We start from the raw sequence: 55,917 nt of genomic DNA, 5'->3' as shown, positions 1-55,917 counted from the left end.
TGGCGGGCATGAAGGATTCCAAGGTGATCGTGGCGATCAACAAGGATGAGGAGGCGCCGATCTTCTCGGTGGCCGACTATGGGCTGGTGGCCGATCTGTTTACTGCCGTGCCGGAGTTGGTGAAGGCGTTATAGGCTGTTCAAGTCCCTCCCCCGCTGGGGGAGGGCAGGGGTGGGGGCGGTCCCCATTCCGACCTTCCCCCAGCGGGGGAAGGAGGCATTTAAAGGAGACAAGACATGAGCTACATTGCCCCCGTCAAGGACATGCTGTTTGACATCCAGCACCTGGCCAACATCGACCAGGTCGCGCAGATGCCCGGCTTCGAGGATGCGGGCCTGGAGACTGCCCAGGCCGTGCTGGAAGAGTGCGCCAAGTTCAATGAAGGTGTGGTGGCCCCGCTCAATTGGGAGGGCGACAAAAATCCGTCGTCATGGCGCGACGGTGTCGTGACCACCACGCCGGGCTTCAAGCAGGCCTTCAAGCAGTATGGCGAGGGCGGCTGGCAGGGCTTGCAGCATCCGGTGGATTTTGGTGGCCAGGGCCTGCCCAAGACCATTGGCGCGGCCTGCGGCGAAATACTCAATAGCGCGAACATGAGCTTTGCGCTGTGTCCTCTGCTGACCGATGGCGCCATCGAGGCGCTGCTCACCGCGGGTTCCGATGAGCTCAAGGCCATCTATCTGGAAAAAATGGTCAGCGGCCAGTGGACCGGCACCATGAACCTGACCGAGCCGCAGGCCGGCTCCGATCTGGCAGCCGTGCGCAGCCGTGCCGAGCCTCAGCCTGATGGCACCTACAAGGTGTTCGGCACCAAGATCTTCATCACCTATGGCGAGCACGACATGGCCGACAACATCGTGCACCTGGTGCTGGCCCGCGTCACCGGCGCGCCCGAAGGCGTGAAGGGCATCAGCCTGTTCGTCGTGCCGAAGTTCATGGTGGGCAAGGACGGTTCCCTGGGTGCGCGCAACGACGTGCACTGCGTCAGCATCGAGCACAAGCTGGGCATCAAGGCCTCGCCGACCGCCGTGCTGCAGTTTGGCGACGGCACGGCGGCGAGCATTGCAGACAGCGCCGGGCCCGGCGCTGTGGGCTACCTGGTGGGCCAGGAGAACCGCGGCCTCGAATACATGTTCATCATGATGAATTCGGCACGCTACGCCGTGGGCATGCAGGGCATCGCGATTGCCGAGCGCGCCTACCAGAAGGCCGCGACGTTTGCCAAAGAGCGCGTGCAGTCGCGCCCGGTCGATGGATCGATCAATGCCAGCGCGCCCATCATTCACCACCCCGATGTGCGGCGCATGCTCATGACCATGCGCGCCTACACCGAGGGCTGCCGCGCCATGGCCTCGGTCGCGGCGGCTGCGTACGATGCGTCACACCACCACCCCGATGCCGAGGTGCGCAAGCAGAACCAGGCGTTCTATGAATACATGGTGCCACTGGTCAAGGGCTACAGCACCGAGATGAGCCTGAAGGTCACCTCCCTGGGCGTGCAGGTGCATGGCGGCATGGGCTTCATTGAAGAAACCGGTGCGGCGCAGTACTATCGCGATGCCAGAATTCTGACCATTTACGAGGGCACCACCGCGATTCAGGCGAACGACCTGGTGGGCCGCAAGACGGCCCGCGACGGGGGCCAGACCGCCAAGGCGATCGCCCAACAGATTGAAGCCACCGAAGCCGAACTTAAACAGCGCCCCAGCGCCACCGGGCGGGCCGTGGCTGCTCGCCTGCAGGCTGCGCGTGAGGCTTTCATTGACGTGGTGGATTTCGTGGCCAACAACACCAAGGCCTCGCCCAATGCCGTGTTTGCCGGCAGCGTGCCCTATCTCCTGCTGGCCGGCAACCTGGTGGCAGGCTGGCAGATGGCACGCGCCCTGATGGTGGCCGAGGACGAACTGGCCAAAGGCATCGACGCCGGCTTCATGCAGGCCAAGATTACCACCGCGCGCTTTTACGCGGACCACCTGCTGGCCAAGGCGCCGGGGCAGCGCGACAGCATTGTGGAGGGTGCCGACAGCGTGACGGCACTGGCGCTCGACGCGTTTTGATTCGCTACCGAAAGCATAGCGGCTGTCGCCCGATTGACAAGGGTTGCAGCCGTTTTTCATTTATAAATTCAAAAGACTGTCCTAACGGAGATTCCATGTCCAGATTGCCCCCGCCCCTGAACCGGCTGCCGTTCCCCGTGATCGGCTCGCCGCTGTTCATCATCAGCAACCCCAAGCTGGTGATTGCCCAGTGCATCAACGGCGTGGTGGGTGCGATGCCGGCGCTCAACGCGCGCCCGGCCGCGCAACTGGACGAATGGCTGGCCGAGATCACCGAGACGCTGGCGGCCTGGGACAAGGCACACCCTGACAAGCCGGCCGCACCGTTCGCCATCAACCAGATCGTGCACAAGAGCAACGACCGGCTTGAGCACGACATGGAAATGGTCGTGAAGTACAAGGTGCCAATCATCATCACCTCGCTGGGCGCGCGCACCGACGTGAACGACGCCATCCACAGCTATGGCGGCGTGGTGCTGCACGACATCATCAACAACAAGTTTGCGAAGAAGGCGATCGAGAAGGGCGCCGACGGCCTGATCGCCGTGGCCGCGGGTGCGGGCGGCCATGCGGGGGTGAAGAGTCCGTTTGCGCTGATTCAGGAAATCCGCGCGTGGTTCGACGGTCCGATTGCGCTCAGCGGCTCGATCTCGACCGGCTCCGCGGTGCTGGCCGCCCAGGCCATGGGCGCGGACTTTGCCTACATCGGCACGGCCTTTATTGCCACCGAAGAGGCGCGCGCGGTCGAGGCCTACAAACAGGCCATCGTAGAGGGCAGCTCCGACGACATCGTCTACAGCAACCTGTTCACCGGCGTGCACGGCAACTACCTGGCGCCGAGCATCCGCGCGGCCGGCCTGGACCCCGACAAGCTGCCCGAGAGCGACCCGAGCAAGATGAACTTCGGCGGCGATGCGAAGAAGGCCTGGAAAGACATCTGGGGCAGCGGCCAGGGCATTGGCGCGGTCAGCAAGGTGCAAAGTGCGGCCGACTTCATCGCCCAGCTCAAGCGCGAGTATGCGCAGGCGCGGGCTCGTCTGGCGCTTTGAGCGGGGCCGGAGCGCCAGTGCGGAGAACTTGCACGAGTATCCTTGGCCAAGTAGAGCCCAGATGATTTCCTTCATGGATCCGGTGGCGGTATTGAGTCTGGTGGACCGGCCCGGTATCGACGCACTGGCCGGTGAAGTCAAGGGGCGGATCGAGCGGGTCCGCGACAGCCTGCCCGCCTGAATCGGTGGCGCGTGGGGGTCGGCCAATGGTCCGGACTCGTCGCTGTGATGCTTTCAGCCCGCGATTTCGACGAACAGGCCCTTTTCCTCGCGCTCGAAGTGGTGTTCGAGCAGGTGCTGCAAAGGCAGTGAGGCGTCGAGCAGGGCCAAGCGGCGCTCCGGCTCGACGATATGTGCAGGCAGTCTTGCGAGGCGCGCGCGCCATTCCTCAGTCATCGCTGCCAGCTTGGTGTGCTCGGCCAGATAGACCCTGGCCGACCAGCGCGCCGACGCGCCGAGCCGGGGGATGAGGTCGGACTCCTCGGCAGCAATATGCTCGGCCTGGAGGGCATGCAGCGCACGCAGCACGTCGCGGGCAGACGCGATGTCGCCTGCAAGCATGGCAAGGCGCATGCGCTGCATGGTTTGCAGCATTGCGTTGTGCTGCTCGGACAGATCTGCGATGGTGTTTGCTGTCATGCCTCGATTGTCTCCGCAGAGTCGCCTTGTGTGTGCAACCCTCTGGTCTCTTCGAAAGGCTTGAGCGTTTGACCTGCATCAATGAAAGCCGGGGCCGCGTCTGCTACCGTCACTGCTGTTCGTTGCGCCGCGTGGGCGATAGCCGCCCGTGGTGCCACGCCCGACTCCTGCTGCTCTGAACTCCACCATGAATTCCGCACTCAACCTGAATGTCGCCGACGCGCCTGGCGCACCGGCGTTGCCGATGGAGCTAGTGTGTCCGGCCGGCAGCCTGCCCGCCCTCAAGGCCGCCGTCGACCATGGCGCCGACTGTGTCTACCTGGGCCTGCGCGACGCCACCAACGCGCGCAACTTCGCCGGCCTGAACTTTGACGAGGCCGCCATCGCCGGCGGCATCCGCTATGCGCACGAGCGCCGCACGCGCGTGTTCATGGCGCTTAACACTTACCCGCAGGCATCCAACCCCCAGCCCTGGCGCACTGCGCTGAACAAGGCCGCGGACCTGGGTGTCGATGCCGTGATCCTGGCGGACCCGGGCCTGATGCAGTACGCCGCCGCGCGCTACCCCGCGTTGCGGCTGCATCTGTCGGTGCAGGGTTCGGCCACCAACTATGAGGCCATCAACTTCTACCGCCAGCACTTTGGTGTGGTGCGCGCCGTGCTGCCGCGCGTGCTGTCGCTGGCGCAGGTGGAGCAGGTGATCGGCAAGACCCCGGTCGAGATCGAGGTGTTCGGCTTTGGCAGCCTGTGCGTGATGGTCGAGGGGCGCTGTGCGCTGTCGTCGTATGTGACGGGCGAGTCGCCCAACACGCACGGCGTGTGCTCGCCGCCGAAGGCGGTGCGCTGGCAGGAAACGCCCAAAGGACTTGAATCGCGCCTGAACGGCGTGCTGATCGACCGCTATGCCGCCGGTGAAAACGCCGGCTACCCGACGCTGTGCAAGGGCCGCTTCGATGTGGGCGAGGACGAAAACTACTACGCCATCGAGGAGCCCACCAGCCTGAATACGCTGGAGTTGCTGCCGCAGTTGCTCAAGATGGGCGTGCGTGCCGTCAAGATCGAAGGGCGCCAGCGCAGTCCCGCCTATGTGGCGCAGGTGACCCAGGTGTGGCGCGAAGCTATCGACGCCTGTACCGGCAACCCGCACCGCTACGCCCCCAGGGCGGCCTGGATGGCCAGCCTGGACCAGGTGGCCGAAGGCCAGCAACACACTTTGGGGGCCTACCACCGGCCCTGGAAATGAACGCCGCCATGAAACTCTCGCTCGGCCCCCTGCAGTATTACTGGCCGCACGCCAGCGTCATGCGTTTTTACGACGCCGTGGCCGCTACGCCGGTGGACATCGTCTATCTCGGCGAAACCGTGTGTTCGCGCCGCCATGAGCTGCGTCTGTCCGACTGGCTGGAGATCGCCGCGCGGCTGATCGACGCCGGCAAGGAAGTGGTGCTGTCCACCCAGGTGCTGATCGAATCAGGTTCGGACGTCGGCGTGCTGCACAAGATTGCCGCCAACGGCCTGTGCGCCATGGAGGCCAACGACATGGGGGCCGTCCACGTTGTGGCCGGCAAGCAGGCGTTCGTGGCGGGGCCGAACCTGAACCTGTACAACCTGCCGTCGCTGCAATGGCTGGCCGCGCTCGGCGCCAGCCGCTGGGTCATGCCGCTGGAGATGAAACGGGACGATCTGGCCGTGATCCAGGCGGGCCGTCCGGCGGGCCTGCAAACCGAAGTGTTTGCCTATGGCCGAATGCCGCTGGCGTATTCGGCGCGCTGCTTCACGGCGCGCAACCGCAACCTGCCCAAGGACGACTGCCGCTTCAGCTGCATCGACCACCCCGACGGCCTGCTGCTGAAGACGCGCGAGAAGGAAGATTTTCTGGTGCTCAACGGCACGCAGACGCAGTCGGCGCGCGTCTACAACCTGGTCGATACGCTGGATGACATGCACGCGCTCGGCGTGGACGTGGTGCGCCTGAGCCCGCAGTCGCAGCACATGGGCGAGGTGATCGACGTGTTCCACGCCGCGCGCATGCACGTGCTGGCGCCGCACGAGGCGCTGGCGCAGCTGCAGCCGCTCATGCCAGCGGCCGGCTGCAACGGCTACTGGCACGGCCTGCCGGGGCTGGTGCAACACACCAGCGCCGGCGAACCGGCGACGGCGTGAAACACGGCAACGGCACATGGTCTACGGCGAAAGGTTCAACGGCATCAGCCATGGGGTCGGCGCGGCTCTGGCGGCGCTCGGCACTGCGCTGCTGGTGGTGCTGGCCGCCCGCCTGGGCGACCCGTGGAAGATGGTCAGCTTCAGTGTGTACGGTGCCATGCTGATCGTGCTGTATGGGGTCTCCGCGCTGTACCACAGCCTGCGCGGCCGCGCCAAGGACGTGCTGCGCAAACTTGACCACTGTGCGATCTACCTCCTGATTGCCGGCAGCTATACGCCGTTTGCCTTGGTGTCGCTGCGCGGCGCCTGGGGCTGGTCGCTGCTCGGTGTGGAGTGGGGCCTGGCCTTGCTCGGCATCGTGCAGGAAGTCTGGCTGGCCAAGGGCGCGCGGGTATTGTCGTTGGTCATTTACCTGCTGATGGGCTGGCTTGCGCTGGTCGCCATCTCGCCGCTGCTCGCAGCGCTGACGCCCCATGGCTTCGCCTGGCTGGCGGCCGGCGGCGCCTGCTACACGGTGGGCATCGTTTTCTATGCGACCGACAAGAAGCTGCGGCACGGCCACGGCCTGTGGCACCTGTTCGTGATGGGCGGCAGTGCCTGCCATTTTGCTGCGGTGCTGTTCTACGTAGCCTGACGTTTCGGAGTGCCATGAACCACCAGCAGTCTTCCCTTTTATTGCCCAAGCCGTTTGGGGCGCTGCTGGCGCGCTTGCCGGCGTATCCGGGTTCGGTGCTGCTGGTCGCAGCACTCAATGCCGGCGTGGCGCGCCAGTTGCCGCCGGATGTGGGCGAGCGGCTGCTGCACAAGCGCCTGCGCATTCATGTGCGTGATGCGTGCATGACTTTTGATTTCACCTGGAGCGGGCGCGGCTTTGCCGCCCGCGTGCCGCAGGACAGCGCCGACCTGTGCATCAGCGCCAGCGCCCACGACTTCGTACGCCTGGCGCAGCGGCAGGAAGATCCCGACACGCTGTTTTTCAGCCGCCGCCTGTCGATGGAAGGCGACACCGAGCTCGGGCTGGTGGTCAAGAACACACTCGATGCGCTGGAGTTGCCGGTGCTGGACCTGGCGCAGCTGGCGCCGCGCCAGCTGCTGGCGCGCCTGGCAGCGCTGCGGGCTACCCGCTCGTCCCAGCCACCGCCCGCCGGCGGCTTCCATTCCGGCGCACCCCACCCCGGAGCTCCGCCATGAATCGCGTACAAGATCCGCGCCCGCTGGTGTATTCCTGCTCGGGTTGCTCCAGCGCCGCGCAGCTGGCCAACCATGTGGCGGTGCGGCTCGACCGCACGGGCGTCGCCGAGATGTCATGCATCGCCGGCGTCGGCGGCGATGTCAAGGCGCTGGTGAAAACCGCACGCTCGGGGCGACCCATCATTGCGCTGGACGGCTGTCCGCTGGTGTGTGTCAAGAGCAGCCTGGCGCGCCACGGCATCGCCGCCGACCGGCACTATCAGCTGCAGCACTACGGCGTCAAGAAGTGCCAGCACGAAGACTTCGACCCCGGGCAGGCGCTCGCCGTGCTGGCGCGCGTGACGCAGGATTTGCAGCACAGGCCACTGGGCGCGCGGCCTGCCATGGCTCCGGCGGATACGAGCCCGGCTGCCCTGCCGCCTGGCCCCCAAGCTGCCAACGACCCGTGCGCGCCGGACCGATGAGCACTGCCGGGCCGTCTCAAGATGCGAAGACGCCTTCGTGGCGCAGCGAGCCACCTGTCATGGGTCAACGCAGGGGTCATGGGTGAGTTCTGCGTCGCTGCCGCGCCGCATCATCGTCGCCATCTCGGGCGCCAGCGGCGCTGTGTATGGCGTGCGCCTGCTGCAGGTGCTGCAGGGCACGCCGGGGGTGGAATCGCACCTGGTGGTGTCTGAGACGGGCTGGCGTACCCTGCAGTACGAACTGGCCATGGAGCGCGCTGGCGTGCAGGCGCTGGCGCACCAGGTGCATGACGCGCGCAACGTGGGCGCCGCCATTGCCAGCGGCTCGTTTCAGTGTGCCGGCATGGTGGTGGCGCCATGCTCCATGCGCACGCTGGCGGCGGTGGCGCATGGCCTGGCCGACAACCTGCTCACGCGCGCCGCCGACGTGATGCTGAAAGAGCGCCGCCGCCTCGTCCTCATGGTGCGCGAGACGCCGCTGCATCTGGGCCATCTGCGCAACATGGTCAGCGTGACCGAGATGGGCGCCATCGTCTGCCCGCCATTGCCCGCGTTCTACCTGCGCCCTGCGAGCGTGGCAGAGATCGTGGACCACGGCGTGGCGCGCGTGCTCGACCTGCTGGACATTCCGCACCACCTCGCGCCGCGCTGGGAAGGTCTGGCGGCGCCGGCTCTCGATAGTCCCGACTTGCTATGAAAAACAGAGCTGCTCGCGCTTGTTCATCAAGCGTCACAGGCTCTTTTCCTTGTAAAACCAGCCATGCCCTACCGTGACCTGCGCGACTTCATGGCCCAGCTGGAGCAGGACGGCGAGCTGCGCCGCATCGCCGAGCCCGTCTCGCCCTATCTGGAGATGACCGCGCTGTGCGACCGCGTGCTGCGCGCGGGCGGCCCGGCGCTGCTGTTCGAGCGGCCCACGGGCCACAGCATGCCTGTGCTGGGCAACCTGTTCGGCACGCCGGCGCGCGTAGCGCGCGCCATGGGCGTGGGCAGCCTCGCCGAACTGCGCGTGTTTGGCCATGTGCTGGCGGCGCTCAGGGAGCCGGAGGCGCCGCAAGGCTTCAAGGACATGCTCGGTCTGGGCCGCCTTCTCAAGACGCTGTGGCACATGGCGCCCAGGGAGCGCAGCTCGGCACCGTGCCAGGAGGTCGTGTGGGAAGGGCAGGGCGTGGATTTGACGCGCCTGCCAGTGCAGCACTGCTGGCCCGGCGACGTCGCGCCGCTCATCACCTGGGGCCTCGTCATCACGCAGGGGCCGCACAAGGCGCGGCAAAACCTGGGCATCTACCGCCAGCAAGTCCTCTCACGCAACCAGCTCATCATGCGCTGGCTCGCGCACCGGGGCGGCGCACTGGATTTCCGCGATCACTGCGCCGCGCACCCCGGCGTACCCTACCCCGTGGTGGTGGCCCTGGGCGCCGACCCGGCCACGATTTTGGGCGCCGTCACGCCGGTGCCCGATAGCCTGTCGGAATACCAGTTTGCCGGCCTGCTGCGCGGCGCCCGCACCGAGGTGGTGAAAGCGCTGGGCGTGCCGCTGCGCGTGCCGGCCTCGGCAGAGATCGTGCTCGAAGGCCACATCTACCCCGACGCCCTTCATGCCAGCGGCTATCAGCACGCGCTCGAAGGGCCGTTCGGCGACCACACCGGCTACTACAATGAGCAGGCCGAGTTCCCTGTGTTCACGATCGACCGCATCACCCAGCGGCGCGATGCGATCTACCACTCCACCTACACCGGCAAGCCGCCTGACGAGCCCGCCGTGCTCGGTGTGGCAATGAACGAGCTGTTCATCCCCCTGCTGCAGCGCCAGTTTCCGGAAATCACCGATTTCTACCTGCCGCCCGAGGGCTGCAGCTATCGCATGGCGCTGGTTCGCATTAAGAAGGCTTACCCTGGCCATGCGCGGCGCGTCATGATGGGCGTATGGAGCCATTTGCGCCAGTTTATGTACACCAAGTTCATTGTGGTGGTCGATGACGATGTGGATGTGCGCGACTGGCGCGAAGTGGTCTGGGCCATCACCACGCGCATGGACCCGGCGCGCGACACCATGCTGGTGGAGAACACCCCGATCGACTACCTCGACTTTGCCTCGCCCGCGAGTGGTCTGGGCAGCAAGATGGGGCTCGACGCCACGAACAAATGGCCCGGCGAAACGCAGCGCGAGTGGGGCCGCACGATCGCTATGGACGCGAACGTGACAGCGCGCATGGACAGTCTGTTTGTTGCGCTCGGGCTGTAAGGGGGCAATGCCCCATGGACTTCGACCTTTCCCCGCGCGCCCAGGACCTGTGCCGGCGCCTTGAAGACTTCATGGCGCACTACGTGCTGCCTTACAACGCCGCCTGGCACCAGGCGGTGGCCGGGGGGCTGTACCCGCCCCCATTTCTCGAAGACCTGAAGACGCTGGCGCGCGAGCAGGGGCTGTGGAACCTGTTTCTGCCGGGGCTGCGCCAGGACGAGCCCGGCACACGCCTGTGCAACCTCGACTACGCGCCGCTGGCCGAGATCATGGGGCGCCTGCTCTGGGCGCCGGAGGTCTTCAACTGCAGCGCGCCCGACACCGGCAACATCGAGCTGCTGCACCGCTTCGCCACGCCGGCGCAGCGCGCGCAGTGGCTGGGTCCGCTGCTGCACGGCGCGATGCGCTCGGCCTTTGCCATGTCCGAGCCCGACGTGGCCTCGTCCGACCCGACCAACCTGCAGACCACGCTGCGCCATGATGGCGATGCGCTGGTGCTCAATGGCCGCAAATGGTTCATCACCGGCGCCGCCCATCCGCACTGCAGGCTGCTGATCGTGATGTGCGAGAGCGGCGACGGCGCCGGCGAAGCGCCACAGCACGGCCGGCACAGCCTGGTGCTGGTGCCGATGGACGCGCCCGGCCTGCGCCTGGTGCGCAACATTCCCATCATGCAGCACCATGCGCCCGAAGGGCATTGCGAAATCGTGCTGCGGGATGTACGCGTGCCGGCCGCGAACCTGCTGGGAGCCGAGGGCGCGGGGTTCGCGATGGCGCAGGCGCGGCTCGGGCCGGGGCGCATCCACCACTGCATGCGCACCATCGGCCAGTGCGAGCTGGCGCTGGCGCTGGCCTGTGAGCGCACCCTGGAGCGCCGCGCCTTCGGCAAGTACCTGGCCGACTTCTCCAACGTGCAGGAGTGGATTGCCGAGTCGCGCCTGGAAATCGACCAGGCGCGGCTGCTGGTGCTGCGCGCCGCGTGGGCGCTGGACCAGGGCGCCCATGCGGACCTGAGCGCACAAAGCCGGGCCGACGTGGCCGGCATCAAGGTGGTGGCGGCGCGGCTGCAAACCCGCGTGGTGGACCGTGCCATGCAGGTGTTCGGCGCCATGGGCCTGTCGCCCGACACCCCGCTGGCGTATTTCTGGACCTGGGGCCGTGCCCTGCACCTGATGGACGGGCCCGACGAGGTGCACCTGCGCAGCGTGGCGCGGCACGAACTGGCCCGGGCGCGTGCACGCCGCGGCGCGACGGCCGCCTACTTCACCACGCCCGAGCAGTTGCTGGCGCCGCCGCGCATTCGGTGAGCGTGCGCGCACGCAGCCATCGTGGACCAAATCTGGAGCCAGTCGGACTGAGCACCTTGCGTCTGCACATGTACAAAGCTGTTGGAACGGTTCGCGGCGAAATCGTGGAGCCTCTTGTAACCCAGAGAGCTACGCGTTCGGACTCTTTGACTTCTGGGCGATTGCCATGGTATCGAGCGCACTGACCACGCTGACCGCACTGCTTGCCATGTCGGCAGCGGAGGTCAACTGCTGAGGCGCACAGGCAGATCGCCTGCGCGTCGCACTACTGAGAGGTCTGCGGCGTGGCGATTCGCTGCAAGGTGGCCGCATCCAGAATGCGGATATGGCGCTGCCTGACCTCGACGATGCCGTCTTCCGCAAATTTCGAGAATGTGCGGCTGACCGTTTCGAGCTTGAGGCCGAGGTAGCTGCCAATTTCTTCGCGCGTCATGCGCAGCACCAGCTCGGATGGCGAGAAGCCGCGTGCATGCAGGCGCTGCGCCAGATTCAGTAAAAATGCCGCCAGGCGCTCTTCGGCCCGCATGCTGCCCAGCAGCAGCATGACCCCGTGCTCGCGCACGATCTCGCGGCTCATGATCTTGTGGACATGGCGCTGCAGGGCATTGACTTCGCGCGACAGCTCCTCGATCCGCTCGAATGGCATGACGCAGACTTCGGCGTCCTCCAGTGCGACGGCATTGCAGGTGTGGTGATCGTTGACGATGCCGTCCAGCCCCACGACTTCTCCGGCCATCTGGAAGCCCGTGACCTGATCGCGCCCGTCCTCGGCCGCCACACAGGTTTTGAAGAAACCCGTGCGAATGGCATAGAGCGCGTTGAACTTCTCACCATTGTGGAACAACGTGGCCCCGCGCTTGACCTTGCGCCTCGTGGTCACCAGCTCGTCGATACGGCGCAATTCTTCGGCATTCAGATCCAAAGGCATGCACAACTCCCGCAAGTTGCAATTGGAGCAGGCGACCTTGATGGTTTGCGGCTTTATGACCAGCGGGACGCGGTTGCCCTTCGGGCTCGCTACTTGCCCGCTTGCATTCTTCGGGGCCGGACTAAGCATGTTACTTCTTGAGTTGGCTTATGCGGCGATGAACCTGCATGATGTTACTGCGAGGGGCGGCGCGTTCCGGGCGGACCCGAAGACCTGGCACTTCATGCTCGGCCTCGGTGTCTTCGTGCTGGTTGCGGTGCGCCTGGTGGTGCGTCTGTTCGCGGGGACCACTGCGCCAATCGTGCCGGCAATACCGCATCGGCAACAGCGTCTGGCCGAAGCAGTCCATATCGGGTTGTATGTCTTCATGATCGGCATGCCTCTGTTCGGCCGACTCGCCGTCAGTGCCAAAGGCGATCCGGTCTTGTTCTTCTGTGTGCATAGCTGCCACCGCTGATCGGCGGGAACAAGGCGCTGTATGACTCGCTCAAGGAGATTCACGAAACAATTGCCACGATCGGCTACCACCTGATCGGGCTGCACGCCGCTGCCGCACTCTTCCACCACCACCTAATGTGCGAGAGCACGCTGCTGCGAACGTTGCCGATGCGACGCTGACCCGGGGAACTTGTTTGGGCAGGGTCTCCAAATTTTCGTTGTCGGTAGGGTGAGGCGCATGGCTTGCCCACTCGCCCATCCACGGCGCTGCCTCTACGCTTCGCCAAGTGATTTTGCACTCGCGTCACCTGGTCGTGACCGGGCCCGTCAGTGCATCAGCCGCCGCGCGCCAGCAGCGGATCCACCACGCGCTGCAAGCGCTGCGCCGTCCACTCGGGCGAATCGTCGTTCCAGCCATTGTCGATCAGGCGACCGGTACGGTCGATGACAAAGCTTACGGGCAGGCGCCAGATGCGGCCGTACACCGGAACCCAGGGGCTGCCGAGCAGGCCCACCGGAAAGCTCAGGCCTGCCGCGACCGTGCGCACCTTGGGCAGATTCTGGGCCTCGTCCAGGCTGAAACCCAGCACCTGCAGGCCCTGCGGCGCATGACGTGCGGCGTAGGCCGAGAGCAGGGGCAGCTCCTCGCGGCAGGGCACGCACCAGGTCGCCCAGAAGGTGGCAATCACCACCTGCCCGAGCAGATCGCGCGTGGCGATGCTGCGTCCGTCCAGCGTGTGCAGTACCAGCGGCGGCGCCGGCTGGCCCACCTTCAGTTCAGCCGCGTGCACCCGGGTGAACAGGCCGCCAGCGCCTGCGATGCCCAGCCCGACCGCTGCGCGCAGCAACGCCCGGCGCCGCAGACCGGGCACCAGCAGCGGGCACCCGGTGGTGGCACTTCGGGAAAGGGATTCGCCACTCATTTCGGCGGTGGGTAGCCCTGCCGGTCCCAGCTGAAAAGGCAATGTCATGGTGCCGTCCAAACCAAGCCAATAGCTGCCCATAATGGATGCCGGTGCGGTTTTGTAGGGAAGAGCGGGTGCCAGAGCGGCAGGCTATTTGATCTGCGCCACCATGTAATCGACGGCGGCCTTGACGTCGTCATCGGACAGGCTCGGGTTGGCTCCCTTCGGTGGCATCGTACCCTTGGCTCCGGTAAATCCCTTCAGCGCATGACCATACAGCGTTTCCTTACCTTGGGCTATGCGCGGGCTCCAGTCAGCCTTGTCCCCGAACACCGGGGCTCCGCCGGCGCCCGTGGCGTGACACAGCGAGCAAGTCGCCTTGTACACATGCTCGCCCTTGGCCATGCTGTCGTTGGCGGCTGGAGCGGCCGCCGCGGGTGGCGCGGTGGCGGTTGTTGCTGGCACACTTTCGTTCTTGCTGCATGCAGCGAGCACGGCCAGTAAAAGCAATGGATACAGAGTTCTTTTCAGCATCGGGGACCTCACGTTGTAGAAATAATGAATGGGGCGGTTCTTGATTTCGGCCACGCACGGGCGGTCTTGCCGCTTGTGCAAAGGCGAAGGATACCGCTCCCTATGTGCGAAATGGCCTTCCGCCGAGAGCAGCAAACGCAGGTGTCATGAAATCGTGCAGCGTGCCGTTGGCTTCGCGCACAATAAAATGCGCCGCCACGCCTTGCGACACTGCGCAGGCATAGCCCTTCTCGGGTCCAAGCACGATCAGCTTGCCCATCGCGTCGGCCAGCGCACCCGTGGAAGCGACGACGCTGACCGAAGTGAGGCGGTTGGCGATGGGCCGTCCAGTTGCCGGGTTGATCTCGTGTGAGTAGCGGCGGCCGTCGCGCTCGAAGAAGATGCGATAGTCGCCTGAGGTGGCGATCGATAAGTCGGAAAGGGGCACGACGTACCGTGGCCGGCGCGGTCCATCCACCGGCTGTTCGATTGCCACTTGCCATGGCCGGCCTTCGGGATTGCGTCCGCGCGTGCGCACTTCACCGCCGGCATCGATCAAATAGTGCTCGATGCCGAGCGTATCGAGCGCCTGCGCCGCCTTGTCCACGCCGTAGCCCTTGGCGATACCCGACAGATCGGCACGAACCTGTGGCCGCACCTTTGCAAGAGTGCCAGCCCTTTCATCGAGCCTGAGCAGTTGCCACCCGACGCGGCGTTCAAGTCTGGCGACCTCACCGTCGCCGACGACGCGCTCGCGCCGGCCGGGTCCAAAGCCCCATGCATCGACCGCCGGGCCGACGGTCACGTCGAACGCGCCGCCGGTCGATACGCTCACCTGGCGCGCTAGCGCAAACACCGTCAACAGATCCGGCGACAGCGCGAACGGAAGAGTCGTCGGGTGTGCGTTGAAGCGCGACAACTCCGACTGCGGCTGATGCGTTGACATGGCCGTGTCCACTGCGGCGAGCGCGGTGGCCACGGTATCGCGTGCAGCAGACTGCAGCGCCTGCGACAGGTGGCGACCCGTGATTTTGAAGGTATAGATCGAGCCCATGGTCAAACCGCCGAATTCGGCCATCGGTCGCGCATGCGGCGAATACGTTTGACCGCAGGCGGTGAGCAGCGACGCCGCACCCAAAACGCCAACAAAAGTCCGCCGACGAGGAGAAATTAGCATGTCCACTTTTTAATATTACTGTGGAGGCTTGGCGCTCGCCTTGATGCCGATCAAAGAAAGGTGCGTCCGTCTGTCTCGAATCGAGTCGCCCGCAGAAAGCTCATCGGACGAGTCTGCACGTGAGAGGGTTTGGTTGGCCATGGAGCTGCGTCTGTCAACGGCTGTGGACGGAACCGCCGGCCGCCGCGTCGATCACTAAGCCATCGAGCCGGTGCAGCAGCGGATCTTCGAGCACAGCGGCGATCACGGCGTGAACATTGCCCCAGGGATCGTCGCCAGGGTGCGTCAAGGGATCCGGGCGCAAACCGCCGTCGCCGTCGTGCAGATGGTTGGGGAAAGTAGCGAGCTGCCGATGCAGGGGTGCCGTGTCGATGCGCAGCTCGACCTCGCCCCAGCGCCAGAGAATGGAATATTCCTCGGCACTGGCGATGCGCAGCTCGATCACGACCTCGTTGCGCAGTCGCACCAGGAGCGCATCGAGGCACAGCTCTGTAGGTTCCACGAGGGCCACGGCGAACTCGCGGTCGATGGCGTCCTTAAGGTCCGAATGCAGCATCATCAGCCTCCCAGCTCGACCACGGCAGCCTGCATCTGGCTGCGGACCGCTTCGCGCGTCGCGTCCAGGATGCATGCGCCAAGGTAGTCGTCGTAGCCAGGATGTTCGGCGACGGACCCTTCACGGACGAGGTCTAGCAAGGCCTCTTCGCTGTCGACACCGTGCCGACGCAGCACGGTTTTGCGGTTCTCGCGCAGCTCGAAGAGAAGGCGACTCAGTTGCTCCAACTGCTCCGCCCCCGCCAGTGGCAGACTTTCGAAATAATTCGTCATACCAGTCTCCTTACATTTTGTGGTCTTTGAGGACGCCGCCATCCACGACAGCCATGTCCGGCGTGACCTGATCAAAGCGGTAAACCTTCCCCCCCTGCCGAGTGGCGAATGTCCGGGCGTCCTCCTCGCGGGCAAAGGAGACGAGCGTCGGCCCCATGGCACCGCGCGCCTTCGAGCCGGCCACATAGAAGGCGGTCTTCGCATCGATCCAGTGACCGATTGGCTTGTTCCAGTCGGCCTGCGCCATGTCCTGCACAAAGATTGCCCGTACGCGCTTTTGCTGCTCGGGCTGAAGGTAGATCGAGAACATCCCGACGGTGTCGCAGAAGAAATCCGGATTTCCGTGGTCGTAGTGGATCTGCCCCTTCGGTCCCGGATAGTCCAGCAGGGTCATGCCGTCGAGGCTGTCAACAATAGTGCGATCGAGCGGGACCGGCTGGATGGCGACCGTTTCGCTCTTGCCGCAGCCGGAGAGAACGGCCGCCCCGCCGAACGCGAAGGCAATAGCAAGGGCCGCCGCGGTATGGCGCAACAAACGGAAGGGAAATGTTTTCATTGGCGGAATCTCCAGGTGGCTAAGCCCAAGGGCACGGCGATCCAGGCGAGCATGACTGCCCCGAGCAAGCCTGGGCTGGCGAGCCGCTCGGGGAATACCGTGGTAAGGCCGTAAAGAGTGCGCACGTCATTGAGGCCGAAGATGTTGAGGATGCGGAAAACATCGGCGGGGTTGAGCAGTAAAAGATAGGGGAAGGTGTCAGCGGCCACGGCGCCGCCGCTGACGACCAGCGCGCCCAGCAGCAGCAGGTCATAGACCAGGACGAAGAAGAACCACAGGGCGATGGCACCGCCGCTGGCGCGGGCCCGGTCGGTCGCGAACACCGAGACCGTCACAGCCAGGCTGAGGAAGGCCATGCCCAGAAGGACGGAACTCAGGATGAAGCCGGCATAGTGGTACCAGGCCTCAGGCGGAAGTTTGAAGCCGAGCAGCAGGCCGACCAGACCGAAACCGACGACGGTGGAACAGGCCAGGGCCGCCGACAGGCCGAGAAACTTGCCCAATAGCAGTTCGAAGCGCGTCAGTGGCATGGACAGCAGCAGTTCCAGCGAGCCCCGTTCACGCTCGCCGACGATCGCATCGAAGCCGAGGATCAGCGCGATGAGGGGCACCAGGTAAATGACCAGGCTGACCAGGCTGGCAATGGTCACCTCGATGCTGCGAAACCCGATGGCACCCTGCTGGGCGGCGCCGAAATAAGCGATGACCAGGGCAAACGCGGTAAATACGATGGTTACCGCGAGTACCCAGCGGTTGCGGATGCGGTCGCGGAACTCCTTGGCAGCGATGATGCCGATCTGGCGTGGTTCGATGGCGAAGATGGTCATGGAATTCATCCCGAATAGCCGAGAAACACGTCCTCGAGAGACGGCTCTTTCATCTGAAGATCGATGGCACACCCGTTCAGCGACGACAAGGCCTGCAGCACGGCCATCTTGATCTCGCGCGGGCAATGTACCGACGCCCGGTCGCCATCGATCCGGATCTCACCAACGTTCAGGGCCGCCAGCGACTGGCGCAGCGAGGACTCGGCGCCGGCGGCCAGGCGCAGCTCGAACCACATGGGCAGCGCCATCGCCTCCCGCAGTGACTGCACGGTGCCCAGGGCCTGAATCTTCCCGTTCTTCATGATAGCCAGGCGATCGACCCGCTCCTGAATCTCCGACAGGATGTGGGACGTCAGCATCACGGTGGCGCCCGCGCGCCTCATCTGCTTCAGGATACGGTAGAAATCGCGGATGCCTTCGGGATCCAGTCCCGTGGTCGGCTCATCGAGAAACAGCAGTTTCGGTTTGCCGAGCAAAGCCTGCGCGAAGCCCAGGCGCTGGCGCATGCCCTTCGAGTAGCCCTTCACGCGGCGATCGGCGGCGGCGGAAAGCCCGACACGTTCCAGCAGCGGCCCGCATTCGGCAAGATCGACGCCTTTCAGACGGGCGAAGAAGGCCAGGGTCTCGAGGCCGCTCAAGTTGTCGTAGAAGACCACGTTCTCGGGCAGGTAGCCGAGCTGGCGGCGCACCTTGCGAAAGCCCGGGCCACCGACCGGCTGGCCGTCGATGCGGATCTCGCCGGCGCTCGCGGGAACGAGTCCGAGCATCATCTTGAACAGCGTGCTCTTGCCGGCGCCGTTGTGCCCGATCAGGCCGAACACCTGGCCGGCTTCGACCGTGAGGTCCACGCCGTCCACGGCCAGGACTTCGCCGTAGTGCTTGGCGACCTGGCAGATTTCAATCATGTTGTTTGCCCATCCATTGACTCCAGTGGCTGTGTGCGGGCTGCATGCGCGGCTCGGGGTCCACGATGCTGGGCACACGCAGCAGGGGAAACTGCTGGGCAATCAGGCGCAGGGATTGGATCGCCGGACTGTTGAGCAGGAGCTTGACCACGGGCAGTCGCCAGATCAGCCGGTCCACCACATCGTTGGCCTCGTAAGGTACGTCGCCGATCCCGTTGCCATCGCGGTCCCAGCCGACGTAGTTACTCCAGTAGTTTCCGGTCCTGATGCCCCAGCGCTCGTCTTTCGCCGCGACATAGCGAACCTGCTCCTGGTTGTGGATGAAGTCGTTGCCATCGACTTCGTTGTGGATCGAGCCGGCCCAGACATGGGCGCCGACCCGGTTGTCGATGACCAGGTTGTTGCGGATCGCGTTGTACTCGGCGTCGTAGATGAAGAAGCCGCGCTGGTTGCCGGCGACAATGTTGTTCTCAATCACCGAGTCCTGGATGGTGCGCAGCATGATGCCGACATCCGAATTGCCCCAGGCGCGGTTGTTGCGCACGACCTGATTGCGCGTCTCCATCAGCGCCAGGCCGTCCCGGTTATGGTAGACGTCGTTGTCCTCCCACACGTTGTAGTACGAATTCATGTAGTGCGTGCCATAGCGCACATCATGGATTTTGTTGCCGCGAAACACTGCGTGATGAGACACGTCGACGTAGATGCCATCGCGGGTGAAGCTGATATTGTTGCCGACAAGCCGGGCCCCGCTGGTGTTGTAGAGTTCGATTCCGTTGCCGCGCTGGGCCGAAGCATAGTCACGCTTTCCAACAATCAGGTTGCCGATGATCTGAGGGTCACGGACTCCCTCGATCCACAGGCCAAACAGGCTGTAGATGATGTCGCAGTCCTTCACCACGAACCGGTCTGCCCCGGGCTGGATGTAGATACCCGCGTTCTGGGCAGTCAGGTCGTCACCGCTGTCGGTGACGATCAATCCTTCGATGGTGACGTCAGGCGAGATGATGCGGATCGTATCGCCAGCGAGGCCACCGCTGATGGTGGGTCGATCAATTCCGATAATCTTCAATGGCTTGTCAATGCGCAGATGGTCGTCGTAGCGACCGCGCTCGATCGCCACTGTGTCGCCCGCGCCGGCGCGGGCCACGGCGGCCGCAATGGACTCGCCGGGATGGACCCGGATCTCGGCAGGCAAGGCCGGGGCCGTCGCCACCACCAGGACCAGGACTAAAGCAGCGACCCAGGGCTTCGCGCGAAGCGTCAATAGAGCCATCGTAGCCCCGGCAGCCCCTGCAGCATCTCCAACACGCCGAAGCCCTTCATGGTGAGGAACAAGGCGGCACCGATGATCAGGTTTTTCATCGAGACGTAGGCCGCCATGTCGGCCCAAGTGGCCGGGCGCAACTTGCGGCCCCACCATGGCCCCTCCTTGACACGGGGCTTGTAAGTCATTCGCGTCACCAGTTCGTAGACGCTCCAGGCCAGCCACCAGCCGAGGATGATGCCTGGGCCAAGCTGGCCGGCCGCGCCCAGCAGCCAGGCCCACGTGACCAGAACGGCCAGGCCAATACCCGCTGCCCGGAAGAAGATGGGGTGGTGCAGGAACTCTCGGCTCCACGGCGACAGGTGATCGACGGCCTCGTCGCGCAGCCAGGCCAAAACGCCCTGTTTTGCCACCGGCACCGGCTCAACGACCGGCACCGGCGCGGCGGCGACAGGCGTGATCGGAATGAAGTAGCCGTTGGCACCGATGGGTGTCATGGGCAGCCCTGCCCTGGTCCGTGCCTTGCGTTCCTGCACGAGGGGCGGACAGCTATGGTCGTCGTAGTACAGGATCATGCAGTCCAGACACAGCAGACATTCGCGCGGATCGATCTGTCCCTTGGTATTGATCGCCTGGGACTCGCAGCCATGTTCGCAGGCGGCACAGGGCCCGCACTCCTTTTTCCGCTTCAGGCCCCACCAGCGGAAGGTGGAGGGGATCGCCAGGCTGGCGCCGAGCGGGCACAGGTATTTGCAGAAGGGACGCTCGATGAACAGGGCTGCAGCGAAAAGGAGCCCCCAGAAAGTCACGAAAGGCCAGGACCGATTCCAGACGCCCACCAGGAAGGTGGTCTTGAAGGGCTCGATTTCTGCCAGCTTCTCGGCCGTCTCCATCGAGTAGAACGATACCGCAAGCAGGCACAGGAAGACGCCGTACTTGACCCACTTCAGCTTGTCGTGCAACCGCTGGGGCAGCTTGGTTTGAAAGCGCTTGAGGCCCAGGCGTCCGGCCACCTTGTGGGCGATTTCGGTGAGGGCGCCATAGGGGCAGAGCCAGCCGCAGAACATGCCGCGCCCCCAGAAGAACACCGAGATGATGATGAACCACCAGAACAGGAAGACGAATGGATCCGACAGGAAAAGGCTCCACTCCCATTTGAAGAGAATCTGGTGGAACCAGGTCAGCACCTGGGTGATCGAGGGCACGGCCAGCAGGTAGAACCCGGCAAATCCGATACTGATGGCCCACATCGTGTATTTGGGCACCGAAACCCAGCGTTTGTCCTTCCGGCTCGAGTGGCGCACCAGCCAGTCCCGGCTGGCATAGGTGGTTCCGGCGGCTGCCAGGAAGAGGGCGAACAAGACGATCTGGAGCGGCCGGGCCTGCCAGGCCTTCAGCCAGGTCGGTGCTGGTCGTTCGTAATACGGATGGCCACCGACCAGGTAGCGCGCCGGCAGCCAGTATTCCTTCTCGAAGCTGACGAAGGATTTCGCACCGGTCTCCTGGTCTATCCGGTTCGCCAGGAAGACCAGGTTCCAGGGATAGGCGCTCGAGAAGCCCGCAGAGCGAATGATGAAGATTCCCGACTCGTGGTAGGTCGGTACGCCGGTGGCGTGCACGTCGTAGAGGTTGAGGTAGTCAGTATCACGGAAGGTGAAGGTGTCCATGTCCTGGGCCACCTGGATCCGGTCGAAAATGCCCCCGCGCACGAACCCAGATCCCTTGAAGGACTCGGTGCCGTTGGCGATAACGAAGATCGCATGCTCGCCGGGCTTGAGGCGCCCCATCAGGGCCTCGTAATCGCTATCGCCAAGGATGCTGCGGCCGACGACGGGCGCATCGAGGTCGCCGAAATACATGTCGATCAGGCGTTGGTCGCTAGGCGGCCTGCCGACTTCTTCCGGTCGTACGGTCAGGCGCTGCACACCACCTTCCTTGAGCAGCGCCGCCCAGTCGAGCTTGCCTTCGACCGGCATGAATTTGGCCTGCGGTCGCAGGGTCGGCTTGAGGATGCCGACCTGCTGCGCGATCGCCATCGCCGAGCGCAGGATCACCTGGTTCTCGGAAATCACCGTGACCGTGGCGCCACTGATCGCGTCCAGGCCAACGTAGCCTTGTTCGGCGTGGGACTTGCCGATTTCCATCCTGGCGCCCACGAACTTGCCGACGTATTGATTGATGAACCGGGTCAATGCCGTCTCGGGAATACCGAGCAGCAAGATGGGTTCCGCGTGGCGTAGTACTCTCACGCCGGCAATGTCGCCCCGCGTGTCCATACCAATCAGCGTGACGATGGGCTGGCCGGAATAGCCTGGTATATCGACAACGTCCGTTGACAGGAAAACGTAGCCGACGAGCTGACGCTGTCCTGCCGTCGTTCGGTAAGCCTCGACGTAGGGCGGACGCCCTTTGCGCTGGGAAAAACTGTCGGCCCCGGGCATGACCTGCTTGCAGGGCGCATAGGCGCATAGGTCGGGATCCGTCGTCAATTGCGCCGGCAGGTTCGCGTCGTAGGCTTGATCGCTGGCAGTGGCGGCACTGACAGGCGCCATGACCGAGAGGGCCGTCATCAAGACGGCCACGATACGCAGAACAAGGATTCGCACAATCACGCTCTCAGACGCCATGGCGTCGATTCGAAAAAGCGAACGGAACCCCGCGAGTCCGCGAGGTTCCGCCGCGACAAGGCCGAAATGGCGCCGCTCAAGCCTCCACCAGCATCCGCGAGCGCATCTCGAGGTGCAGCGCGTGGCAGAAGCTGGTGCAGTAGCACCAGTAGACCCCGGGCTTGTCGGTCTTGAAGGTGACCGACTTGGTCTCCTGGGGATTGACAATGAAGTTGATGTCGTGATGCGGGATGGCAAAGCCGTGCGTCAGATCCTCGACCTTGTCCAGGTTGGTCAGGATGATGGTGACCTCGTCGCCTTTCTTCACCGTCCACTCGCGCAGCCCGAAGGCCGGCGCCTGAGAGGTCAGATGGATCGTCACCTGCCTGCCCTTGCGCTCCACCCGGCAGTCCTTGGCATCCTTGGTCGCAAGGGGGAACTCGTTGATGTCATACACCTGCCGGGTCTTGATCCTGTCGCGCGGAATGATGATGGAATCGTGGGGTTCCGAGTAAGCAGAGTGGTCCGCTATCAGCTTCATCTTGTCGCCGCTGATGTCGATCAGCTGCGCACTCTCGGGATGCAGTGGTCCGACCGGCAGGAAGCGATCCTTGGAAAACTTGTTGTCGGACAGGAAGTACTTCCCATCCGCCTCCTTGGTCTCGCCCATGGAAGTAAAGCCATGGCCTGGTTGGTATTGAACGTCGAGGCGGTCCACCACCGGCTTCGCCGCCTTGTCGCCTTTGAAGGACTTGATGGCGGCGTCGAGATTCCATTTGACGATCTGGCTGTCGAGGAAGAGCGTCGTGTAGGCGTTGCCTTTGTTGTCGAACCCGGTGTGCAGCGGACCGAGACCGATTTCAGGCTCGGCGACAACGGTATCGCGGGGTTCCTTGAGCCCGCCATCGAACCATTTGAGTACCAGATCGTGTTCGATCAGGGTCGCCGTCGGCGACAGCTTGCCCGAACATGCGTAGTACTTGCCGTCCGGGCTGGCATTGACGCCGTGCGGATTTTTCGGCACCGGCACATAGCAAGTCAGTGCGGTTTTCGGATCTGCGTTGGCGGCCTTGGTGCCATCCACGACCGGAACCTTGGAGCTGCCTATGTGAAACGTCTTGCCGGCCTGCACCGCAGCTTCGATGCGCGCAATGTTGAAGAAGACACAGGAGTCGCGCTCGGCGGACATCATGTCCTCATAGTGAACGCCGCCTTCGGTGTTGTATTGGTTGGAACAGGCCAGCTTGCCGTCGTAGGAGGACGCCACCAGGTCCATATTGCCATCTACCTTGACCTGCCAGCGGGGCTCCAGGGTCTCCGCATCGACACAGGTGAACAGGCAGAAATACTTCTTGGGATCGTTCAGATCGCGGCCGTCGTTGGGTTGAGGAATGTGGAACTCGCTGCCGCAGAAAACGCGGGTTGTGTAGTTGATCTTCGCGTCCACCGGGTCGCGCTTGTCCGGAAAGATACCGTGGAAGCCCTGGACATTCGGCAGTTCGGTGATCTTGTCGCACTCCATGGTATCGAGCCGGATTCGAGCAATGCGGCCATGGATTTTGTCATTTACGAATAAGTATTTTCCGTTGTAGGTGCCGTCGGTATAGCTCGGATGCACATGATGGGTATCACCGGTGCGGTAATTCAGGCTGCCATCCGCCTTGGTTCCGATGATCTTTTTCGATTCGTTGGTGATCCCCCATCCGACCAGACAATCGATGTTGAACACCGGAATGCGCTTGAACAGACGACCTGAGGGCAAGCCGTAGATCCGGCATTCGCCCGATTCACCGCCGGAGGAGAAGGAATAGTAGGTATCCAGCTGGCCCGGCGGAATCTCGTACTTGGTGTAATCGATCGTGCTCGCCCCGGACGTCGCCGCAGTCTGACCCGCCGGCGCAGCCGAATTGGACGACTCCTTGCACCCAACCAAGCCCAGCGACAACCCGGCCCCGGCGAGACTGGCCACTGCGCCGGTGTTGAGGAATCTACGGCGATCCGGGCGTGCGGGACTGACTGTTTCAGGGACTTCCTTCGGGGCGTGCATGGCAAATTTCCTTTTGTGTTTCGATGGGTTGGCTGCGGATCTGGCTCGCAAGACCCGCTGGGTAAAGTCGCGCCGTGCGGCCAGCCTGCGGCAAACCCAGCGGTGTTTTGTGGTTTGACTGTCGAAAGAGTATCCACATCAACGCGAGAGGGATTTGATGTGCATCAACAGTGAAGCATCAAGGCACTCAAACAAACGGCGCCAAAACTTATCGATGGTTGCCTATTTCAACTGAGCTCCATGTGAGTCAAGAACATGCACAGTGACTGGTATGCCGGCGCTGACGCTTTGGGTGACGGTGCAGAAAGCTTCAAATTGAGCCAGCGCCCGGTCAAGGTGCGTCAGCTGGGCGGCCGGGACTCCGAGATGCAGGCTGGCCACGATCTGCAGCACCCGCAGTCTGCCATCGGCATTGCGCCCGACTTCGCCGCTCACCACGCAGCGCAGCGGTTCGGGGGTCTGCTTGAATTTGCGCAACGCAAACAGCAACGAATCGCTGAGGCAATTGCCCACTGCCGCACACAGTAATTGAACCGGAGAGGGGCCGCGGCCAGTCCCCAGTGGTGCCGGTTCTTCGCCGATGATCAACGGTATGCCTTCACCAAAGTGCATATCAAATCGATAGTCCTGCTGCTGGATCAATTCGACAGTGATGAGAGGTTCGTTCATGAGTTTTCGTCGTTCAAGGAATGAGGCCGGTAGCCGCGAATGGGCAGCTCACTTGTCCAGACGCTCGATGCCGAGCGCCTTGAGCATGTATTTTTCGTAAATCGGCTCGGAGCTTCCATTCTTCATCTTGTACAGGAAGTATTTCTCGAAGGCGACCTTGGCGACGTGCACCCACTTGCCCTTCTTGAACCAGTTGACGTTGCGCGGCGGAATCTGTGGCAGCGCCACGAAAACTGCACCGGTGTCACCCATATCGGCCAGGCAAATCGCATTCCAGCTGGCCTTGGCCGTCGCTGGCTGGCCGGACAGGTCGGCAGTGATGTTGTTCACGATGGCGCTGACCATGGTTTCGATCATGTAGCCGGTTTTGGGCGCTCCCGTGGGCACCGGCGTCACTTCAACGGGTGGAATGGCCACACACACGCCGGCAGAGAAGATGTTGCGGTATGTCTTGCTGCGCTGAAATTCGTCAATCAGCACAAAGCCGCGCGGATTGCACAAGCCTGGCACGGCAGCCACCGGATCCACGCCCTTGAAGGCCGGCAACATCATGCTGAAGCCGAAAGGCAACTGGTGTTCTTTTTTGACCTGGCCACTGTCGTCCAGTTCGGTCACGAACATCGTCCCGGCTTCCACCTTGGTGACGCGCGCGTTGGTGATCCATTTGATGTCGTTGCTGCGGAAATCACTCTCGAGCATCGATTTGGAATCCCCGACGCCGCCCAGACCCATGTGACCGATGTAAGGTTCGCTGGTGACAAAGGTCAGGGGCACCTTGTTGCGCAGCTTGCGACGCCGCAGATCCCGGTTGAGAATGAAGGCGAATTCATAGGCGGGCCCGAAACAGGATGCACCCGGCATGGCGCCGACGATGACCGGGCCGGGATTGTTCAGGAACGCCTGATAGTCAATCCAGGTCTGCCCGGCATGGTCCACGTTGCAGATGGAGTGCGTGTGGCCATCCGGACCGGAACCCGGCACCTCGTCAAACGAGAGCTTGGGACCGGTGGTGATCACCAGATAGTCGTAGGCGAGGCTGCTGCCGTCCTGCAGCTGCAGCGTGCTGGCGGCCGCGTCAATGCGCGTGACCGCCTGCGCCACAAAGTCGATTCCTTTTTTCTCGAGGTAGGGCTTGATCGGAAAGGTGATGTTCTCTCGTTCACGCCAGCCCACCGCGAGCCAGGGATTGGAGGGGACAAACTGAAAATAGTCCACCGCGTTGACCACGGTAATGCGGTGCGTCTTTGCGAGTTTTTCACGCAATTCGTACGCTGCGGGCATGCCGCCAGTGCCGGCGCCCAGGATGATGATGTGAGCCATGGTTGTCTCCTTTCGGTAAATAAACTTTCCGGTCTGTACGGCGTATCGATCCTGCTCAGCGTTGCAGCAGGGTGTTCACGGCCTCGAGCCGGGCCTCATCGAGCTGGCCTGCCAGCGCCTGCAAGCGCAACTGGTTCAGCAGCAGGTCCACCCTGGCTTGCAGCAGGGCCAGCTCCGCACTGCTCGCATCGCTTTCGGCGTTCAGCAGATCCAGCGTGGTGCGGTCACCGACCTGTCGGCCGAGTTGCGTCGCGTCCAGCCGGGCCCGGCTGGCCTTGAGTGACTCCGCCAGCGCGCCGATGCGGGCACTGCCCGCCTGCAGCCCGAGCCAGGCCGCCCGCGTTTGTTGGTTGATCTGCTGGCGTGTACGGTCCACTTCAGCCAGCGCCTTGTCCTCCAGGTGCAGCGCTTCCGCCTGGCGCGCGCTGCGATAGCCGCCGGTATAAAGCGGGATGGTCAGCTGCACACCGATCATCGCCTGGCGGGTGGTGTTGCTTGCCGGGCCAAAGTCGCCGCTGCCACTGAGGCGTTGCGCCCCGGCCTGCGCCACAAGGTCCAGCTTCGCTGAGGCGGCGGCGCCGAGTTTGACGGTCTCCTCCTGGGCGACCCGAGCCTTCGCCAGCTGCATGCGCAGTTGGGGGTTGCCGTCCGCCGCCAGTGCCAGCCAGTGGGCCAGCGGTGGCAATGCTTCGGGCACGGCGCTGCCGGCGGGGGACAGCATTTGAAGCGACGGAGACACCAGGCCGGTGGCATCGGACAGCGCCATCTGTGCGAGCTGGAGCTCGTTGTCGGCGGCGAGCACCTGCGCGCGCAGACTTTCGGCACGGGCCGATGCTTCGTAGGTGTCCGTGACGGGCGCATCGCCTATCGCGAAACGGTCCTTCGCCTGCGCCCACGCCCTCCCGACTGCGCTGTGCTGCCGCTTCAGGAGATCCAGTTTGCGCTGCGCCAGAATCACGTCGAAATAGCGCTGTACCGTGTGCAGCATCAGGTCCTGCCGGCTGGACTGCCACTCCAGATCGGCGGCATCCGCAGAGATATCCAGTTGTTGCGACTGGGCCCGCCGCTCGCGGCTGATCAGCGGCTGGCGGGCTTCGAGCGTCCAGCCGCTGGCGTTGCCGTCGTTGATCGAGGTATTGAAGGCCACGCCGTTCGACTGGCCGAAGGCGGGTGCGGAAAAGTTGGCCCCTGTCGTCCCGGTGTTCGCGCTCATGCGGGCCGCGTTGCCACTGAGGGTCACCGTGGGCCGCCACAAGGCCGAGGCCTGTGCGCGGCGCGCTTCGCCGGCCCCGCGCGCAGCCTGCGAGATGGCGACGTCCGGATCATGCGTACTGGCGGCATGCCAGACATCGAGCAGGTCGGTGGCCCGGGCCGCCAGCGGCGCGCCGGCCATGACGATGGTCATGACGGCAGCGGCCAGTGCGTTGAGCGGCTTCATCACGCCGCGTCTCAATTGCCGGACGTTGCGCCCAGCTTGCGCAGGATCGTCTCGAGCATGCACCATTTGGTGAGGGCGCTTTGCAGCAGGTTGGCTCCCACGAACGCGGTGAATGCAAGCCACCACTGACTCACAAAGATCGGGCTGCCTGGAATGCCCAGCGCGAGGGAAAGCAGAATAAATGCGCCCGCAAACAGGCGCACAAGTTGCCATGAGGTCATGAGGAAACTCCTTGAGGTGGGGTGGGGGAATCGCCAGGGGTTGGCGGGGTTGGCTGAAAGACGCGGTGATAAGCCGCGTAATACAGCGTCGGGATCACCACCAGCGTGAGCACAGTGGAGACCAGGATGCCAAAGATCAGCGAGATCGCCAGTCCGTTGAAGATCGGGTCATCGAGGATGAAGAAGGCGCCCAGCATGGCGGCCAGCCCGGTCAGCAAAATCGGTTGCGCCCGCACGGTGGCGGAATGCACCACGGCCCGCTTGAACGGCACGCCGTCGCGCACTTGCAAATTGATGAAATCGACCAGCAGGATCGAGTTGCGCACAATGATGCCGGCCAGTGCAATCATGCCGATCATGCTGGTCGCGGTGAACTGCGCGCCGAGCACGGCGTGGCCGGGCATCACGCCGATGAGCGTCAGGGGAATCGGCGCCATGATGATCAGCGGCGTCAGGTACGAGCCGAACTGCGCCACCACCAGCAGATAGATCAGAATCAGCCCGACGGCATAGGCCGCGCCCATGTCGCGAAACGTCTCGTAGGTGATTTGCGATTCGCCGTCCCATTTGAGGGCGTAGTCCCGATACGCGTCCTGCGGCTGGTGAATGAAGTATTCGACGAGCCGGCCACCACCCGGGGTGACGATTTTCGCCAGTTCGCTGCGCATCGCAAACACACCGTACAGGGGGCTGTCGACCTTGCCGGCCATGTCGCCGACAACGTAGTTCACGGGCAGCAGATCCTTGTGATAGACGGGCTGTTCACGCGCCGTGTCAGTGACCGTGACAAGTTCGCGGATCGGCACCAGCTGGCCTGAGGCGCCGCGTACCGAGAGCTGCAGCAATGTGTTGAGGTCGCCCTGGCGGTCTGGGGGCAATTCGATCATCGCCGCAGCCGGGTACTTGCTCTGGTCGTGCAGGTACGTCGCTGCCTCGCCGCTGAGGCCGGCGCGCAGTGTGGTCACGATCGCCTGCTGCGGCACACCCAGCATCGCCGCTTTTCTGCGCTCCACCAGCAGCAGCGTCCTGGGAGCCACCGCGATGCTGCTGTCGTCCACATCGACCAGCCCCGGTGTTTTCTCGAATACGGCGCGCACGGCCTTCGCGACTTCGCGTCGTCCCCCGGCGTCGGCCCCGTAGATCTCGGCCACGATGGGTGAGAGCACCGGCGGTCCCGGCGGGACCTCGACCACTTTCACGTTGGCGCCAAACTGCCGTCCAATCTTCTGCAGCGCCGCACGCACGCGGGTGGCTATCTCGTGGCTTTGCTCCTTGCGCAACTGCTTGTCGAGCAGGTTCACCTGCAAGTCCCCGACGTTGCCGCCGGTGCGCAGATAGTATTGGCGCACAAGACCGTTGAAATTGATCGGCGCAGCGGTGCCGGCGTAGGCCTGGTAGTTGCTCACCTCGGGCACCGTGGCCAGGTAGGCACCCAGCTCGTGCAGTACGGCCGCGGTCTGCTCGACGGGCGTGCCGGACGGCATGCCCACAATGACCTGGAACTCGGACTTGTTGTCGAAGGGCAGCATCTTCAGCAGCACCAGTTTGGTGGCGGGCAGCGCCAGCGAGGCCACGATGAGCAGCGCAATGCCCAGTGCGAGCCGGTGTCGATGGCGCGAGCCGCGCGCGTCGTCGAGCAAAGGCCGGAACAGCCGATCGAACAGGGGGCCAAGCCGGGCTGCGAGGCCGTGTCCGGCAAGATGCACGGCGACATTGCGATCCCCTTCACCCCGCGCCGGGGCTGGCGGCGTGGGCTTCAGCCACAGCCGTGCGAGCCAGGGCGTGACGGTAAAGGCAATTGCCAGCGACAGCGCCATGCCCATGCTGGCGTTGATCGGGATCGGACTCATGTAGGGGCCCATCAGGCCGGACACGAAGGCCATCGGCAGCAGCGCGGCAATCACCGTCAGCGTGGCGAGAATGGTGGGACCGCCGACTTCATCGACAGCGCCGGGGATGATCTCGGCGAGCGGAGTTCCAGGGCGCTGTTGCTGGTGCCGGTGAATGTTCTCGACCACCACGATGGCGTCATCGACCAGGATGCCAATCGAGAAGATCAGGGCGAACAGCGAAACCCGATTCAGCGTGAATCCCCAGGCCCAGGAGGCAAACAGCGTCACCGTCAGTGTCAGAACCACCGCGCTGCCGACGATGGCTGCTTCACGCCAGCCCAGCGCAACGAAGACCAGCGCCACGACCAGCGCGGTCACGAACAGCAGCTTGTGAATGAGCTTTTCAGCCTTATCGTTCGCCGTGGCACCATAGTTGCGCGTCTCGGCCACGGTCACGTCCGCCGGAATCACCGTGTTGCGCAGCACCTCGACACGGCGCATCAGCGCATCGGCCACGTCGATGGCATTTTCTCCGGCCTTTTTGGTGATCGCTATCGTGACCGCAGGATATTCGGCCGCCGCTTTGCCGTCTTTGGCGGCCGAGCCATACCATACGTAGCGATTCGGCGGCAATGGTCCGTCGCGCACGCTGGCCACGTCACGCAGGAACACGGGTTTGCCGCCGTGCACGCCAACCACCAGATCCGCCACCTCGCTGGCCCGACGCAGGAACGGGCCTGCGTCGATGGCGACTGCACGGTTGCCTGTGATCAGGTCACCGATCGGCAACCCGACGTTGGCCGACTGCAGCGCCTGACGCAGGTCGGGTACCGTGACGCCGGCGCCCGTCATGCGCGCCGGATCCATCTCGACCAGCACCGCGCGCCCCGGTCCGCCCACGGTCGTCACCTCGCGCGTGCCCGGCACACGTTTGAGATCCGACTCAATGCTGTGCGCGACCCGCTCCAGGTCGAAGGCGCCAGTGGCAGGGTTTTTGCTGAATAGCGTGAGGGTGACGATGGGCACATCGTCAATGCCCTTGGGCTTGATGATCGGATCGAGCACACCCAGCCCCTTGGGCAGCCAGTCCGCATTCGATTGGATGGTGTCGTAAAGACGCACCAGCGCCTCGGTGCGCGGCACGCCGACCTTGAATTGCACGGTGAGCACCGCCAGGCCCGGATGCGACACCGACATCACATGCTCGACGCCCACCATCTGGGACAAGACCTGTTCGGCCGGCGCCGCCACCATCTGCTCCACATCGGTCACCGCCGCGCCCGGAAATGGAATCAACACATTGGCCATGGTCACGTTGATTTGGGGCTCTTCCTCGCGCGGCGTCACCAGCACGGCAAAAAAGCCGAGCAGCAGTGCCACCAGCGCCAGCAGCGGTGTGATCTTGGCGCTCTGGAAACGTGCGGCGAGGCGGCCGGCGATGCCCATGACGGATAGCGCGCTCATGTCAGCGCACCCTGGCTGCCGCCTGTGGATCGATGGCGACTTTTTCGCCCTTTTGCACGCCGCTCAGCACCTCGATGCGGTCGCCGTCCAGCGGTCCCACCCTGATTTGTCGCAGCAGCGGGCGTCCATTGGCGCCGATGACGTACAGCCCGGTCATCTCTGCGTGCCGAACCACGGCGCTCGCGGGAACGTATAGGCGGCTCCCCCCGCTGCTCGCCGCGGCGACGGGCAGCCACACCCGTGCGAACATGCCGGGCACCACGCCCTTGACGCCCGCAGGCAGATCGAGCCGTACCTGCAACGTGTGGGTGGCCGCATCGGCCGCCGGCAGAATCTGCACCGGACCAGGCTCAAGCAGACCCTGGCCGACCGGTGCACCGGGGAGTTCGAGCCGCAGGCTTTTGCCATCGGGAACCCCTTGCAGCGCCGATTGAGGTATGGCGGCCGTCACCCGCAACGCCGAGGGGTCATACAAGCTCACCAGCGGACGGCCGGGTGTGGCCATGTCACCCAGCGCGACCGGTACCGCGCTGACCACGCCCGCATAAGGGGCGGTGACGACGAAAAACCCCGATTGCGTGTGGGTTGCGCTGGCCTGCGCCTGCAAGGCCTGCACCTGGGCCCGTGCCGCCTGAAACTGGCCTTGGGCGCGGTCCAGCGCGGACTGGCTGATGTACTGCTTTTGAAACAGCTGCTTTTGCCGCTCATAGTCCGCGGACGCCACGCTCAGGGCGGCCTGCGCGGCGCGCGCCTGCGCCGCACTCGCGGCGGCCAGCTCGCCCGCGGCCCGGGCGTCGATGCGCAGCAACTCCTGCCCCGCCCGGACCCGCTCGCCAGCGCTGACATTCAGGGCCACGATCGCCCCGGACACCTGGGCCGACACATTCGTTTGGCGGACCGCTTCCACCACACCGTCGAAACTGACCCCGTCGGCGACGCTGGAGCCTGCGGCTTGCACCGTCACGGTCGCGAGCGAGCCGCCATCCGCCGCGCCAGCGGGCAGGGCGGTCATGACACAAGAGGCGACCACGAGGGTCGCGAGCCCGGCTTTCAGCATCCCGACCTCCCCGGCCACGAGCAGTGCAGCCGTCTTTTCGAATTGAGTTTCATTATTTAACTAATAAGCTAATTAGTTAAATGATACAATAAAACTGTCCGGTATTCACTGAGCCTGATCAATAAAAGGCCTTTTGATCTCATGAAAACTGCTCTGCCAAAAGAGGGACCCCCCATGGAGAACATGCCCCCCGAGGCTTTGTCGGAAGTTGCGGCCTATTTCCAGGCGTTGTCGGAGCCGACACGTCTGCAAATTCTCAATCTGCTGCGCCAGGGCGAATGCAATGTGGGGGAGTTGGCGCGTCTGTGCGGCTTCACGGCCGCCAACATCTCGCGCCACCTGACGCTGTTGACCAAGCGCGGCCTGGTGGCGCGCGAGAGTCGGGGCACAAGTGTGTACTACCGCATCGCCGATGAGTCGGTCTATGCCTTGTGTGACCTGGTGTGCGGCAACATTGCGCGGGAGCTGGAGCGCACCGCCGAACGCCGCCTCGCGTTTTCGCAACCCCACTGACGCCGTCCCCTTGCGCGCCAGCACCGTTCCAGATGCGGGCAGCCTGCTGCAAACGGGGGCTTCCCTGCTGTGGCTGGTGCAGGCCGGTTTGCTGGCCTGGGCCCTGCAAGGCCTGCTTCGGGGGGGCGGTTTGCCGGCCGTTCAGATCTCCGCTGCCGGGGTGCTGCTGGTAGGCCTGGCGCGCGCGGCTTGTGATGCCTGGGGCGCGCGGCAGGCTTTTCGCGCGGCGCGGGCCCGTCTGTCGGGCCTGCGCGCGCAGGTCGCGCTTGCGCTGGCAGCGCGCTCCCCGCTGGATCGCGCGCGCCCGGCGTCGGGTCTGGCCGCCAGCGTCATGGCGGAGCAGGCCGAAGCCGTGGTGCCTTACCTCACGCGTTATCAGACAGCCCGGATGCGCGCCACGGTGGTGCCGCCAGTGATTTTGCTGGCGGTGCTGCCCTTGTCCTGGGTGGCAGCGCTGGTGCTGTTGTTGGCCGCGCCGCTGATCCCGTTGTTCATGGCCCTGGTGGGCTGGCGCGCCAAGGCCGCGAGCGAGGCCCAGATGGTCGAGATGGGCGGGATGAATGCCTTCCTGCTGGATCGCTTGCGCGGACTGGCGACGCTGCGCGCGCTCGCTGCGGTGGATGCCACGGCGCTGCGTTTGCGCGATGCGGCGCATGCGCTCAAGCAGCGCACCATGGCGGTGTTGCGCATCGCTTTTTTGTCGTCGGCCGTGCTCGAACTCTTCTCGGCGCTGGGTGTGGCGATGGTGGCGGTGTACATCGGCTTTCACTTGTTGGGTCCGTTTGATTTTGGCGCCTGGGGCAGACGCCTCACCCTGGGGCAGGGCTTCTTTGTGTTGCTGCTGACGCCGGCATTTTTTGAGCCCTTGCGCGAGTTGGCCAGCGTCTGGCATGACCGCGCAGCCGGCGAGGCGGCGCTGGGCGCACTGAATCGCCTGGCTGCGCAGGGGATCGTTTTGCCGGGCGCCGTTGGCCCGCAGCAGAACCCCGATCGTCTTGCCGGTAAACCTGCGCGCAGCACTTCGGCGGTGGAAATTCAGGGCTTGCGTTTGACGCATCCCGGTGCGAACCATCCCGTGTTTGAGGGCTATGACTTGCATGTGGCGCCCGGTGAGCACCTCGTGATTGCCGGGGCCAGTGGCGCCGGAAAATCCACGCTGCTGGCCCTGATCGCGGGTCTGCTGCCCGCGCAGGGCGGCAGCATCGTGATCGACGGCGTGCCGTTGTCGGAGGACACCGCCATGGCGCTGCGCACGCGCATGGCCTGGATTGGCCAGAAGCCGCATATTTTTGCAGGCACGGTGCAGGCCAATGTGGCGCTGAGTCGTGCGCCGGCGAGCGCGGCCGCGGTGGCCGCCGCGCTGCGCTTTGCCGCGCTGGATGGCGTGGCGCAGGCGCGCCCGGGTGTTGGCCTCGGCGAGGGCGGTGTCGGGCTGTCGGGCGGCGAGGCGGTGCGGCTGGCGCTGGCGCGTGCCGCGGTGGATCCTGCTGTGGACCTGCTGCTCGCCGATGAGCCGACCGCGCATCTGGACGCCGCGACGGCCGCGCAGGTGGCCGATGCCCTGCTGCAACTGGCTGTCGGCAAGACGCTGATCGTCGCGACGCACGATCCGGTGCTGGCCGCCCGTGTAGGGCGCGCCGGGCGTGTCATCCAGCTCGGCGCAGCGCGGGAGACTCCGGCATGAAGCTCTGGCGCGAGCTTCGTCCCTTGCTGGTCGTGTTTGCGCAGGGGCGCCGCGCGTGGTTGCTGGGCGGCGCGCTGCTGGCGGCGCTGACGGTGCTCTCGGGCATGGCGCTGCTGGGCCTGGCGGGCTGGTTCATCACGGCCACGGCGATTGCGGGCCTGAGCGCGGCCACGGCCTTCACCTTCGATGTGTTCATGCCGTCGGCCGGTATCCGCCTGCTGGCGCTGGGCCGTACCGCCTCCCGCTATGGGGAAAGGTTGGTGACGCACGACGCCACGCTGGGGGTGCTGGCGCAGTTGCGCGAGCGTTTGTTCCGGGGCTGGGCCCAGCCCGAGGCGGCCCGGCGGTTGCTGGCGCGGCCGGCCCAACTGCTGTTTCGCCTGACGGCCGACATCGATGCGCTGGACTCGCTGTACCTGCGCGTGCTGGTGCCCGCCAGCGCGGCGCTGCTGGCGGCGCTGGCGACCGGGTTGGCGCTGGGGCTGGCCCATTGGGGCCTGGGCGTGGCCGTGGCGTTGTGGCTGGTCGTGGCCGGTTTGGGGATTGCGCTGGTGGTCGCGCAGCGCGCGCGCCAGGCGGCGCGCCAGCGCGCCTATGGGCTGGAGGCTTTGCGCGCACGCAGCGTGGATCTGGTGGCAGGGCAGACGGACCTCGTCATGGCCGGGCAGCTCGATGCCCAGCGGGCCGCGCTGGCGGCGGCCGACGCCTATCTGGCGTGTGCCGACGACGCCCTGAACCGGCTGGAAATCCGAGCGGCCCTGGCCTACAGCGTGGCCGGCACCATCGCCCTGAGTGCCACCCTGCTGGCGGTCGGCGCGCTGACCGGTGCGGGCACCCTGGGCGCGCCGGTGGCTGCCCTGGCGTTGCTGCTGGTGCTGACCGCGACCGAGCCCTTTGCCGCGCTCAGCCGCGGGGCGCTGGAGTTGGGGCGCACGCTGTTGGCCGCGCGCCGGTTGGTGCCGCGCATGCAGACGCCCGGCGTGCAACCTGCGATTGGGGCCGCCGCGATGGCACTCGCCCCTGGCCTGGCGCTGAAGCTGACCGGTGTCACAGCCAACCCGGGTGGCCATGAGGCGCCCGGTCAGCCACTACTGCGCGAGCTATCACTCGCGCTGCGCGCCGGCGAGCACGTGGCGCTGATCGGGCCCAGCGGGGCCGGCAAGTCCACCTTGCTGGCGCTGGTGGCGGGCGAGCTGGCATCGCACTCGGGCGTGGTGCAAACGCAGCCCCACAGCCTGCTGACGCAGCGCACCGAGTTGTTCCAGGACAGCCTGCGCGACAACCTGCGCCTGGCCGACCCCGGCGCCGATGACGCGCGCCTGTGGCAAGTGCTCGAGGCCGCCGGCCTGGCCGACGATGTGCGGGCGCTGCCGCAAACGCTGGATGCGCGGCTGGGCGAGGGCGGACTCGGCCTGTCGGGCGGCCAGGCGCGCCGGCTGGCACTGGCGCGCTTGCTGTTGCGCCGCGTGCCGCTGTGGCTGCTGGATGAGCCGACCGAGGGGCTCGACCCGGCCACCGCGCGCGACGTGCTGCAACGCCTCCAGGAGCAGGCGAGCGGGCGCACCATTTTGCTGGCGACCCATGTGCGGCGCGAGGCCGCGCTGGCGGACCGTTTGCTGGGCTTGCAGCACGGGCGCATCGTGGCCGATGTCCGGCGTGGTGAGGCACAATTCGAGGCGATGCTGGGAACATTGCGGCCCGATTGAAGTCGGATGCAGGGTAGGGCGGGTCGCAGCAAAGTCCCGCGGCAGCGCAGAATCAAAAATCAAAGGGGTTGACATGGAACTCGACATCGTTTCGCTGTCGCGATTGCAGTTTGCCATCACGGCGCTGTATCACTTTTTGTTCGTGCCGCTGACCTTGGGCCTGTCCATCATCCTGGCCATCATGGAGACGGTCTATGTGATGACCGGACGCGTGATCTGGCGCGACATGACGCAATTCTGGGGCGTGCTGTTCGGCATCAACTTCGCCATGGGCGTTGCGACCGGTGTCGTGATGGAGTTCCAGTTCGGCATGAACTGGAGCTACTACAGCCACTACGTGGGCGATATTTTTGGCGCACCGCTGGCCCTCGAGGGCCTGATGGCCTTTTTCCTCGAAGCCACCTTTGTCGGGCTGTTTTTCTTTGGCTGGGACAAGCTCTCCAGGGTCGGGCATCTGACGACCACCTGGGCCGTGGCCGCCGGTTCCAACTTTTCGGCCTTGTGGATTTTGATCGCCAATGGCTGGATGCAAAACCCGGTGGGTGCCGTGTTCAACCCGCAGACCATGCGCATGGAAGTCACGGACTTCTATGCCGTGCTGACGAATCCGGTGGCGCAGGCCAAGTTTGTCCACACCGTCTCGGCCGGGTACGTGACCGCCGCCGTGTTTGTGCTCGGGGTGTCGGCCTGGTACCTGCTCAAGGGGCAGCACCGCGATCTGGCCAAACGTTCGATGACGGTGGCGGCGTCCTTCGGTCTCGCGGCGGCGCTGTCGGTGGTGGTGCTGGGCGACGAGAGCGGCTACCTGTCAGGCGAGCACCAGAAGATGAAGCTCGCCGCCATCGAGGGCATGTGGGAAACCCAGCCCGCACCCGCGGCCTTCACGCTGATCGGTTTTCCGGACCAGGCGGCGCGTGAAACCCACTACGCGATCCATATCCCGGGGCTGATGGGCCTGATTGGCACCCGCTCGCTCGACACTGTGATTCCGGGCATCAATGACATGGTGAAACTGGCCGAGGTGCGCATCGGCCAGGGCATCAAGGCCTACGGCGCGCTGGAGCAAATTCGCGCCGCCGGCAGCATGGACAAGGTCTCGCCCGAATTGCGCGCCGCCTTTGAAGACAACGGCAACCAGCTGGGCTACGCGCTGCTGCTCAAACGCTATGTCGATGACCCGCGCCAGGCCACCCCGGAGCAGATTGAGAAGGCAGCCTGGGACACCGTGCCCCAGGTGGCACCGCTGTTCTGGCTGTTCCGAATCATGGTGGGCATCAGCATGCTCCTGATCCTGTTGATGGGGACGTTCTTCGTGCTGTCGGCGCGCCGGGCGCTGGATCGGCATCGCTGGCTGCTCAAGGTGGCGCTGTTCGCCATTCCGCTGCCGTGGATCGCGGTCGAGGCTGGCTGGCTGGTGGCAGAGTTCGGTCGCCAGCCCTGGGTGGTTGAAGGCATCCTGCCCACAGCGGCGGCAGTTTCCAGCCTGGGCATCAAGACGCTGCTGTTCAGCATTGCCTGCTTCGTCCTGGTCTACACCGTGCTGCTGGTGATCGAGATGAAGCTGCTGCTCAAAACCATTCGCAAGGGACCGGCCTCGGAACATTCTCCGGCCGAGGGCGCGGCTCCCAGGCGCGCCGCTGCGATCCCGGCGCCCCTCACCTCAATGGAGTAACCCCATGATCCTGCATCAGTTAGTGGATTACGACAGCCTGCGCCTGATCTGGTGGGCCCTGATCGGGCTGCTGCTGGCCAGCTATGCCATCACCGATGGTTTTGATCTGGGGGTGGGCATGCTCCTGCCCTTTGCCGGACGCGACGACGTGGAGCGGCGCGTGATCATCAACAGCATCGGACCGGTCTGGGAAGGCAATCAGGTGTGGCTGATCCTGGGCGGCGGCGCCATCTTTGCCGCGTGGCCGCAGCTCTATGCGGTGGCGTTCTCGGGCTTTTACCTGGCCATGCTCGCGATTCTGGCGGGGCTGATCCTGCGTCCGGTGGCGTTCAAGTTTCGCAGCAAGCGCGACGAGCCGCGCTGGCGCGCGCGCTGGGATTGGGTCCTGTTTTTCAGCGGCTTCGTGCCGGCGCTGATTTTCGGCGTCGCGCTCGGCAATGCGCTGCAGGGCGTGCCGTTCCGGCTGTCGAGCGACATGCGGATCTTTTACGACGGCAGCTTCCTGGGCTTGCTCAACCCCTTCGGCTTGCTGTGCGGCCTGGTCTCGGTGGCCATGCTGGTGATGCACGGCAGCGCCTGGTTGCAGCTGAAGGCGCAGGGGCCGGTGGCGCAGCGCGCGCGCCGCTACGGCAGCGTGGCGGCGCTGCTGACCATCGTGCTGTATGCCCTGGCCGGTGTGCTGCTGTGGTCTTACGTTGGCGGCTATCGCATCACCAGCGCCATCGACATGGGGGGGCCGTCCAATCCGCTGCTCAAGACGGTCGAGGCCCATGACGCAGGCGCCTGGTTTGCCAACTATGCAGCCCATGCGTGGACCCTGGCTGCACCCGTGGCCGGTTTTGCCGGCGCGCTGGGTGCCTTGCTGGGGCTGCAGCTGCGGCGCGAGATCTTCACGCTGCTGAGCAGCGCGCTGAGCGTGGCCGGCATCGTGCTGAGCGTGGGCGCGTCGATGTTCCCGTTCCTGTTGCCGTCGTCCATCGACCCGCGCGCCAGCCTGACGGTGTGGGATTCCTCGTCGAGCCACCTCACGCTGTTCATCATGCTGGTGGTGACCGTGATTTTCGTGCCCGTCATCGTCGCCTATACCTCGTGGGTGTACCACGTGCTGTGGGGCAAGGTCGACGAGCAGGCCATCCGCAGCGAGAGCGGGCACGCGTACTGACGCGCCCTTCCATTCAAAAAAACCAGGGGCTTGTGATGTGGTACTTCTCGTGGATTCTCGGGCTGCCCCTCGCGGCCGCCTTTGCCGTACTCAACGCCATGTGGTACGAACTGATGGATGACGAGGAGACGCGCCGGGAGCAGCTCGAAAAGCCCTGACAGCCAGGGCCGCCGCGCCCGCGCCGCCTCAGTGACCCAGCGCCTGCGTGATCAGGCGGCCGGCCGGCGCCAGATTGACCACCAGCTCATGCGGCAGCGCGTGGCGCTCCACCAGGTACTGCGGCGTGTTGAAGCTCACCATCACGCTGCCAGGCACCGCTTCCGACACCAGCGCCTTGAGCGGCAGATCGAGCGCGGCCAGCGGATGCGCCAGCATCAGTGGCGTGCCGGCTTTCGCGTTGCCAAAAATCAGCAGCACGGTGGGCGGCATCGTCAAACCCACGGCAGCGGCCTCGGCCTGGTGATCGATGGTCGCGAACACCTTGAGGCCATGCGCTTTGAACGTGGCCTGCAGTCGCTCCAGCGTGTCTGCGAACGTGTGGGCACTCTTGATGCTGACCACGCCGGGTGTGGTGGCCGGGGTCGAATGGGGAGTGTTCATGCGAGGCTCCTGAAGAGGACTGAAGGCCATGGTAGACCGATTTCTGGCAGCCTGCCTATGGGCAGAACCCTTTCGCATGAAACCCTGAAATTTAAGCTTTTTCGGCCTGTAGCCCTTATGGGGTGCTGATTATGCGCTATGAATAGCATAGTGATCATGTACCGCCTCTGCGGCGCACGGTGCTTGTCACGTGCCCCCGAACATCGCCAGATTCAGCTTCGAGGGCTCGCCCAGCCACGATGCGTGCAGCGTGTGGTCCGCCAGATCATCGCCCGTCAGGCCGTGCACCAGCACATCCAGGCCGTCGCGGTTCTGCTCCAGCCAGGCGATGAAGGGCTCGAACTGCGCGCCGTCGAACGCGATCTGGCAGCTCCAGTGCGGGTGCGGCCCCACGAGCTTTTCATGGACACGGCCCACGCGCACGTTGAACTGCTCGCCCGCCTGCTGGCAGAGTTGGCGCGCCTGCGCCACCGTATCCGGCCCGAAGTAGACATGGGCGTGGTAGTGCGCGTAGAGGTTTTGGGGGCGTGCAATCATGGGCTGTCTCCAGCGGGCCAGGGCGGCCCTTTCAATTCGACGGTGTTGCCCTGCGGGTCGGCGATGTAGATCGAAGGCCCTTGTCCTTCGGCACCATTGCGCGACTCGACCGGCCCCACGGCGACGCCCGCGGCCGTCAGGTGCGCCCGGATCGCGGCTTCATCGAACGGATCGACGCGCAGGCAGAAGTGATCGAGGTTGCGGCCTTCAAACCCCGGCGCCGCACCGCCCGCGCGGCCCAGCGGCCCGTCGACCGGCACCAGATCCACCAGCGATCGTCCAGCACGCAACTGCACCAGGCCGATATCATCCTGGCGCCGCTCGATGGGGCAGCCCAGCACCGTGCCGTAGAAATGGAGCATGGCGTCCAGATCAATGACGCGCAGGACGATGTGGTCAATTTCCTGGATGTCGATCATCGGGCTTTCTCCATGCTTGGGCTGAAGAATACACGCGCCGACGATCACGCGGGCAACCGCCGGATGATGGCCGTCGCGGTGGCCGAGGCTATCCTCTGCAGTTCCTTATTAAAAATGTCCACCTTGGCTATAACGTACAGGCTAGCCAGCTCAAGGAACCCGCCATGATCACCCTCACCTCCGTAGAAGCGCAAAACCGGTTTGGCCAGTTGCTCGATACCGTGCAGCGCGAGCCGGTCGCCATTACCCGGCATGGGCGCACCGCCGCGTTCATCGTGTCGCCGCGGGACATGCAGGATTTGCAGGATGCCCGGCGCCAGCGAGGCACCACCGTGAAGGCGTTCGAGGCCTACTTTGCCAAAGCCGATGCCACGCTCACGCCTGCGGCGCGTCGATTGGGCGATGCGGATGTCGTGCGACTGGTGAAAGCTGCGCGGTGACCGACCCACTGCGGGTCGTCATCGATACCAGCCCCTTGGGGGGTGCGGTATTGCGCTCGGGTTCGGTGCCACTTCAGGCATTCATGGCCGCCATGAGCCTGCTAGTCCGCACCCCACATAGCATCTTTGCATAGCTTTACAAATCCCTGCGCCAGAGCCGCAGTGATAAGAAAAAAGGCTTCAAAATCAACGGCTTGAGCGCCGCCTGCCCGGGCCGCTGCCGGCTTTTGCAGGCCCCGCGCCGCGTCCGCGAAGGCCTGCGCGACGAATCTGGGCCGGCCATGGCGCTTCGCGGCGACGTAACATATTGGAACAAGATGCAACGCAAGATTGCATTGTCGAATAACAACTTGATGCAGGGAGGTCTCATGAGCTTTGGTACGCACGGCCTGCGCGAAATCGTGCCGGCGCCAAACCGGCATCGGCATGAATCCGAACGGCCAGCGCGCTGACGTGACCATGTGCCAGAATCATCGCCCGGCCCGCCGCATGCATCGCGCGGGAGACAAAAGAATCGTTCGGGCACTGCCTCCATTGTTTCCACTTCTACGAACCACCACGCGAGTGGTCTTCCTCGATGACGACGTCCGCTATTTGCAGATGTTGTCGATCGCGATCCCGGAGCGTTTTGCGGCTTCGCTCTACAGTGCGGGTGTAGAAGCGGCCAACGATCTTCAGGCATCCTTGGCTCATCTGGCCCGGGAGCGGAGCGGCCTGGCCGGGATTGCTGCTGACGGAGAGAAATCCGTCGTACTCGCGCTTCGATATCTGCATGATCCGTCCCGGTTCTTCATCGCAGGTGTCCTTGGGTGCGACTACGCGATGCCCGACGAGGCAGGCACTGCGTTCTGCGCCAAACATGCGATAAGCGGGTTGCGCCGCATTTTGCTGACCGGGTCCGCAGACACCGAGGTTGCTGTCGGCGCGTTCAATGAAGGCGCTATCGAACTGTACATGCCCAAGCAGGCATCAAATCCGCTTGAGAAGCTAATCGTCAATGTGGATTCACAAATGCTGCGGTCGGCCGCGGAGCGCGGCGCTGTGCTTGCCGCCGCCATCCCGCCGCAAACCCAGTCCTTGCTGGAAGATCGCCAATTGGAGCCCGCGCTGACGCGCTTCATCGAGAAGCTGGGTGTCGTGGAATATGTTTTTCTGGGCCGCCCGCTCGGTCTGATCGCCGTCGACAAAAACGGTTCGGTGCTGTGGATCCAGTTGGAGGACGAGCCATCGCTTCGAGGATTGGTCGAGATACTGACGGAATCCGGCTGGAATCGCGAAGAGATCGACCTGGTGCGGGACAGGAAAGCCGCGGTGGACGTCGAAGTCGCGTCCCAACTCCCCGGCCATGAGCCTCGCATCGAACCTCTGCAGCAATTGTGCGCTGCACCGTATCTCGGCGCCGCCGTCTTTGCACTGGATGCGCTGCCTGATGCATTGGCGCCTGCCCAGCACCGGAGTTGGCGCATCGAGAATGCCGGTGCGCGACTGAAATAAGAGACGCGAGAGTTGCAAATGAGCCAGAGACTCGCGCCGTGCAGGGAGCCGACATCGCCGGCGGCAGAGCCGGGCGCATCGGCCCTGCTCGGCACGCTCGTGGCCGGTCTGCGGGCGTCGCGCATCGCGTCGGCGGCCATCGTGGCGACGGATGTCCACTCACCATCCAAAACCGTGGTTGCCGCCTATCCGGCCGGCCTTCATGCCCAGCTCGGCAGCTTCGACGGGCGCATGGATGAGCCCTTGGAGCGCCAAAACGAATTGCCGCCGCCGGTTCAGTGGCATCGCAGGAGCGATCCGCAGCTGGCCATGCTGGGCTGGCCCAAGTGGATGCTGAAGAATGGCTACAACTCGTTGATCCGGATCCGGTTCCCTATGGGCGTGGCCATCGAATGCCTCCTGTTCAGCATGGCAGACGGGTTCGAGAGCGAACAGCTCGGCGTCGCCCTGTGGGCGCTGATGTCGATGTGGGATCAACTCAAGACGGCTCTTTTGGCCGAACGTGCCATCCTTACCCCCAGGGAAGTCGACTGTCTCCAGGCCGCCTTCGATGGTTTGACCGCCGTCCAGACAGCGAAGAAGCTGGGCTGTACCGAGAGAAGCGTGCGAATGCACCTGTCGCACGTGATTGCAAAGCTTGGCGCCCCCAACACGATTGCAGCCGCGCGCCGCGCACAGATGCTGGGCATCATTTAGCGGACCGCCGTCGCAGGAGGGAGTGCCGAGCGGATACCGCTGCACGATCAAGCCCTCCAAATCCGGGTTCCATTTGTGAACTTTCTGGCCAATGCAACACGCGCCGGGTGTGGCCTTTTTCTCATTTTTTGTACTTTTGCCCGACTTTTTTTCGCCAAACCTGTCGTATCCGACAGGGTCGAACTGTGTAACTTGAGAGAAACGGGCGAGACTTTAATTGCCTCGAACAACGAGCCATTCAACGACAAGGAATTTCATGCGCTCTTTTCTCCGCAACCTGGGCAAGATCGTACTGGCAAGTTTCGTGGGCATCCTGGCCGCCTGCGGCGGCGGCGATTCAGCAGGCGTGGCGCCGCAAGGTGGAGGCAGTGGCAGCCCCTCCGCGGCCCCCCAACTCAGCGCCGATCAAGCCATCTACGAAAGCTTGAATTTGTCGCCCAGCGCTTCCTATGGGCACACTTGGCTCTTGCCCAATGCAGGCACTCCCGTGAGCGGCACTAACTACCTGCTGACATCGAGTGCCGGTTTAACCAATTCCCCGCTCACCAGCGGCCCGCAGAAAGTCCAGAACTCAGCTTGGGCCTCGGTCTCCAACACCTTGGCGTTGCCCGCCAATACGGCAACGACCCGGTATCTGCTGAACGGACAAATCATTGCCGCCGCCAATCCACCCACGGACACCGTCAGTTACCAGGGGGCCGGCATCAGGGTCGACTCGCTGGCCGCCGATGGCGTGACCACCGTTCAAAGTCAACTGCGCACGGGCTTTACCAACGTGCCGTTGACTGGCCTGGTGAACGCAGCGCCGGCCGATCTTGCGCACTATTTCAACGCGCTGTTCTTCAATCCGACGCTGCTGAGCGGCACGGCCAGCTGGGCAGCGGGTGCGGCCTATGTGGAATACACCGCCACCAGCATCGGCGATACCTATGAAGTGACAGACTACGCCGCCACGACGTATGGCACCAGCCCGAGTCCCGTGGCCACGGGGGCCACCATTGCCGCGCTCATGACGGCCGGCGGCATTGTTTCAAGCGCTGATGCGGTCACGTATACGCTGTCCAATGGTGGCGTTTCTAGCATCAATGGCATCACCACCTACGTGGCAGCCAGCCCCCGGCCCAATGTCACGACCAACGCGTACCGCACCTACTACGAGCTGAACGGCAACGTCTATGCCGGCCAATTGATCAAGGACGGTACCGTGCTGGGCGGCAGCGCCTACAAGGTCACCGTCTCCGGCACGACCACCACGAACTACACCCAAAACTTCCAGATTCGGCTGAACAAGGCGGCTTCCAGCAGCCTCGACGGCGCTATCACGTTCTGACTACGGCGCTCCCGGGCCATTCGCATCTCATGCAAATCAAAGCCTTCCCGACCCATCTAGGTCAACTGCTCGTGACCGACGACTTCGCGCCGCTGCCTTTGCAGCAGGCCGTGTCGGAGCTAGCGCGCCAGCCCATCTGGAAATACGGCTGGCGCTCCAACAACCGGCGTGACCGCTACTGCTACTGGCATGCCCACATTGCCGGCGGCGACGGCAACAGCCGCGCCAACTGCGAGGCGGAACTGGCCGCCAACCAGCAATTTTCTGCCGCTTACGCCCTGTTCAAGCTGCTGCAGCACGGTCCGCTCAAAGGCCATGAGCCGGTCCGGGCCTACCTGAACAGCCATACCTTTGGCGTGGAAGGCTACGTGCACCAGGACAACAAAGACACCGAGAACTACTTCTCCACCGTGTACTACGCCCATCCCGTGTGGCATCAGAACTGGGCCGGCGACACCGTGTTCTACAACCGTGACGAGAGCGACATATTGACCAGCGTGTTCCCGCGCCCGGGGCGCGCCGTCACCTTCCACGGCGCCATCCCGCACTGCGCGCGGGCACCGGGGCGCGACTGCAACGAGCTGCGGGTGTCTCTGGTGATCAAGACACAACTGGCAGGCAGTGCAAGCAACGCGGATGGGGAGCAGCACTGATGCAGCTGTGTCAAGCTTACCTTGCCTACGCTCGCAAGGCGTCGCTGCCGGATCCGGTCATGCATCTGCTTCAGCGCAGCGGCGCCCTGCAGGCCGCCCACAGCGGGCGGACCCTGTTCGATCATCTGCTGGGCACTTACAGCCTGCTGGAGGATTGGCGCCAGCCAACTGCAGTCTGTCTGGCGGGGCTATTCCACAGCATCTATGGCACCAATGCGTTCCAGCGCCAGAGCTTGGCACCAGACCAAAGGCCCGAGTTGCAGGCGGCGATCGGCCGGGAAGCCGAGGCGCTGGCCTGGCTCTTCTGCGCGATCGACCGGCCAGGGGCCATCTTGCAGGCTCTGCGCAAGGGCCAAGCGGACGCCGAATTGGCGGCCCGGTGCGACCGGGCTGGGTTGACCCGGGCGCCACTGTGCGCCACCTCCCAGCAAATCCAGGCCTTGGCGGAAATCGAAACGGCGAATCTGATCGAGCAGGGCAGTTGGGGCAGCGCTTTGCGCGAGCTCTATTGCACGGCGATCGATCGACCGGGCGCCTTGAGCGCCTCCGCCACCGCTGCCCTGCGTGAAGGCTGGGCCCGCCAACTCGCAGAGCAGGAGGTCAATGCATGAGCGAGGTCCGGTTTGCCCAGCCGGGCGACATTCCCGCGCTCATTGAATTGGGCCGCCAGATGCACGTGCAAAGCCGTTACGCCTGGATGGTGTTCAGCGCCAGCCGGGTGTGGACATACCTGGAGAATGCTATCCCCAACAAGCAGTATTGCGTGATCGTGGCCACGCAAGACGCAGCGTCGGATGCGCCACTGTGCGGGCTATTGCTCGCAACCGCTCACCAGTATTCCTTTGCCAATGACTTCATGGCGCAGATCGACTATCTGTATGTGCTGCCCACCAAACGGGGAACGCCCGCGGCCATGAAAATGATGGCGGGATTCAAACGCTGGGCCGGGAACCGCGAAGTGGGGGAGATCTCAATGGCCAACCGGTTTGGGGCAAACGAAGCTTATACGGGCAAGCTGTTCGGGAAACTTGATATGCCTGCTGTGGGCGGGGTGCATGCGATGTGGGTACAGAGGAAGTGAAAGCATATGCTATGGAATTTCGGCCTGAATCCACTGACATCTATAGCGCAGGCTTGGCTTTGCACTTTCAAATCACTGTCAACATTGCCGTCACTAAATCGATTAGCTATTCGCGTTTGGCTGCGATTTTGACCACTAACAGATTTATGAAATTGAGAGCGCAAGCGGGGAAAAGCACGCCTCTTTCAATTTATGCGCAGTTTCGAAGAAATCAACATGAGAATATTCAATTTCAATATTGAAATAAACACCTCTTGGCGGAAAAATAAAATAGCAGCGTTATTTTTATTTCTTGCGATTGGAACCTTTTGGATGGCGACAGTTCAATCTGGATATTTTGCCAACTATAGATTTGGTGATTCAATTGTTCCACGAGAAGATCAGCTCGTTCGATCTGGGCCATATGTAATGAAGAGAGTGATGTCGCGGAATTACTCGCTGATTAAATTTATACCACTGAAAGGCGAAGATCAATACACTGAAAAACCTCGTAATTTTAATAATTCAGAAAATATTTTGAACCTAGTGGAGCAATTTAAAGATAAACCAATTGCTTATTTGTGGACGAGTCAATTAAATCCTGTTCGAAAAATATGGAAAATAGAAGTAAATCAAGGGGTTGAGCTTTCTTTTGATAGGGCTTTGTTTGATTACCGAATTGATTCAAACCCTGGATTTTTGCTGGATTCAACTGTTTTAAATCTATTTATTTTTTTGCTATCAATGCTTAGCATTAATCGCATCGAGAAACTTTAAACTGAAAAAGTTGGAGCTAAAAATGTCATCTGTAAATACGGAAACTGTTGAAGGCGTTGCCGCCGCAAACAATTTAATCAACGCCATTGCAACAGGCGAAAATGTTAATAATGTTGCTACATCATCCAACAGTTTTAGTATTTCCAATATTGGCAATAGTGTCCAAATAAGTGCGACTTTGGGTGCCGCTCTGAAACTTTTTTCAGACACAATTGGCGGAGCAACGGGATTGGGAGGTCTCGGATTAACAGCTTATGCAGACTTGAACGAGGCTGTGGCAAGCTATCATGATAACAACGGCATAATTTCTTCTTCTATATGGATAAACCTTGGGAGCGATTTTTATGAACTTATCGCTGGTGGGTTACTTACCGGAATTGCGGCAGCAGAAGCGAGTGGCTTATCAACTGTAATAATAGCTGGTGTTGGAACTATTGCGTTGCCGGAGGCCCTTGCTCTCGCCGCTACTGCTGGAACAGTCGCCGTCATACTTGGAGGTGCTGGTTTGATAAGTCAGGGCCTTTCTGATGGCATTAATGCTGCTCAAGGTCTATTTAATAAAATGTTTGTTGACGATGTTTCTTCTAATATTACTTTGTCAGAAGTTAAGGTGGTGGCCAGCAACGCACCCGATCAAGTAATAACTTCTGAGGATGGCACTGTAGTTACATCAATATGGGGAACTGCTGGTAATGGTGCAACTCTTGTTGAAAAATATACGGATGCTAGTAAAACTATTCTCATAAGCCAAACGAATACGTATGTTGACTCTGAAATTGGAGAAACAACAGTTACCACGGTTAATTTTAATCCTAGCGGCTCACAATGCACGTTCAGTAACGTTGTTTCCAATACTGCAACTGGGTTTGTTATTAATAATAGTACGGGTACAGAGACAACTGATGAATCAATTAATAGCGTTACGATCTCAGGCCAAGGTGCTTCGCTTAATTTGGCAAATGCTAATATCACCCTAGCCCCCCTCGCAAGCGCAACGATCGCCGGTAGCGGTAACACAATTATCGTTGGCGCAGGTGCAAACCTCACGGTTACTGATACCAATACAGTGAATCTTCTTGGGGTCACGGTCAGTGTTGTCGCTGGTAGCCAGATCAGCACTGGCGCCAACGGAATTTCCGCGATTGTGACCGACGGTTCAGGTCAATTGCTCTCTCAAGTTGCACACAATCCCGATAGCGGCGTCACTACCCAAACAGACTACGGTAACCCAACCGACCCCAATGTCCAAACCGTCACCACCTTTGACACTTTGGGCAACCCAACCGGCACCAGCACTGTCACCGCAGCCATTGATAACACCGTCGGCAGCCTCACGTACGGCCAGATAATCCCCAACACCTACAACATCGTCAATGAAGACGGCACTGGCACCATCACCGCCACCGGCCAGCGTACCGTCAATCCCGACGACGGCAGCTATACCGACTCCCTGCTGAGTTCGGCCACCGCGCAAAACCCCAACGGCACGCTCAGCGTCACCCAAACCAGTGCCGATGGCATTCCGCAGCCGGTCAATAGTCAGCTGGCGTTGGCCGATCTCGGCACGGCCGTCAATGAAACCGGCGACGCCATCACCATCATCCAGGCCATACAAGCCGGCCAAGTCACCTTGCCCGCCGTTGCCAGTGGTCTGAGCCTGGCCAATACTATTGTTCAAGGGGGTGCTACCTCCGACTTGGGCTACGCAGCCTCGGGATTGGGCGTCCTGGGTGATCTGGTAGGTTTCGAGACCGCCCTCAAGCAAGGCAATACCCTTGGCGTCGTCAGCTCCGCGGCCTATGCCGTCGATGGTGCGGCCAGTATTTATGCCGAGAGCCTGGGATACACCGCTGATGCAACCTTGAGTGCGGTCCAGGTTGCTGCTGAGGATGGATTTATTGATAGCGTGGGAGAAGATACGGCACTCAGCGGTGCTTCCGACGTCATCGGCGACATTGCGGACGTCAGTCCATTCCTGAGCATTGCGCAGGCGCTGGAAAACGGCAACTACGTCGGAGCCATCGCCGAGGGAATAGGTTTTGCAGTCGCCGGACCGCTGGGAGAGGCTATCGGCTCCATCGTGGGAGCGGTATTTGGAGATTTGTTTAGCAGTCCCCCACCCCCATGGGGCGACGCCTCGGTCCAGTGGGACGCAGCCAGCGGTACCATCAAAATCTCGGATACTGGTGGGCAGGGTGGCGACGCCACGGCCTACAACGCGCTGGCCAGCGCGATGAGCGGATTGACGGGCATCGTTGCGCAATACAACAGCCTGGGACAGCCGGGCCTGCAGCTGGGCCTCATCCCTGAGCGCATGGGCGCCCTGAGCTTCAGCGGCAATCAATTCCACGTCACTACCGTGGACCCCGTCACGGGCCAGGAACTCAACCCCGGCCTGTATTTCAACACCAGCGGTAGCGCCACCGGCACCTACCAGGGCAATGCCAGCTACTTCCAGACGCTGGGGGCCTACTACACCACCAACGCACTGGCGCTGCAAGCCATCGCGCCCGAATGGGAGGTGCAAACGGCCGAGATGCAGGCAGCCAACAATTTGAGCAATGCGGGTCTGACCGAAACCGAGCGCGCGGCCAACCTGGGGCACCTGGCAGCGCCGCTGCCCACCGGCGCAACCACGGAAACCTGGAACCCGATTGCCCTCAACTTCGGAGGTGGCCTGGCCACCACGGCGCTGGCGGGCAGCAACGTGCAGTTCAACGTGGACGGCACCGATAACCTGGATGCCAACCTCACCGGGGTGACCGACCCGCATTACCTGCATCAGACCGCATGGCTGAACAACACCGACGGTTTTCTGGTACTCGACGAGAACATGAACGGTGCCATCGACAACGGCCAGGACATGTTCAGCGACTCGCAAGTGGCCGGCAGCTACCGCGGCGTGGCCAGTCTGGCCACCTATGACGCCAACGGCAATGGCGTCATCAACGGCAGCGATCCGGTGTTTGCCCAGCTTGGCGTCTGGATTGACGCCAACGGCGACGGCGTGATGCAGTCGGGCGAATACCACAGCCTGGCAAGCCTGGGCGTCACCAGCCTGAACTACGCGCTGGGCACCTACACCACAGCTAACGGCAACGTGCACCAGATGGGCACCCTGAACCTGCAGGCCGACACCCTGGGCGCCAGCTATACCGCTGAGCCCAATGGCATCCAGCTGGCGACCACCAACGGTCAAACGACGCTCGACGTCACCCGGCTAAATAACCTGAACACTCTGCAGGCCAACGAGGTGGGCTTCACCACAAACGAGGACGTGCCCGCGGTCATCGCGGTGCGCGGCAACGGCAGCACGGTGCAGGGCCTGCTGGACACCGACAGCGTGAGCAACGCACCCAATGCGGTGCTGCGGGTCACGGGGGTGCAGAACGCGCAGGACGGCACCGTGAGCTTCGATGCCAATGCCGGCACCGTGACGTTTACGCCCACCACTGGTTTCGCTGGCACGGCGGGATTCGACTACACGGTGGATGCCGGGGCCTACGGGCAGGCCACGGCGCACGTGCAGGTCACGGTAGCGCAAGTGGACCATCCCCCTGTGATCACGGGGGATGCTCTGCAGCAAATCCCGATCTATGGCTATCAAGTTTCGATAGTCGCCAATCCCGACACCGGCGACACCACTACGGTGACGACCCTGTATCAGCCCGGCACCGGTTATGCAAATCCCAATGGCACCGGCCCCTACTCGTACCGTAGTGCGCCCGTGGCCTACCAGACCAACCCCGACGCGGGCACCTTATCCGTCACGGACCAGGACTATCCCGTCAGCGACTTGACCTGGAGCGTGGTGACCCAAGGCAACCACGGCGGCATTGCCACGGTGGATGGCAATGGAAACTGGACCTATACCGGGGGCCAGGCCATCGGCGGCAATGACGCCTTCGTGGTGCAAGTCACCGACCCGCAAGGCGGCAGCGCCCGGTACACGGTCGCGGCAGCGCTGCCGCCCGCGCCAACGGGAACTGGCGGTGGCAGCGATGGCGGCGATGATGACAGCGACGCCGACGCCGATGGCGGCGATGGCGGCGGTGATGGCGGCGGCGACCCCCTGGTTCTCGATCTGAACAAGACTGGGTTCCATTTCACCTCGGTCAACGACTCCAACGTCTTCTTCCGTAGCGCGAGCGACGGGCTGCGCCACCAGACAGCCTGGTTTGGCGGCGGCAATGGCGTGCTGGCCTTTGACAAGTATGGCGACGGCATCGTGCACGACAGCAGCCAGATCGACTTCCAGGGCGATCTGCCGGGCGCACTCAACAGTCTGCAGGGCCTGGGCGCGTTCGACTCCAACCACGATGGAGTGATCAACAGCCAGGACGCCATGTGGTCCAAACTGGGAGTGTGGGTGGACACCAACCAGGATGGGATATCCGAGTCGGGCGAATTCCAGAGCCTGTCGTCCCTGGGCATCACGTCCATTGATCTATCCAGCACCAACGAGTTCTCCGTCAGCAACGGTGTCGTGATCGATACCGTCGCGACCTTCACCTACGCCGACGGCACGACCGGCCAGATGGCCGATGTGACGCTGCCGATTTCCAGCAACGTATTGGTGACCAACCCCGACGGCACGACTTCCGTGGCACAGCGGGCCACCACGAGCACCAGTACGCCGATGGTGTACGGCGATGGCAACAACCTGATCCTGGGCGATGTCGGCGACAACAACATTCAGGCGGGTAATGGCAACAACGTCATCGAGACCGGCGCCGACAACGACATCATCCTGGCCGGAAACGGCAGCAACACCATCAGCAGTGGCGATGGCGAGGATGTGGTGGTGGTTGGCAATGGCAACAACACCGTCTTCTTTGGGGCCGGCCACAAGACGGTGGTCACAGGTGCCGGCAACAACATGATCGTGGGCGGCAGCGGCAACGATGTCATCATGGCCGGGCAAGGCAACAACACCATCTATGCAGGCACCGGCAATAGCGTGATCTCTGCGCAGGATGGAGACAACACGCTGGTGGGCGGCGTCGGCTACAACGAGTTGATCGCGGGCGACGGCAACAACTTCTTCACCGACGGCGGCGGCCGTGCCGACATGACCGCCGGCACCGGCAGCAACACGTTCACGGTGAACGATACGCTGGACACCATCACGGTGGCCGCACCTGTCGCGGGCACCACGGCGGGCGTCAATACGGTTCGGGCCGGCGTCAACTGGACCCTAGGCGCCAATCAGCAGATCTTGTGGGGCACAGGCAATGCGGCGCTGACCCTGGCAGGCAACGATGAGGGCGACCAGATCATCGGAAACGGCGCGGCCGACACCCTGGCCGGCGGCGCGGGCAACGACACCCTGGCCGACAGCGGCGGTGCCGCCACCCTGATAGGCGGCTTGGGCGATGACACCTATATCGTCAGCAATGCCGCCACCGTGGTCATTGAAGCGGCCAACGCCGGTACCGACACCGTCAAAACCAGCGTGAGCTACACGCTGCCCGGCAATGTAGAAAACCTGATCGGCACCGGCCACGCGGCCCTGACCCTCACCGGCGGCAGCCAGGACGGCGCCACCCTGATGGCCAATGATGCCGACGACACCCTGGTGGTGGGCAGTGGGGTCGCCACGCTGGTGGGCGGCTCAGGCAACGACACCTTCGTGGTCAACAACGCCGCCGACGTTGTGCAGGCGCAGGCGGCAGGCAATACCAACACGATCCTGACCAGCGTGAGCTACGCGGCGCCGGCCAACGTGCAATACCTGACGGGGACCGGTAGCGGCGACATCACGCTGACCGGCAACGGGATCGGCGTCCAGATCCAGGCCAATTCGGGCGACGACACGTTGATCGCCGGCAGCGGCGACAACACGCTGATCGGCGAAACCGGCAACGACAGCTTCCAGCTGTTCAATGCCGCCGACACGGTGCAGCTCGGCAGCGGCCAAAGCACCGTTGCCGGCGGCGACGGCGACATCAAGCTTGCCGGAAATGCCAACGGCGCGGCCAGCATCGCCCTGGGCGATGGAAACAGCCGGATCGATCTGAGCGCCAACGGCAACGGCAACAGCGTGGTCTTGGGCAACGGGTCGAACATCGTGCTGGCGGGCGACGGATCCAACACCGTGCGCCTGGGCTCCGGCCAGGACCACGTTGCCCTGGGCAACGGCGACAACGAGGTCACAGCCGCGGACGCGGCCGGCGTCGCGGACACCATCGGCGTGGGTAGCGGCGCCAACACCATCATCGTCGGCCAAGGCGATGACGACATCACGGCTGGCAACGGTGCCAACACGGTTGGCGGCGGTAATGGCAACGACACCGTCGAGCTCGGCGCTAGCTCCAACAGCGTTGCCTTGGGGGCAGGCAGCAACAACGTGACGGCCGCGGACATTGCCGGCGCGGTTGATACGATTCAACTGGGCGATGGCGACAACCATGTCGGCATGGGTCAAGGCAATGATCAGATCGGCGCCGGCAATGGAGCCAACGCGATCACGACGGGAAATGGCAACAGCCAGATCCAGGTTGGCAATGGCCAGAACACCATCACGGTGGGCGATGGCAACAACACCTTGACCAACGGCACCGGCACGAATGCCCTGCACGTCGGTATCGGCAACGACACCATCGTCAACAACGGCGGTAACGATACGCTGTACTTTGCGTCGACGGTGGCGGCCGACAGCCTGATCTTTAGCCAAAGCGGGGCCGATTTGCTGATCACCGAAGGGATGACCGGTGGCAGTGTCCGCATCGTGGGAGGCTACGCGAATGCCGCCGATGCCATGACTCAGTATGTCGCGGGCACGAGCACCAGCCAGTCCACTGGCGGCTCGACCATCCTGACGATCGATGCCTCGGGCACCGTGACCATCACGTCCTACTCAGGCCCCGATGGCACCGGCACGGCCTTGGGCGACACTTGGACCAATCCAAACGACACCTCGGGAAGCGACACCTTCAATGCCGATGGCTCCAGGAGCGGTGACATCCACAACGCCGACGGCAGCTATAGCACCTACACCGCGAGCGCGGACGGCCTGATCACCGACCGTTTTGATGCCAGCGGCAATGGGCTGGGCTCGACCGTGCAAATCACGAACGCGGGCACGGTTACGACGACGGCCTATTCGGGGCTCGACGGCAGCGGCACCAAACTCAGCGATACCTGGACCGCCAGTTGGGGAGCGTATGGCAGCGACACGTTCAATGCCGACGGCTCCAGGTCGAGCACGACCAATTACGATGAAGACAATGCTGAAATTGTTGAAACGGACTATTACAGCGCCACAGGTTTGTTGACGTCGGACTCATGGGCCGGTAGCGATGGCTCATCTGGAGCCGATGTCTATAACGCTGATGGTTCCGGCTCGAGCACCAGCAATGATGGTCAGGGCTATGTCGAGACATATATCTATGGCGCCACAGGTCTGTTGGCGTCGGACACATGGGTCCACAGCGATGGCTCGTCCGGCGCGAACGTTTATAACGTTGACGGCTCGAGCCGCGATACGTACGTCGAAGCCGACGGCATCTATGGCAGCTCCGTTACTGACGCCCTGGGCGACTCCACCAGCAGCAGTTACAGTGCCAGCGGCGTGCTGCAAGGCGTGTACAAGGCCGATGGCACCTCCGACAGCTACTTCCTCGCCGCGAACGGCGCCAGCATAGATACGATCACAAATGCAGATGGCAGTTTCATCAGCAACTCCAACGACGGTGAGGGAGACGTAACCACCGAGAGCTATGCTGCCCCCAATGGCAAGCTTTTGGCGCTCGCCTGGAGCAGCGGCGACGCCTATGTGACCACGACCACCGCGAGCCAGACAGACGGCTCGCAGGTCAGCACGAGCCGCAATTCCAGCGACGGCTCCAGCATCGTCACCACAACCAACGCTGACGGCAGCTCTGGCATCACGATCAACGACGCCCAGGGCGCCAGCACCGAGACCCTTTTTGACGCCAATGGCAGCAAGACGAGCGATGTGTGGCAGGATTGGGGCGGGCACGGCAGTGACACCTACAACGCGGATGGCACCGGCACCGGCACGGGCGTCGGCGTCGATCGCTACGGTCAAGCCTTCAGCTTCGATGTGGTGACGCAAGCCGATGGCTCTTACGTGGAGAACTGGACTGAGCCCGATAACTGGGCTGAGCCCGGTGGCAGCTACGGCACCAACACGCTGAATGCGGCCACCGGCGAGGTCACTATCAGTACAGCGACGGGCGACGGCTATAGCGAGTCCACAGACATCACCAAACTTGCCAACGGCGCCACAGAATTGAAGGTGAGCGACACGAATACCGGCAGCAGCAGCTACTACGAGGACTATTCCAAAGACACGGTCGCGCAAGCCGACGGCTCTTACGTGGAGAACTGGACCCGGTCCGATGGCAGCTACGGCACCAACACGCTGGACGCCGCCACCAGCGAAGTGACCGGCAGCAGCGCCATGGTCACTGATGGCTACACCGATACCTGGGACATCACGACTCTCGCCAATGGTGCCACCGAGTCGAACTTTACTGAGACCTACACCGATGGCAGCACCTATAACACTCACAACCTAACTCAGTCCGACGGCTCCTCCGTTGACAGCTGGAGTCAATCGGACGGCAGCTTCGGCACCAACTACACGAGTACGTCGGCCAGTGACAGTGACACCTACACTTGGGGGCCCGGCCAAGGCGTGGACCATGTCCAGGCTTTTGCGGGCAATGACACCCTGGATATCTCGGCCGGCGTGAGCACCGATCAGCTCTGGTTCCGCCAGGACGGCATCAACCTGGACATCACCATCCTGGGCACGAGCGACCAGATGACCATCGATGGCTGGTATGCGAACTGCTCCAACGGGCTGCAAGGCATCGAACTCTCAAGCGGCCAGACGCTGGCCGCCGCCAACGTGAATGCGCTGGTGCAGGCCATGGCCGCGTTCGCCCCGCCCACGGTGGGCCAGCTTAGCTACACCGCGCAGGAGCAGACGGCGCTGGCGCCGATGCTGGCGGCGAACTGGCACTGAGCATGTAACTCCCGATGCAGCGGCGTCGCGGGCGCAGCAGGGGGCGTGTCCTGCGCGCCGCCC

50 protein-coding genes and 1 pseudogene are annotated in these 55,917 nt (G+C 63.4%); 28 read left to right on the top strand and 23 right to left on the bottom strand.

Annotated features, from left to right (window positions below):
* From B0E49_RS20300 to B0E49_RS15405, 3 genes and pseudogenes are all read left to right on the top strand, one after another.
* Positions 1–134: pseudogene (locus B0E49_RS20300) on the top strand (electron transfer flavoprotein subunit alpha/FixB family protein); the annotation flags it as partial.
* A 102-nt stretch (positions 135–236) separates the two neighbouring features.
* Positions 237–2,057, top strand: a complete 1,821-nt coding sequence (locus B0E49_RS15410; RefSeq protein WP_077563095.1) for an acyl-CoA dehydrogenase — start codon at positions 237–239, stop codon at positions 2,055–2,057.
* A 95-nt stretch (positions 2,058–2,152) separates the two neighbouring features.
* On the top strand, positions 2,153–3,106 hold the full coding sequence (locus B0E49_RS15405; protein ID WP_077563094.1) for an NAD(P)H-dependent flavin oxidoreductase: 954 nt from the start codon (positions 2,153–2,155) through the stop codon (positions 3,104–3,106).
* Between the two features lie 234 nt (positions 3,107–3,340).
* Here B0E49_RS15405 and B0E49_RS15400 read toward each other — a convergent pair whose 3' ends face one another.
* Positions 3,341–3,745, bottom strand: coding sequence for a hemerythrin domain-containing protein (locus B0E49_RS15400; RefSeq protein WP_077563093.1), 405 nt, complete (start codon positions 3,743–3,745; stop codon positions 3,341–3,343).
* 187 nt (positions 3,746–3,932) lie between these two features.
* Between B0E49_RS15400 and ubiU the strand changes: the two genes are divergently transcribed.
* From ubiU to B0E49_RS15360, 8 genes are all read left to right on the top strand, one after another.
* Positions 3,933–4,988, top strand: coding sequence for a ubiquinone anaerobic biosynthesis protein UbiU (ubiU, locus tag B0E49_RS15395; protein ID WP_077563092.1), 1,056 nt, complete (start codon positions 3,933–3,935; stop codon positions 4,986–4,988).
* Between the two features lie 8 nt (positions 4,989–4,996).
* Positions 4,997–5,908 carry a ubiquinone anaerobic biosynthesis protein UbiV gene (ubiV, locus tag B0E49_RS15390; protein ID WP_077563091.1) on the top strand — a complete coding sequence of 304 codons (912 nt, stop codon included), beginning with the start codon at positions 4,997–4,999 and terminating at the stop codon, positions 5,906–5,908.
* 16 nt (positions 5,909–5,924) lie between these two features.
* Positions 5,925–6,542: a PAQR family membrane homeostasis protein TrhA gene (gene trhA, locus B0E49_RS15385; RefSeq protein ID WP_077563090.1), complete on the top strand. Its 618-nt coding sequence runs from the start codon at positions 5,925–5,927 to the stop codon at positions 6,540–6,542.
* A gap of 14 nt (positions 6,543–6,556) precedes the next feature.
* Positions 6,557–7,099 carry a ubiquinone anaerobic biosynthesis accessory factor UbiT gene (gene ubiT / locus B0E49_RS15380; RefSeq protein ID WP_077563089.1) on the top strand — a complete coding sequence of 181 codons (543 nt, stop codon included), beginning with the start codon at positions 6,557–6,559 and terminating at the stop codon, positions 7,097–7,099.
* Positions 7,096–7,563: a putative zinc-binding protein gene (locus B0E49_RS15375; RefSeq protein ID WP_077563088.1), complete on the top strand. Its 468-nt coding sequence runs from the start codon at positions 7,096–7,098 to the stop codon at positions 7,561–7,563. Before ubiT ends, B0E49_RS15375 begins: the two co-directional genes overlap by 4 nt.
* An 82-nt stretch (positions 7,564–7,645) precedes the next feature.
* The gene (locus B0E49_RS15370; protein ID WP_077563087.1) at positions 7,646–8,260 is read left to right on the top strand and encodes a UbiX family flavin prenyltransferase; all 615 of its coding nucleotides are present in this window, start codon (positions 7,646–7,648) and stop codon (positions 8,258–8,260) included.
* A gap of 63 nt (positions 8,261–8,323) precedes the next feature.
* Positions 8,324–9,808, top strand: coding sequence for a 4-hydroxy-3-polyprenylbenzoate decarboxylase (gene ubiD, locus B0E49_RS15365; RefSeq protein WP_077563086.1), 1,485 nt, complete (start codon positions 8,324–8,326; stop codon positions 9,806–9,808).
* A 14-nt stretch (positions 9,809–9,822) separates the two neighbouring features.
* Positions 9,823–11,115 carry an acyl-CoA dehydrogenase family protein gene (locus tag B0E49_RS15360; protein ID WP_077563085.1) on the top strand — a complete coding sequence of 431 codons (1,293 nt, stop codon included), beginning with the start codon at positions 9,823–9,825 and terminating at the stop codon, positions 11,113–11,115.
* 265 nt (positions 11,116–11,380) lie between these two features.
* On the opposite strand, the gene fnr is transcribed toward B0E49_RS15360, so the two are convergent.
* Positions 11,381–12,100 (bottom strand): fumarate/nitrate reduction transcriptional regulator Fnr, encoded by a 720-nt coding sequence (gene fnr, locus B0E49_RS15355; protein WP_077563101.1) that lies wholly within the window; start codon positions 12,098–12,100, stop codon positions 11,381–11,383.
* Between fnr and B0E49_RS15350 the strand changes: the two genes are divergently transcribed.
* Positions 12,042–12,500, top strand: a complete 459-nt coding sequence (locus B0E49_RS15350; protein ID WP_286138049.1) for a cytochrome b — start codon at positions 12,042–12,044, stop codon at positions 12,498–12,500. The genes fnr and B0E49_RS15350 overlap by 59 nt on opposite strands.
* A gap of 316 nt (positions 12,501–12,816) precedes the next feature.
* Here the strand turns inward: B0E49_RS15350 and B0E49_RS15345 are convergent, their stop codons facing one another.
* The 17 genes from B0E49_RS15345 to B0E49_RS15265 form a co-directional block, all read right to left on the bottom strand.
* The gene (locus tag B0E49_RS15345) at positions 12,817–13,404 is read right to left on the bottom strand and encodes a TlpA disulfide reductase family protein (RefSeq protein ID WP_077563100.1); all 588 of its coding nucleotides are present in this window, start codon (positions 13,402–13,404) and stop codon (positions 12,817–12,819) included.
* 132 nt (positions 13,405–13,536) lie between these two features.
* On the bottom strand, positions 13,537–13,920 hold the full coding sequence (locus B0E49_RS15340; protein WP_077563099.1) for a c-type cytochrome: 384 nt from the start codon (positions 13,918–13,920) through the stop codon (positions 13,537–13,539).
* Positions 13,921–14,020: 100 nt separating this feature from the next.
* Positions 14,021–15,076 (bottom strand): FAD:protein FMN transferase, encoded by a 1,056-nt coding sequence (locus B0E49_RS15335; protein ID WP_077563084.1) that lies wholly within the window; start codon positions 15,074–15,076, stop codon positions 14,021–14,023.
* Between the two features lie 154 nt (positions 15,077–15,230).
* On the bottom strand, positions 15,231–15,632 hold the full coding sequence (locus B0E49_RS15330) for a toxin-antitoxin system TumE family protein (RefSeq protein ID WP_077563098.1): 402 nt from the start codon (positions 15,630–15,632) through the stop codon (positions 15,231–15,233).
* A 2-nt stretch (positions 15,633–15,634) separates the two neighbouring features.
* Positions 15,635–15,904, bottom strand: coding sequence for an MJ0235 family protein (locus B0E49_RS15325; protein ID WP_077563083.1), 270 nt, complete (start codon positions 15,902–15,904; stop codon positions 15,635–15,637).
* Between the two features lie 10 nt (positions 15,905–15,914).
* Positions 15,915–16,460: a nitrous oxide reductase accessory protein NosL gene (locus tag B0E49_RS15320; RefSeq protein WP_077563082.1), complete on the bottom strand. Its 546-nt coding sequence runs from the start codon at positions 16,458–16,460 to the stop codon at positions 15,915–15,917.
* On the bottom strand, positions 16,457–17,287 hold the full coding sequence (locus B0E49_RS15315; protein ID WP_217349252.1) for an ABC transporter permease: 831 nt from the start codon (positions 17,285–17,287) through the stop codon (positions 16,457–16,459). Before B0E49_RS15315 ends, B0E49_RS15320 begins: the two co-directional genes overlap by 4 nt.
* Before the next feature lie 5 nt (positions 17,288–17,292).
* Complete coding sequence (locus B0E49_RS15310; protein ID WP_077563081.1) at positions 17,293–18,192, bottom strand: ABC transporter ATP-binding protein; 900 nt, start codon at positions 18,190–18,192, stop codon at positions 17,293–17,295.
* Positions 18,185–19,468, bottom strand: coding sequence for a nitrous oxide reductase family maturation protein NosD (locus B0E49_RS15305; protein ID WP_077563080.1), 1,284 nt, complete (start codon positions 19,466–19,468; stop codon positions 18,185–18,187). The genes B0E49_RS15310 and B0E49_RS15305 overlap by 8 nt, the downstream gene beginning before the upstream one ends.
* Positions 19,456–22,086, bottom strand: coding sequence for a 4Fe-4S binding protein (locus tag B0E49_RS15300; RefSeq protein WP_077563079.1), 2,631 nt, complete (start codon positions 22,084–22,086; stop codon positions 19,456–19,458). The genes B0E49_RS15305 and B0E49_RS15300 overlap by 13 nt, the downstream gene beginning before the upstream one ends.
* A gap of 76 nt (positions 22,087–22,162) precedes the next feature.
* Positions 22,163–24,112 carry a TAT-dependent nitrous-oxide reductase gene (gene nosZ, locus B0E49_RS15295; protein ID WP_077563078.1) on the bottom strand — a complete coding sequence of 650 codons (1,950 nt, stop codon included), beginning with the start codon at positions 24,110–24,112 and terminating at the stop codon, positions 22,163–22,165.
* Positions 24,113–24,334: 222 nt separating this feature from the next.
* Positions 24,335–24,781 (bottom strand): OsmC family protein, encoded by a 447-nt coding sequence (locus B0E49_RS15290; RefSeq protein ID WP_077563077.1) that lies wholly within the window; start codon positions 24,779–24,781, stop codon positions 24,335–24,337.
* Between the two features lie 48 nt (positions 24,782–24,829).
* The gene (locus B0E49_RS15285) at positions 24,830–26,101 is read right to left on the bottom strand and encodes an NAD(P)/FAD-dependent oxidoreductase (RefSeq protein WP_077563076.1); all 1,272 of its coding nucleotides are present in this window, start codon (positions 26,099–26,101) and stop codon (positions 24,830–24,832) included.
* 55 nt (positions 26,102–26,156) lie between these two features.
* Positions 26,157–27,539 carry a TolC family outer membrane protein gene (locus tag B0E49_RS15280; RefSeq protein ID WP_077563075.1) on the bottom strand — a complete coding sequence of 461 codons (1,383 nt, stop codon included), beginning with the start codon at positions 27,537–27,539 and terminating at the stop codon, positions 26,157–26,159.
* 11 nt (positions 27,540–27,550) lie between these two features.
* Positions 27,551–27,760 carry a YgaP family membrane protein gene (locus tag B0E49_RS15275; RefSeq protein ID WP_077563074.1) on the bottom strand — a complete coding sequence of 70 codons (210 nt, stop codon included), beginning with the start codon at positions 27,758–27,760 and terminating at the stop codon, positions 27,551–27,553.
* Positions 27,757–31,056 (bottom strand): efflux RND transporter permease subunit, encoded by a 3,300-nt coding sequence (locus B0E49_RS15270; protein ID WP_077563073.1) that lies wholly within the window; start codon positions 31,054–31,056, stop codon positions 27,757–27,759. Before B0E49_RS15270 ends, B0E49_RS15275 begins: the two co-directional genes overlap by 4 nt.
* Position 31,057: 1 nt before the next feature.
* Entirely contained in the window at positions 31,058–32,068 is a 1,011-nt protein-coding gene (locus tag B0E49_RS15265; protein ID WP_286138046.1) for an efflux RND transporter periplasmic adaptor subunit, read from the bottom strand.
* A 219-nt stretch (positions 32,069–32,287) separates the two neighbouring features.
* On the opposite strand from B0E49_RS15265, the gene B0E49_RS15260 reads away from it, so the two are divergent.
* The 6 genes from B0E49_RS15260 (at position 32,288) to cydX (ending at position 39,008) form a co-directional block, all read left to right on the top strand.
* The gene (locus B0E49_RS15260; protein WP_077563072.1) at positions 32,288–32,626 is read left to right on the top strand and encodes an ArsR/SmtB family transcription factor; all 339 of its coding nucleotides are present in this window, start codon (positions 32,288–32,290) and stop codon (positions 32,624–32,626) included.
* A 10-nt stretch (positions 32,627–32,636) separates the two neighbouring features.
* The gene (cydD, locus tag B0E49_RS15255; RefSeq protein WP_286138044.1) at positions 32,637–34,310 is read left to right on the top strand and encodes a thiol reductant ABC exporter subunit CydD; all 1,674 of its coding nucleotides are present in this window, start codon (positions 32,637–32,639) and stop codon (positions 34,308–34,310) included.
* A complete protein-coding gene (locus B0E49_RS15250) occupies positions 34,307–36,016 on the top strand; it encodes an amino acid ABC transporter ATP-binding/permease protein (RefSeq protein ID WP_077563070.1) in 1,710 nt (569 codons plus the stop codon). Before cydD ends, B0E49_RS15250 begins: the two co-directional genes overlap by 4 nt.
* Positions 36,017–36,089: 73 nt before the next feature.
* The gene (locus B0E49_RS15245) at positions 36,090–37,688 is read left to right on the top strand and encodes a cytochrome ubiquinol oxidase subunit I (protein WP_077563069.1); all 1,599 of its coding nucleotides are present in this window, start codon (positions 36,090–36,092) and stop codon (positions 37,686–37,688) included.
* A 4-nt stretch (positions 37,689–37,692) separates the two neighbouring features.
* The gene (cydB, locus tag B0E49_RS15240; RefSeq protein WP_077563068.1) at positions 37,693–38,850 is read left to right on the top strand and encodes a cytochrome d ubiquinol oxidase subunit II; all 1,158 of its coding nucleotides are present in this window, start codon (positions 37,693–37,695) and stop codon (positions 38,848–38,850) included.
* Between the two features lie 35 nt (positions 38,851–38,885).
* Positions 38,886–39,008, top strand: a complete 123-nt coding sequence (gene cydX, locus B0E49_RS15235; RefSeq protein WP_077563067.1) for a cytochrome bd-I oxidase subunit CydX — start codon at positions 38,886–38,888, stop codon at positions 39,006–39,008.
* A 28-nt stretch (positions 39,009–39,036) separates the two neighbouring features.
* On the opposite strand, the gene B0E49_RS15230 is transcribed toward cydX, so the two are convergent.
* The 3 genes from B0E49_RS15230 to B0E49_RS15220 all read right to left on the bottom strand — a co-directional run bounded on the left by B0E49_RS15230 (position 39,037) and on the right by B0E49_RS15220 (position 40,406).
* Positions 39,037–39,450, bottom strand: a complete 414-nt coding sequence (locus B0E49_RS15230) for a DUF302 domain-containing protein (protein ID WP_077563066.1) — start codon at positions 39,448–39,450, stop codon at positions 39,037–39,039.
* Positions 39,451–39,636: 186 nt separating this feature from the next.
* Positions 39,637–39,987, bottom strand: a complete 351-nt coding sequence (locus B0E49_RS15225; RefSeq protein ID WP_077563065.1) for a DOPA 4,5-dioxygenase family protein — start codon at positions 39,985–39,987, stop codon at positions 39,637–39,639.
* Complete coding sequence (locus tag B0E49_RS15220) at positions 39,984–40,406, bottom strand: VOC family protein (protein WP_077563064.1); 423 nt, start codon at positions 40,404–40,406, stop codon at positions 39,984–39,986. Before B0E49_RS15220 ends, B0E49_RS15225 begins: the two co-directional genes overlap by 4 nt.
* 164 nt (positions 40,407–40,570) lie before the next feature.
* Here B0E49_RS15220 and B0E49_RS15215 point away from each other — a divergent pair, with 164 nt between their 5' ends.
* The 9 genes from B0E49_RS15215 to B0E49_RS20295 all read left to right on the top strand — a co-directional run bounded on the left by B0E49_RS15215 (position 40,571) and on the right by B0E49_RS20295 (position 46,856).
* A complete protein-coding gene (locus B0E49_RS15215) occupies positions 40,571–40,846 on the top strand; it encodes a type II toxin-antitoxin system Phd/YefM family antitoxin (protein ID WP_077563063.1) in 276 nt (91 codons plus the stop codon).
* Positions 40,847–41,040: 194 nt separating this feature from the next.
* Positions 41,041–41,298 carry a hypothetical protein gene (locus B0E49_RS15210; RefSeq protein ID WP_077563062.1) on the top strand — a complete coding sequence of 86 codons (258 nt, stop codon included), beginning with the start codon at positions 41,041–41,043 and terminating at the stop codon, positions 41,296–41,298.
* Entirely contained in the window at positions 41,273–42,340 is a 1,068-nt protein-coding gene (locus B0E49_RS15205; RefSeq protein WP_144264588.1) for a response regulator, read from the top strand. The genes B0E49_RS15210 and B0E49_RS15205 overlap by 26 nt, the downstream gene beginning before the upstream one ends.
* 18 nt (positions 42,341–42,358) lie before the next feature.
* Positions 42,359–43,036 (top strand): response regulator transcription factor, encoded by a 678-nt coding sequence (locus B0E49_RS15200; protein WP_077563060.1) that lies wholly within the window; start codon positions 42,359–42,361, stop codon positions 43,034–43,036.
* Between the two features lie 256 nt (positions 43,037–43,292).
* Positions 43,293–44,366, top strand: a complete 1,074-nt coding sequence (locus tag B0E49_RS15195; RefSeq protein ID WP_077563059.1) for a hypothetical protein — start codon at positions 43,293–43,295, stop codon at positions 44,364–44,366.
* 29 nt (positions 44,367–44,395) lie between these two features.
* A complete protein-coding gene (locus B0E49_RS15190; RefSeq protein ID WP_144264587.1) occupies positions 44,396–45,019 on the top strand; it encodes a 2OG-Fe(II) oxygenase in 624 nt (207 codons plus the stop codon).
* 59 nt (positions 45,020–45,078) lie between these two features.
* Complete coding sequence (locus B0E49_RS15185; RefSeq protein ID WP_144264586.1) at positions 45,079–45,630, top strand: DUF6817 domain-containing protein; 552 nt, start codon at positions 45,079–45,081, stop codon at positions 45,628–45,630.
* Positions 45,627–46,100: a hypothetical protein gene (locus B0E49_RS15180; protein ID WP_077563056.1), complete on the top strand. Its 474-nt coding sequence runs from the start codon at positions 45,627–45,629 to the stop codon at positions 46,098–46,100. The genes B0E49_RS15185 and B0E49_RS15180 overlap by 4 nt, the downstream gene beginning before the upstream one ends.
* Positions 46,101–46,316: 216 nt before the next feature.
* Positions 46,317–46,856 (top strand): hypothetical protein, encoded by a 540-nt coding sequence (locus B0E49_RS20295; RefSeq protein ID WP_144264585.1) that lies wholly within the window; start codon positions 46,317–46,319, stop codon positions 46,854–46,856.
* 633 nt (positions 46,857–47,489) lie between these two features.
* On the opposite strand, the gene B0E49_RS20290 is transcribed toward B0E49_RS20295, so the two are convergent.
* Positions 47,490–47,942: a hypothetical protein gene (locus B0E49_RS20290; RefSeq protein WP_144264584.1), complete on the bottom strand. Its 453-nt coding sequence runs from the start codon at positions 47,940–47,942 to the stop codon at positions 47,490–47,492.
* Between the two features lie 184 nt (positions 47,943–48,126).
* Here B0E49_RS20290 and B0E49_RS15175 point away from each other — a divergent pair, with 184 nt between their 5' ends.
* A complete protein-coding gene (locus B0E49_RS15175; protein WP_077563055.1) occupies positions 48,127–55,854 on the top strand; it encodes an SPM autocatalytic domain-containing protein in 7,728 nt (2,575 codons plus the stop codon).
* Positions 55,855–55,917: the final 63 nt, after the last annotated feature.

It is taken from the genome of Polaromonas sp. C04, assembly GCF_002002705.1.
Classification (GTDB): domain Bacteria; phylum Pseudomonadota; class Gammaproteobacteria; order Burkholderiales; family Burkholderiaceae_C; genus Rhodoferax_A.
The sequence above is the reverse complement of the archived record's forward strand: the minus strand, read 5'-3'. Positions and strand labels throughout refer to the sequence as shown.

Coding starts and splice junctions, on each gene's coding strand:
- nosZ (WP_077563078.1), bottom strand. CDS start 24,112: ATGCACGCCCCGAAGGAAGTCCCTGAAACAGTCAGTCCCGCACGCCCG.
- cydB (WP_077563068.1), top strand. CDS start 37,693: ATGATCCTGCATCAGTTAGTGGATTACGACAGCCTGCGCCTGATCTGG.
- B0E49_RS15260 (WP_077563072.1), top strand. CDS start 32,288: ATGGAGAACATGCCCCCCGAGGCTTTGTCGGAAGTTGCGGCCTATTTC.
- B0E49_RS15305 (WP_077563080.1), bottom strand. CDS start 19,468: ATGGCTCTATTGACGCTTCGCGCGAAGCCCTGGGTCGCTGCTTTAGTC.
- cydX (WP_077563067.1), top strand. CDS start 38,886: ATGTGGTACTTCTCGTGGATTCTCGGGCTGCCCCTCGCGGCCGCCTTT.
- B0E49_RS20295 (WP_144264585.1), top strand. CDS start 46,317: ATGAGAATATTCAATTTCAATATTGAAATAAACACCTCTTGGCGGAAA.
- B0E49_RS15180 (WP_077563056.1), top strand. CDS start 45,627: ATGAGCGAGGTCCGGTTTGCCCAGCCGGGCGACATTCCCGCGCTCATT.
- ubiD (WP_077563086.1), top strand. CDS start 8,324: ATGCCCTACCGTGACCTGCGCGACTTCATGGCCCAGCTGGAGCAGGAC.
- B0E49_RS15320 (WP_077563082.1), bottom strand. CDS start 16,460: ATGAAAACATTTCCCTTCCGTTTGTTGCGCCATACCGCGGCGGCCCTT.
- B0E49_RS15275 (WP_077563074.1), bottom strand. CDS start 27,760: ATGACCTCATGGCAACTTGTGCGCCTGTTTGCGGGCGCATTTATTCTG.
- B0E49_RS15340 (WP_077563099.1), bottom strand. CDS start 13,920: ATGCTGAAAAGAACTCTGTATCCATTGCTTTTACTGGCCGTGCTCGCT.
- B0E49_RS15410 (WP_077563095.1), top strand. CDS start 237: ATGAGCTACATTGCCCCCGTCAAGGACATGCTGTTTGACATCCAGCAC.
- B0E49_RS15270 (WP_077563073.1), bottom strand. CDS start 31,056: ATGAGCGCGCTATCCGTCATGGGCATCGCCGGCCGCCTCGCCGCACGT.
- B0E49_RS15290 (WP_077563077.1), bottom strand. CDS start 24,781: ATGAACGAACCTCTCATCACTGTCGAATTGATCCAGCAGCAGGACTAT.
- B0E49_RS15360 (WP_077563085.1), top strand. CDS start 9,823: ATGGACTTCGACCTTTCCCCGCGCGCCCAGGACCTGTGCCGGCGCCTT.
- B0E49_RS15225 (WP_077563065.1), bottom strand. CDS start 39,987: ATGATTGCACGCCCCCAAAACCTCTACGCGCACTACCACGCCCATGTC.
- B0E49_RS15335 (WP_077563084.1), bottom strand. CDS start 15,076: ATGCTAATTTCTCCTCGTCGGCGGACTTTTGTTGGCGTTTTGGGTGCG.
- B0E49_RS15300 (WP_077563079.1), bottom strand. CDS start 22,086: ATGGCGTCTGAGAGCGTGATTGTGCGAATCCTTGTTCTGCGTATCGTG.
- B0E49_RS15310 (WP_077563081.1), bottom strand. CDS start 18,192: ATGATTGAAATCTGCCAGGTCGCCAAGCACTACGGCGAAGTCCTGGCC.
- B0E49_RS15230 (WP_077563066.1), bottom strand. CDS start 39,450: ATGAACACTCCCCATTCGACCCCGGCCACCACACCCGGCGTGGTCAGC.
- B0E49_RS15345 (WP_077563100.1), bottom strand. CDS start 13,404: ATGAGTGGCGAATCCCTTTCCCGAAGTGCCACCACCGGGTGCCCGCTG.
- B0E49_RS15400 (WP_077563093.1), bottom strand. CDS start 3,745: ATGACAGCAAACACCATCGCAGATCTGTCCGAGCAGCACAACGCAATG.
- B0E49_RS15195 (WP_077563059.1), top strand. CDS start 43,293: ATGCGCTCTTTTCTCCGCAACCTGGGCAAGATCGTACTGGCAAGTTTC.
- B0E49_RS15280 (WP_077563075.1), bottom strand. CDS start 27,539: ATGAAGCCGCTCAACGCACTGGCCGCTGCCGTCATGACCATCGTCATG.
- B0E49_RS15285 (WP_077563076.1), bottom strand. CDS start 26,101: ATGGCTCACATCATCATCCTGGGCGCCGGCACTGGCGGCATGCCCGCA.
- B0E49_RS15325 (WP_077563083.1), bottom strand. CDS start 15,904: ATGACGAATTATTTCGAAAGTCTGCCACTGGCGGGGGCGGAGCAGTTG.
- ubiT (WP_077563089.1), top strand. CDS start 6,557: ATGAACCACCAGCAGTCTTCCCTTTTATTGCCCAAGCCGTTTGGGGCG.
- ubiU (WP_077563092.1), top strand. CDS start 3,933: ATGAATTCCGCACTCAACCTGAATGTCGCCGACGCGCCTGGCGCACCG.
- B0E49_RS15245 (WP_077563069.1), top strand. CDS start 36,090: ATGGAACTCGACATCGTTTCGCTGTCGCGATTGCAGTTTGCCATCACG.
- B0E49_RS15185 (WP_144264586.1), top strand. CDS start 45,079: ATGCATCTGCTTCAGCGCAGCGGCGCCCTGCAGGCCGCCCACAGCGGG.
- B0E49_RS15250 (WP_077563070.1), top strand. CDS start 34,307: ATGAAGCTCTGGCGCGAGCTTCGTCCCTTGCTGGTCGTGTTTGCGCAG.
- B0E49_RS15315 (WP_217349252.1), bottom strand. CDS start 17,287: ATGACCATCTTCGCCATCGAACCACGCCAGATCGGCATCATCGCTGCC.
- B0E49_RS15405 (WP_077563094.1), top strand. CDS start 2,153: ATGTCCAGATTGCCCCCGCCCCTGAACCGGCTGCCGTTCCCCGTGATC.
- B0E49_RS15220 (WP_077563064.1), bottom strand. CDS start 40,406: ATGATCGACATCCAGGAAATTGACCACATCGTCCTGCGCGTCATTGAT.
- B0E49_RS15265 (WP_286138046.1), bottom strand. CDS start 32,068: ATGACCGCCCTGCCCGCTGGCGCGGCGGATGGCGGCTCGCTCGCGACC.
- B0E49_RS15350 (WP_286138049.1), top strand. CDS start 12,042: ATGCACAACTCCCGCAAGTTGCAATTGGAGCAGGCGACCTTGATGGTT.
- B0E49_RS15375 (WP_077563088.1), top strand. CDS start 7,096: ATGAATCGCGTACAAGATCCGCGCCCGCTGGTGTATTCCTGCTCGGGT.
- trhA (WP_077563090.1), top strand. CDS start 5,925: ATGGTCTACGGCGAAAGGTTCAACGGCATCAGCCATGGGGTCGGCGCG.
- B0E49_RS15215 (WP_077563063.1), top strand. CDS start 40,571: ATGATCACCCTCACCTCCGTAGAAGCGCAAAACCGGTTTGGCCAGTTG.
- ubiV (WP_077563091.1), top strand. CDS start 4,997: ATGAAACTCTCGCTCGGCCCCCTGCAGTATTACTGGCCGCACGCCAGC.
- B0E49_RS15330 (WP_077563098.1), bottom strand. CDS start 15,632: ATGCTGCATTCGGACCTTAAGGACGCCATCGACCGCGAGTTCGCCGTG.
- B0E49_RS15200 (WP_077563060.1), top strand. CDS start 42,359: ATGAGCCAGAGACTCGCGCCGTGCAGGGAGCCGACATCGCCGGCGGCA.
- B0E49_RS15205 (WP_144264588.1), top strand. CDS start 41,273: ATGAATCCGAACGGCCAGCGCGCTGACGTGACCATGTGCCAGAATCAT.
- B0E49_RS15190 (WP_144264587.1), top strand. CDS start 44,396: ATGCAAATCAAAGCCTTCCCGACCCATCTAGGTCAACTGCTCGTGACC.